Source organism: Micromonospora sp. U56 (assembly GCF_018070095.1).
In the GTDB taxonomy this organism is placed as follows: domain Bacteria; phylum Actinomycetota; class Actinomycetes; order Mycobacteriales; family Micromonosporaceae; genus Micromonospora; species Micromonospora purpureochromogenes.
On record NZ_JAGPYL010000003.1, the window covers coordinates 1 to 56,754 of the forward strand.

Sequence of the window (56,754 nt, forward strand, 5' to 3'; positions counted from 1 at the left end):
GCGCCATCTCCAAACACCGCGCCAAGGGCGCCATCGACCGCACCAACTACCACCACACCATCGCCATCAAGATCCTCAACACGACGGCGTTGACAACCAACCCACCCCCTTAACTGAACGGCATTGGCCCTAGCAGCCGCCCGCACCGGCCATCGCGCGGGCCGCACCGGCCGTGCCCAGGCGCACCGGCCGCTCCGGACGCGTGAGCCGCGCAGCATCGCACGGCGGAGTTTTCTGCTCAGGTTCGCCGGGGTCAGCGACCGTCCCGGGGGCCGAACACGGTGAGCGCGTCGAAGTCGCTGTGCCGGGAGCGGAGGTACTCGTCGGCCCACGCGGCGGCATCGGGAAAGCCCGACTCGGCGGCGACCCGGGCGCAGGCGGCATCCACGTCGAACGGGGTGCGGCGCAGTTGCACGCCCGGCCCGAGCAGGGCCCACCACGCCCCGGCACCGCCGTACGGCATGCCGACGCTGCCCGGGTTGACCACCAGGCGGCGGTCGACGAGCCGGGTGAACGGCATGTGGGTGTGGCCGCAGACCACCGTGCCGACCTCGGCCGGCAGCCCGGCGAAGACCTCCGCCCAGCGTTGCATCCGGGAGTCGACCAGGACGACCTCCTCGTCGTTCCGAGGCGTCGCGTGGCAGAAGAGCACCTGGCCGAGGCCGCCGACCGGCAGGGTCACGGTCAGCGGCAGCGCGGCGAGCAGGGCGACGTGGTCGTCGCGGAGCTGGCCGGCGGCCCAGTTCGACACCTCGAACGGCGACGGCCGGCCCGCGTGCGCCTCGACCAGCTCGCGGTCGGCGTTGCCGCGTACCCAGCGGACCCGGTCGCCGAGCGAGACGAGCAGGTCCAGCACCTCGACCGGCTGCGGTCCGGCGGCGATGTCACCGGTGAGCACGATCAGGTCGGCGGCGGCCACGTCCGGCTCGGCCAGTACGGCCTCCAGCGCGGGCAGCGCACCATGGACGTCGGAGAGGACGGCGACACGTTCACGCATCGCCCCAGCCTGGCCCCGACCCGCGCCGGAGTCCAGGAATTCTGCGCCGGGCAGACCGCGCCGGGATCGCCGGCACCGCCCACCTTGGTGCCGCCGTCTACCGTGAGCCGCGATCGCCAGGCGGGAGGCGGGCGGGCGGGAGGCGATGGATGGCCAGTCGGAACGAGCGGCGCAGGCGACGCAGGCAACCGTCGGCCGTGGCGTCGACCGCACCGGTTGACCCGGTGCAGCGCGAACCACGGAGCCGATGGCGCCCCGGTTACTGGCTGCGGCACCCGGCCTTCGCTGCCGTTCTGGTGGTGAGTCTCAGTGCGCTGACCTTCATCGCGTGCGGCGTCGGCAGCCTGCTCGAGGCACGGGACCTGCGGGAGCGGGGCGAGTCGGCCGTTGCGGTGGTCGTCGAGGCCCGCGAGTTGCGGCGGGGGTCGTCGTTGAAGGTGGGGTTCACGACGACTCAGGGCGAGAGGGTCGTGGCAGAGGTGGCCGGACCGCCCGAGGACCTGCCAACCCCCGGCGAGCGGCTGACCGTGGTCTACGACCCGGAGGATCGAGACTTCGTCTACCTGCGGAGCGACAAGCCTTACGAAAAGGGGGGTTGGCTGATCCTCGGGGGTCGGCTGTTCCTCACGATCGGTCTGCTGGCCACCGCGATCTACCTCGCCTACCTGCGGTGGACCTGGCACCGCTGGCGCAACCAGGCCGAGCGGTGGCGACACCGCCAGCCCGTGCCCAGGATCGGCAAGCGGCAGGACCCGTGGCGGACGGAGCAGCGCGACGATTCGTTCCCGTGACGCCGAAGGGCCGGCCCGGACCCCAGGACGGCGGGCCGGGCCGGGACGTTCGTCTCGACCTGGTCAGACCCGCGCGCGGCGGGCCAGACGCTCCGGGTCGAGGATGATGATGCTCTTGCCGTCCAACCGCAGCCAGCCCCGCGAGGCGAAGTCGGCCAGCGCCTTGTTGACCGTCTCCCGGGAGGCGCCGACGAGCTGGGCGATCTCCTCCTGAGTGAGGTCGTGGGTCACCCGCAGCACGCCGCCGTCGCGGGTGCCGAAGCGGCCGGCCATCTGGAGCAGGTTCTTGGCGACCCGGCCCGGCACGTCGGTGAAGATCAGGTCGGCCAGCGAGTCGTTGGTCCGGCGGAGCCGGCGGGCCAGCACCCGCAGCAGCTGCTCGGCGATCTCGGGCCGGTTGTTCAGCCAGGGCCGCAGCGCCTGCTTGCGCAGCCGCACCAGCCGGGTGTCGGTGACCGCGGTGGCCGTGGCCGTACGCGGACCGGGGTCGAAGAGCGACAGCTCACCGACCATGTCCGACGGGCCCATCACGGCGATCAGGTTCTGCCGGCCGTCGGCCGCCCGACGCCCGACCTTGATCTTGCCCGACAGGAGGATGTAGAGACTGTCGCCGGGCTCGCCCTCGTTGAACACGATCTCGCCCTTGCGGACGTCGATCGTCTCCATCTCCTTGGCGAGCGCCTCGGCAGCCTCCGGGTCGACACCCTGGAAGATCCCGCTGCGGGCCAGTACCTCGTCCATCGCGCACCTCCGGTTGCGCGTCGCCGTCCGTCGGCCGGGTCCGCCGTCCGCTTATCCCTCGCGCGCCGACAAGTCTAGGCGCACGTAAGCACGAATCAGAGGCGCACCCCTGGAATCTTGATCCTTGGACGTAACCTTCCCGCCCTGATCAGGGGCTAGTATCGCGCGGCTGCTTCCGGGTGGTGACCGGGCGTTGCCGTCGATGGCCGTAGGGTGACGGGCGTGCTGAGCGACCCCACCCTGACCAGCCGTCCCGAGGACGGCCGGGACATCCCGCTGCTGGTGTGGCGCGCCGGGACGCCCCTGCGGGCGGCCAGCTCGGGCCCGCTCGGCGGCGGGATCGGCGTCCGGAACTGGGTGGTGAACGCGACCGTGCCGATGTCGTACCACCGGGACGACCCGGCCGCCCACCTCGCCGCGCTGGCCGGCGGCCTCGGCCTGGCCGGACCCGGGATCGGCCTGCTCACCGGGGTGGACGTCGCCGAGGTGGTGGCCCGGGCCGACACCGGCGTGCGGGCCTGGGCGACGGTCGGGCTGGGCATGCCGGTCTGGGCCGCCGCGCCGGCCCCGGCGGCGCCGGCCCAGCGGGTGGGCACGGTGAACATCGTCGTGTACGTCCCGGCGGCGCTCGGCGACGCCGCGCTGGTCAACGCCGTCGCCACGGCGACCGAGGCGAAGGCCCAGGCGATCTGGGAACTCGGCCTGCCCGCCACCGGTACGCCCACCGACGCGGTCACCGTGCTCTGCCCGGCCGACGGCCCCGCCGAGCCCTACGGCGGCCCCCGGTCCACCTGGGGCGCCCCGCTGGCCCGGGCCGTGCACGCCGCCGTCCGCGACGGCGGGTCGCTGCCCTGCGTGCCCTGGTCCGACCGGCGGGCGGGCTGAACTTTGGTCTGAAAGGCCATCGTCGTGCCATTACCTACCGGGTAGGGTCGCCAGCGATGCCCGCTCCCGCACCTACCAGGACCCGCCGCCGTGCCGCGCTCGCCGTCGGCGCGGTCCTCGCCGTGCTGCTCACCGCCGGCTGCGGCACGTCGGACGACGACGCCACGCCGGTCTGGCAGCGCGGTGGCGGTGGGGGCGCCACCGGTGCACCGGTCCCGTCCGGCGGCGCCTCGGAGCCGGCCGGCGAGGCCGTCTCGCTCTCGGCGACCGGCGACATCATCATGGGCAACGCCCCCTCCCGGCTCCCCGCCAACGGCGGGCGGGGCTTCTTCGACGAGATCTCCGACGCGCTCGCCGCCGACCTGGTGATGGGCAACCTGGAGGAGCCGCTGACCGAGGACACCGGCACCGGCAAGTGCGGGGCGAACTCCACCGCCTGCTACCAGTTCCGGGCCCCGTCCAGCTACGCCGCCCACCTGAAGGACGCCGGCTTCGAGCTGCTCAACCAGGCCAACAACCACGGCTACGACTACGGCCCGCAGGGGTACGCGAACACCCAGAAGGCGCTGGAGAAGCAGGGCCTCAAGCACACCGGCGCCCCGGACCAGATCACCGTGGTCGAGGTGAAGGGCGTCAAGATCGCGGTGGCCGGCTTCTCGTCGTACCCCTGGTCGAACAGCCTGACCGACATCGACGCGGCGACGGCGGTCATCGAGAAGGCCGCCACCATGGCCGACCTCGTCGTGGTCCAGGTGCACATGGGCGCCGAGGGGGCCGACAAGACCAAGGTCAAGCCGGGCACCGAGCTGTTCTACGGCGAGAACCGGGGCGACCCGGTGAAGTTCTCCCACGCCATGATCGACGCCGGGGCGGACCTGATCGTCGGGCACGGCCCGCACGTGCTGCGCGGCATGGAGTTCTACCAGGGCCGGCTGATCGCCTACAGCCTCGGCAACTTCGCCGGCGGCGGCCGGTCGCTCAACCCGAGCGGGCGGCTCGGCTGGGGCGGGGTGCTCAAGGTGTCGCTCAAGCCGGACGGCACCTTTGCCGGCGGCTCCTTCACCTCCACCCGGATGAACTCCGTCGGCAAGCCGACCATGGACTCCGCCGACCAGGGCCTCGGGCTCATCAAGCAGCTCAGCCGGGCCGACTTCCCGCGGACCGGGGCCCGGTTCGACGCCGACGGCAGGATCAGCGCGCCGCAGGCCGGCTGAGCCGGGCGTGGGCCCGGCGGGTGGTCGCCCCGGCGACGTAGGCTGGCCGGCGTGACCATCAGCTCCACCGAGACGGACCTCGGCCGGACCCGGCGCGCCCGGCGGATCGGCCGGGCGCTGACCGAGGCGCACCCCGACGCGCACTGTGAACTCGACCACTCCAACGCGTTGGAACTGGCCGTCGCCACCATCCTCTCCGCGCAGTGCACCGACAAGAAGGTCAACGAGGTCACCCCGAAGCTCTTCGTCCGCTACCCGACGGCGGCGGACTACGCCGGGGCCGACCGGGCGGAGCTGGAGGAGCTGATTCGGCCGACCGGTTTCTACCGCAACAAGACCGACTCACTGATCAAGCTGGGCCAGGCCCTGGTCGAGCGGTACGACGGCAGGGTCCCCGGCAGGCTGGCCGACCTGGTGACGCTGCCCGGGATCGGCCGCAAGACCGCCAACGTCATCCTCGGCAACGCCTTCGACGTCCCGGGGATCACCGTCGACACCCACTTCCAGCGGCTCGTGCAGCGCTGGAAGCTGACCGCGCAGACCGACCCGGTGAAGATCGAGCACGAGATTGGCGCGCTCTTCCCCAAGCGCGAGTGGACCATGCTCTCGCACCGGATCATTTTCCACGGGCGGCGGGTTTGCCACGCCCGCAAGCCGGCCTGCGGGGCCTGCACGCTGGCGAAGCTCTGCCCGTCGTACGGGACCGGGCCGACCGAGCCGGCCGCCGCCGCGAAGCTGCTCAAGGGCCCCCGGGCCCGGGACCTCGCGGCCGCCGCCGGGGTCGACCCCGAGCTGGTGCCGCGGCAGGCCGTCGCCGCGGAGGTGCCGTGAACCGGCGGCTGGCTGCCCTGCTCGTCCCCGCGCTGCTGGCCGTCGCCGGCTGCACCGCCACCGGTCAGGGCAGCGCCACCACCCCGACCGCCCGGGCCGAACGCCCCTCGCCGTTCGCCGACTGCGCGACGCTGACCCGCCCGCCGGCCGCGACCGGTGCCGCCGCCCCGTCCGGTGCCACCGCGCCCGGCTCCACCACGCCCGGCTCCACCACGCCTGGCGCCGCCACGACCGGCACCGCGACGCCTGGTGCCGCCGCGCCGACCGCCAGCGGAGCCGTCGGGGCGGTGCTGCCGAGCCTGATCCTCTCCTGCTTCACCGGCGGCACGCCGGTGGCGCTGCGCGACGTCCGGGGCCCCGCCGTGGTCAACGTCTGGGCCTCCTGGTGCCCGCCCTGCCGCAAGGAGCTGCCCGCCTTCCAGCGGCTCAGCGAGCGTGCGGCCGGCCGGCTCCAGGTGATCGGCGTCAACAGCCGAGACACCCGCAGCGCCGCCCAGTCCATCGGCGAGGACTACGGCATCCGCTTCCCGATGCTGTTCGACCAGGGCGAGGCGCTGCAACGCGAGCTGGGGCGCAACGCCCTCCCGCTGACCCTCCTCGTCGACGCGCAGGGCCGGGTACGCCACACCGACGCCACCGGCGCCCTCGACGACGCCCGGCTCGCCGCGCTGGTCCGGCAGCACCTCGGCGTGCAGGTTTCCGCGTGACTCGCCCGCCGGCCTGGATCGACCCGTTGCTCGGTCGGCTCGGCACCGCCCGGGTGGAGGATTTCACCCGGCTCACCACCCCGGAGGAGGGCGGCCGGGAGAGCGCGGTGCTGGTGCTGCTCGGCGAGGAGCCCGGCGTCGGCCCGGACGTGTTGGTGCTCCAGCGGGCCGCGACCCTGCGCAACCACGCCGGCCAGCCGGCCTTCCCCGGCGGCGCGGCCGACCCGGTGGACGCCGACGCCTCCGCGACCGCGCTGCGCGAGGCGAACGAGGAGGTCGGCCTCGACCGGGCCAGCGTGACCGTGCTGGCCGAGCTGCCCAGGCTGTGGATCCCGGTCAGCGACTTCGTGGTGACCCCGGTGCTGGCCTGGTGGCACGCGCCGCACCCGGTGCACCCCCGGGAGCCGGCCGAGGTCGCCCACGTCGCCCGGCTGCCCGTCGCCGAGCTGGTCGACCCGGAGAACCGGATGCGGGTACGTCACCCGAGCGGCTGGATCGGACCCGCCTTCTCCGTGCGCGGCATGCTGGTCTGGGGCTTCACCGCCGGGGTGCTCGCCACGCTCCTCGAGATGGGGGGCTGGGCCCGTCCCTGGCCGCGCGGCCGGGTGATCGAACTGCCGCCCGTCGGGGCCACGCCGGCGCCCTCCGCCGGCACCGACGAGGTCGACGAGATGGCTGGCCCGCTGACCTGACCGTCACGTTCCGCAAGCGCGACGCCCCGGTCGTGCCCGGTGCCCGTACCCTTGACGGGTGTCCGTCGTGGATCTCGTCCTGCTCCTGCTCATGCTCGTGTTCGCGATCAGCGGATACCGCCAGGGCTTCGCCATCGGGGCGCTCTCGCTCTCCGGCTTCTTCCTGGGCGCGCTCCTCGGCCTTCAGGTCGGCCCGATCTTCGCCCGGCAGTTCGTCGACAGCGGCACCCGGGTGCTGATCTCCCTGGTCGCCATCTTCGGGTTGGCCGTGCTCGGGCAGGCGCTCGCCGGCTGGCTCGGCTCGCACCTGCGCAGGACGATCACCAACGACGTGGCGAAGCGGGCCGACGACATCGGCGGCGCGTTCGTCTCGCTCTTCGCCGTGATGCTGGTGGCCTGGCTGGTCGCCGTCCCGCTGGCCTCCTCCCCGCTGCCCTGGCTGTCCGCCTCGGTCAAGAACAGCGCGCTGTTGACCGTGGTGGACCGGGTGCTACCCGACCGGGCCCAGGAGCTCTCCACCGCCCTGCGCGACACGGTGGACACCGACGGCTTCCCGGACGTCTTCAACGGCCTGGGCCGCACCCAGGCGCGGCAGGTCTCCCCGCCCGACCCGGCCCTGGCCGGCTCCCAGGTGGTGGCGAACAGTCAGCGGTCGGTGGTCAAGGTACTGGGTTCCGCGCCGAGCTGCGCGCGCCGCATCGAGGGCTCCGGCTTCGTGTACGCCGACGACCGGGTGATGACCAACGCGCACGTGGTGGCCGGCACCCGCTCTGTCGCCGTGGAACTGCGCGGCGAGCGGTACGACGGCGAGGTGGTCGTCTACGACCCGGACCGCGACCTCGCCGTGCTGCACGTGCCCGGGCTGCCCGGCCCGTCCCTGCGCTTCGCCGCCGGGCAGGCCGGCAGCGGCTCGGACGCGATCGTGCTCGGCTTCCCCCTCGACGGCCCGTACGACGCCCGCCCGGCCCGGGTGCGCGACGTCGACCGGATCACCGGGCCGGACATCTACTCCTCCGGCGACGTGACCCGGGAGATCTACACGATCCGGGCGCTGGTCCGCAGCGGCAACTCCGGCGGACCGCTGGTCTCCTCCAACGGCCTGGTGCTCGGCGTGATCTTCGCGGCGGCGGCGGACGACCCGAACACCGGTTTCGCGGTCACCGCGGCGGAGGCGCGGTCGGTGGCGCTGGCGGGTGCGGAGCGTACCCGCGGGGTGGGCACGGGCGACTGCACCTGAGGCCCGCCGCGGCGGCCGGGTGACCGCGGCCGGGGTCAGCTCCGGGCGCGGGCGGCGGCCACGTCCCCGCCCGCCGGGGTGACCCCGGGCAGCCGGGCCCGGCCCCAGTTCAGCGTCCGGTCCAGCACCGCCCGGGCCATGATCGCCACGCAGGTGCCGCCGTTGACGAAGGACGCCACCACGTCGCTCGGGTGGTGCATGCCCCGGTACATCCGGGTCAGCGCCACCCCGACCGGCACCAGGACCAGCAGGGCCCACCAGGTGACCTTGCCCGCGGTGCTCCTCGCCCGCAGTGCCAGCAGCAGCGCGATGCCGACGTAGAGCGCCACCGCCGCCGAGGTGTGCCCGGACGGGAAGCTGGAGGTGGGCGGCGAGACGTCCATGTGCTCGACGGCCGGGCGACGCCGGTCGATGGCCATCGTGGTCAGCAGGAAGACCAGCGCCTGGGCGCTGACCGCGGCGCACAGGAACAGCGGCTCCCGCCACCGGTGCAGCGCCAGCCGCAGGACCAGCGCCGCCACCGCGGTGACCAGGACGATCACCTGGGTGCTGGCGAGCGTGCTGAACACCAGCGAGACGTCGTTCCAGCCGCCGGTGCGGTCGGCGGCCAGTTCCCGGTTGACCGCGTCCTCCACGGTGAACGGCCAGGCCCGGTCCAGCACCCGGGTGACCAGCACCCCCAGCAGGACCATGAAGGCGAGCAGCAGGGCCACCGGCACCAGCACCCGCTTGACGACCTGCACCGCGAAGTCGGACATGGGCCGCCCGTTACCCCCGCCGGGCCACAACTACGCGTCGGGCTCGTTCCGGTCGTCGGCCAGCTCCGGTTCCACGCCCTCGGTGGCGGGCCGGGCGGCGGGCCGGCCGGTCCGCTCCCGCCACGTGGTGAACGCGGCGGAGGTCGCCGCCACCACCGCCACGCCGAGCAGCCAGCCACCCAGCACGTCACTGGTCCAGTGCACGCCGAGCGCCACCCGACTCAGCCCGGTCACCCCGGCGATCAGCAACGCCGCCACCCAGAGCGCCATCCGCCCCGCCGTCCGGCCCCGGACGAACGGCAGGAAGACCAGCAGCAGCACGCCGGCGGCCAGGGTGGCGTTCAGCGCGTGCCCGGACGGGTAGGCGAAGCCGGCCGCCCGGGCCACCGGGTCGAGCAGGTCCGGTCGGCTCCGGCCGACCAGCAGTTTCAGCAGCGCGCCGAGCAGCCCGCCGACGGTCATCGTGGTGACCACCCAGAGGGCCAGCCGGCGGGCCCGGCGGCTCCACAGCCAGACCACCACGGCCAGCGCCGCCACCCGCAGCGGCCCCGGGCCGAAGACGGTGGTCCACCCGTTCATCGCCCGCGCCCAGCCCGGGTGGTCGACGGCGTAGCGGTGCAGCACGTCGGTCACCACCGCGTCCAGGTGGTGCAGCGGCGGCCAGGCACCCACCACCAGCACGGCCAGCAGCGCGAACGGCACCAGCACCAGGAACGCCGCCGCCGAGGTCAGGGTCAGCCGCAGGCCCAGTGAGTGGTCGCGGTCCAGGCGTCGACCCCGCCAGGAGCGGGCCGACGGGCGTACGGAGGTGCGCTGGCCGGAATTGCTCATGGCGTCAGCTCTTACCCAGCGACGCGGCCGATCAGGCCGGGGTCAGCGGCCGACCAGGCGGAATCGGCGGATCATCAGCGCGGTGCCGGTGACCAGGGCGACGAGGATGGCCACGCCGGTCCAGAGCCGGCGCGGCGCGGTGTCGTCCTCGACGCCGGCGGGCTGGGCGGACCAGCGGGTGTGCTGCCGGGGCGCGGTGAAGCCGAGCGGCTCGGAGCCGGTGCCGCCGGCCTCGGCGTCGTCGGTCGACCCGGGCGCCGGGCCGAAGCCGACCACGCCGGGGGAGGTCTGGTCGTCGAGCGGGTTGCGGTGCACCAGCGGCACGTCGGCCGTCACCGCGGCCACCGGGTCGACCAGGCCGTACCCGAAGCGGTCGTCCCGACCGGTGGGGCCGATGTCCTTCGCGGTGGCCAGCAGCCGGTTGACCACGTCCCCGGCGGACATCTCCGGGAACCGGGCACGCACCAGTGCGGCGGTGGCCGCCACCAGCGGTGCGGCGAAGCTGGTGCCCTGCACCCCCCAGTACCCGTCCGGTGGACGGGCCCCGACCAGGCGGGTGGCCGGCGCGGTGAGGGTGGTGGCGTGCCCGGTGATCGAGCCGGACCACAGGTTCTCGCTGCTGCCCTCCAGCCCGGCCACGGCGATCACGCCGGGCTCCCGGGCCGGGTACCAGACCTTGGGGCTGGACGAGGTGGCGACGTTGCCGGTGCAGGCGACCACGACCACGTCCCGGGCGAAGGCGTAGTCGAGCGCGGCGGCCAGCGCCGGGCTGTCGCCGCTGCCGCCCAGGGACAGGTTGATCACGCGGGCGCCGTTGTCGACCGCCCAGCGCACCCCCTTGGCGACGATCATCGCGTCGTCGTAGCGGTTCTCGTCGTCGAGCACCCGGACCGGCAGGATGCGGGCGCCCGGGGCCAGCCCGGCCACGCCCTTCCGGTCGTCGTTGCGCCCGGCGATCAGGCTGGCCACCGTGGTGCCGTGACCCACCGGGTCCGGCTCGTCGGCGCCGGCGGGGGAGACCAGATCGATGCCGGGCAGCACCTGGCCGGCCAGATCCGGGTGGGCGGCGTCCACACCGGAGTCGACCACCGCGACGGTGACCCCCCGGCCGGTGGAGGCGCTCCACGCGGTGCCGGCCCGCAACTCCTCGAGCTGCCACTGGTCGTCGCGGACCCGGTCGGCCCGGGCCGTGGTCTCCACCGGGACGAAACCCGGCTCGGCCAGCGGCGCGCCGGCGGCCCGCGCGGCGACGGCGACCGGTCGGGACGGGGCGGCCGACGCCGGTGGGGGCACCGCGCCGACGACCGTCACGGCGGTCGCCGCGACACCGAGCAACGCCCGGCCGGCGAACCGGTGGAGCGCGGTCGGGGAGCCGTGCCGAACCCTGGTCACATCCTCCGCCATTCATCGTCCATGACACGTGCTGCTCGGCAGATTACCGGTTTTCCCCTCCCCGGCGGGACGTTCCGCCGGACACGCTCACGGTGGGGGCAGATGTGCCAACTGGACCAGGCGTACGCCCTCACGCCGGGTGACCAGCCGGCCCCGCCCGGGCGGCAGCGGCCCGGGACGGACCTGCCCGACCAGCGGCCCCTCGTCCGGGCTGCCGCTCATCACCAGCCCGGCGGTGGAGAGCTCGCGCAGCCGCTGCACGATCGGCTCGTACTGGGCCCGGGCGGCGCCGCCGGAACGGCGGACCAGCACCAGGTGCAGCCCGATGTCGCGGGCCTGCGGCAGGTGCTCCTCCAGGCCGCGCAGCGGGTTCGCCGGGCCGCTGGACACCAGGTCGTAGTCGTCGACCAGCACGAACAGCTCCGGCCCCGACCACCAGGACCGCTCCCGCAGCTGCGCCGGGGTCACGTCCGGCCCGGGCAGCCGGGCCTGCATGTAGCCGCCGACCGACTCGACCAGCTCGGCGGTGTGCGCCGCCGCGCTGCCGTACCCGATCACGTGCGGGTCGTCGATCAGGCTGTACAGGCTGCGCCGGTAGTCGACCAGGATGATCCGGGCCTGCTCCGGGGTGAACCGGTCGATGATCGAGGTGGCCAGCGCGCGCAGGAACGAGGACTTGCCGCACTCCGCGTCGCCGAAGACCACGAAGTGCGGCTCGGTGGCGAAGTCCACCGCCACCGGGCGCAGGTCCGCCTCGGCCACGCCGATCGGGAAGGCCAGCCCGGTGGCGGCGGAGGTGTCGAGGTCGGCGTAGGGGAGCACCGGCGGGAGCAGCCGCACCCGCGGGGCGGGCGGACCGGACCAGGCTCCGGCGACCGCCTTCACCAGGTCGGCCGACTCGGTCCCGGCCAGCTGGGGCAGCGCGGTGAGGAAGTGCAGGCTCTGCGCGGTGATGCCCCGGCCGGGTGACTTCTCCGGCACGCCCGCCGCGGCGACCCGCTTCACCACCGAGTCCGCCGGGTCGCCGAGGCGCAGCTCCAGCCGGGAGCCGAACAGGTCCCGGATGGCCGGCCGGAAGTCCATCCAGCGGACCGCGCTCGCCACCACGTGCACCCCGTACGACAGGCCGCGGGTGGCCAGGTCGGTGACCAGCGGCTCCAGGTCGTCGTACTCGCCGCGCAGGGTGGCCCAGCCGTCGACCACCAGGAAGACGTCGCCGAACGGGTCGACGGTCGGCTGGCCGGCCCCCGCCAACCCGGACCGGCGCTGCCGCCAGGCCGCCATCGACTCGACGCCCAGCTCGGCGAAGCGGCGCTCCCGCTCGGCGAGCAGGGTGGCGATCTCGCCGATGGTCCGGCGCACCACCGTCGGGTCGGACCGCCCCGCCACCTGACCGACGTGCGGCAGGTCGCGCAGCGCGGCGAGCCCGCCACCGCCGAAGTCCAGGCAGTAGACCTGGGCCTCGGCCGGCGTGTGGGTGAGCGCCAGCGCGCAGATCAGCGTGCGGAGCAGGTGCGACTTGCCGCTCTGCGGCCCGCCGACCACCGCCACGTGCCCGGCGGCGGAGTCCAGCGCCAGCCAGAGCAGGTCGCGGCGCTGCTCGAAGGGCTTGTCCACCAGGGCCACCGGCACCTGGAGCGCGCCGTGCAGCTCCGGGTTGGCCACGGTGAGGCCGCGCTGCGGGTCGACGGCGGCCGGCCCGAGCAGCTCGTCCAGGGCGGGTGCGGTGTCGAGCGGGGGCAGCCAGACCTGGTGCGCCGGCGGGCCCTGCCCGGCGAGCCGGCCGACCAGCACGTCGAGCAGGTTCTCCGTCTCCTCCTCGACGGCGGGCAGCGCCGGGGTGGCCGGCTCCGGCACCGGCACCAGGTGGGTCGAGAAGGTCAGCAGCCGGGTGCCGTCGCCCGCGCCGCCACCGGCCGCCGCGCCGCGCCGGCGGACCGGCCCGGAGACGTACGCGGCCCTGAACCGGACCAGCGGGTCGGTGCCGGCGCGCAGGTAGCCGTGCCCGGGCGAGCGGGGCAGCTCGTGCGCGTCCGGCACCCCGAGCACCGTGCGGGACTCCAGCGCCGAGAAGGTGCGCAACCCGATCCGGTACGACAGGTGGGTGTCGAGCCCCCGCAGCCGCCCCTCCTCCAGGCGTTGGCTGGCCAGCAGCAGGTGCACCCCGAGCGACCGGCCCAGCCGTCCGATCTGGACGAACAGGTCGATGAAGTCCGGCTTGGCGGAGAGCAGCTCGGAGAACTCGTCGCAGATCAGCAGCAGCGAGGGCAGCGGGGCCAGCGGAGTGCCGGCGGCCCGGGCCCGCTCGTAGTCGCGCAGGCTGGCGAAGTTGCCGGCCCGGCGCAGCAGCTCCTGGCGGCGCATCAGCTCACCGTTGATGGCGTCCACCATCCGGTCCACCAGCGGCAGCGCGTCGGCCAGGTTGGTGATCACGGCGGCGGTGTGCGGCAACCGGTCGAAGGAGGCGAAGGTGGCGCCGCCCTTGAAATCGACCAGCACGAAGTTGAGCTGCTCCGAGCTGTGCGTGGCGGCCAGGCTGAGTACCAGGGTGCGCAGCAGCTCCGACTTGCCGGAGCCGGTCGCGCCGATCAGCAGGCCGTGCGGACCCATGCCGTCCTGCGCCGACTCCTTCAGGTCCAGCTCGATCGCGCCGCCGTCGGCACCGACCCCGATCGGCACCCGCAGCCGGTCCCGCCCCGAGCGGGGCGCCCAGCCCTGCTCGGCGGTGAAGCCCTCCGGGTCGCCGATGCCGAGCAGCTCGGGCAGGTTCAGCTCGGCCCCGGGGGCGGTCTCGCCCCCGCGTACGGTGGTGGCCAGCCGCAGCGGCGCGAGCCGGCGGGCCACCGCCTCGGCGTCGGCGACCTCCAGCCGGTCGGCGGTGCCCACCTCGGCGTGCCCCTCGCCCGACCGGGAGTGCAGCCGGTCGCCGCGCAGCTCGAGCAGGAGGGCGAAGCGGTCGAGCAGCCGCGGCGGCGGGGTGTCCAGGTCGATGACGGTGACCGCGTCGATGCCGCCGTCCCCGGCCAGCTCGGTCGCCCCGGTCAGGTCGCCGCCGTCGAGCAGGACCACCACGTGCGGCCCGTCGGTGGCCGGGCCGGCCGGGCTGAACCGGGACCGGCTGGCCAGCACCTCGTCGAGCAGCCGTTCCAGCTCGGCGGCGGAGCTGGTGACCAGCCGGACCGGGCCGAGCGCGTCGGTGCGGCCGGGGTGGTGGGCGTGCGGCAGCCACTTGACCCACTCCCAGAGCGCCCGCCGTTCCGGCCCGGCGCAGACCGCGATGAGCAGTTCGTCCGGAGCGTGGAAGACGGCGAGCTGGGTGAGCATGGCCCGGACCAGCGCCTGCGCCCCGGGCGAGCCGGTGCCGCCACGCGCGTCCCCCGCCGCACCGCGGACGAAGACCCGGGCGAAGCTGCGCATCGACAGCGCCACCGGCAGGTCCGGCACCACCGAGTACGCGTCGAGGAAGCGCCGCAGCGCCCCCGCGGTCATCGGTTCCAGCTCCTCCAGCGGCCGGGTGACCGGGGGGATCAGGGGCGTCGCCAGGGTCTGCGGGCCGACGGCCACCCGGACCACGGCGAAATCCGGGTCACCCGGCCGGCGCTCCCAGACCCGGTGGCTGTCGACGGTCGACCAGAGCCGGCCCGGGTCCGGGTGCCGGTAGAAGAGCCCGGCCCGCTGCTGGCCGGCCGTCTGCCGGACCCGGCGGCGCAGCGCGGCCAGGTGCCGCAGGTACTCGCGGCGGGCGGCCATCATCTCCGACTTCTTCGGGGTGCCGGCGGCGCTGCCCCAGGAGGTCACCAGCATCGCCACCGAGGAGAGCCCGAACATGCCGCCCACCACGTACGAGTAGGCGCCGCCGCCCCGGCCGAACATCATCGCCATCGCCACCGTGCCGCCCAGCATGGGCAGCACCATCAGCGCCTGCTGCCAGCGGCCGCCGGTCACCGCGGGGATCTCCGGCGGCGCCTCGACGGGCAGCTCACCGACCGGTATCTCCGGCGCCGGACGGCGCGGAGGTCGCTTGATGACGACAGTGGACACTGACCCTCCAAGGTGGCGCTCGGTAACCCGAGCCTGGCTCATGGTAGGTAAAGTCCTGTCGTCCGTCAGCCACCGCTCCCGCTTGATATGGAGATCAGTCGATGACTACCGGGCTGGCAAGGGTCACCATCAGCGCCCCGCAACGACGCGTCGACGTGGCCCTGCCGGAGCAGGTGCCCCTCGCCGAGCTGCTGCCCGAGGTGCTGCGGCACGCCGGCGAGGGGCTGGCCGACGACGGCGAGCGGCACGGCGGCTGGGTGCTGCGCCGCACCGACGGGGCGGTGCTGGCGACCGCGCAGGCGCTGCTCCCGCAGGGGGTGCGCGACGGCGAGGTGCTGCACCTCGTGCCGGCCCACGCCGAGTGGCCCGAGCTGGAGTACGACGACGTGGTGGAGGCGATCGCCGACGGCGCCCGCCGGCGCGGCAGTGCCTGGTCCCCGGCCGCCACCCGGGCCGCCGCGCTGTCCGGTGCCGCCGTGCCGCTGGCCGTCGGACTGGTCGCCGTCCTGGCCGGCGGGCCGCAGCACCGGGCCGGCTGGCCGCTGGCGGTCACCGTCGCGCTGCTGCTCGCGCTCGCCGGCACGGTCGCCTCCCGCGCGTACGGGGACGGCCCGACCGGCGCCACCCTCGGCGGGTACGCGCTGCCGTACGCCGCGGCGGCCGGCGCCCTCGCGGTCACCTCCGGCTACCCGGTCGGTGAGTTCCGGCCGCTGCCCTGGCTGGGCGCCCCCGAACTGCTGGCCGGCGCGGTGGCGCTGCTGCTGGTGTCGGTGCTCGGCCTGCTCGGCACCGCCACCCGGCTGCGGGTCTTCGTGGCCGGCGCGACCCTCGGCGCGGTCGGCGCGGCGGCCGCCCTCGGCGGGCTGCTGCTCGGGCCGGCCGAGACCGCGGCGGTGCTGCTCTGCGTGCTGGTCTTCGCCCTCGGCGGGCTGCCGCTGCTGGCGATCCGGCTGGGCAAGCTGCCGCTGCCGCCGATCACCCTGCCCACCGGCCCGACCGGCGGCCCGGACGGCGTGCGGGACCTGCCCGACCGGGCGCGGGTGCACGCGGCGGTGGCCCGGACCGAGGAGATGCTGACCGGGATGCTGATCGGGCACGGCGCGCTGGCGCTCGCCGCGGCGCTGGTGCTCGGCGTCACCGGTGGGCTGGCCGGGCGGCTGCTGGTGGCCGTCGTCTCGGCGGTGCTGCTGCTGCGCTCCCGGCTCTTCGTGGCGGTCCGCCACCGGGTGCCGCCCGTGCTGGCCGGGCTGGCCGGGTTCGCGGTGCTCGGCGTGGTGCTGGCCGCCGGGGCCGGCGATGCGGGGGTGCTGGCGCTGACCGTGGGTGGGCTGCTCGTGGCGCTCACCGCCGTGGCGGCCGGCACCACGTACGCCCGGCGGCCGGTGTCGCCGTACGTCGGTCGGGTGGCCGACCTGACCGACACCGCGCTGGTGGTCTCCGTCGTGCCGGTGGCCTGCGCGGTGCTGGGCCTCTACGACGCCGCGCGCGGCCTGCTGGGCTAGGAGGCTGTCGGGAAACCTCGCGACGGCTGCGACGGGCCCGGCCTCCAACGCCGCCGGATCGCCGCCTGGACTCCGCCTCGCTCGCCCCGAGGCTTCCCGACAGCCTCCGGGCAGACGACGAAGGGCCCGGGCGCGAGCCCGGGCCCTTCGAAGACGTGCTGGTCAGTGCGCGGTGTCGCCGCGCTCCTCGGCGTCCTTGGCCCGCTGGTACGACGCGTGGATCTCGGCCTCGGCCTCGACCCGGCCCACCCAGGTGGCGCCCTCGACCGACTTGCCCGGCTCCAGGTCCTTGTAGACCTCGAAGAAGTGCTGGATCTCCAGCCGGTCGAACTCGCCCAGGTGGTGGATGTCGCGCAGGTGCTCCTGGCGCGGGTCCTCGTAGGGCACGCAGAGGACCTTGTCGTCGCCGCCCTTCTCGTCCGTCATCCGGAACATGCCGATCGTGCGGCAGCGGATCAGGCAGCCCGGGAAGGTCGGCTCGGGGACGAGCACCAGCGCGTCCAGCGGGTCGCCGTCCTCGCCGAGGGTGCCCTCGATGAAGCCGTAGTCGGCCGGGTACTGGGTCGACGTGAAGAGGGTGCGGTCCAGCCGGATCCGGCCGGTCGCGTGGTCCACCTCGTACTTGTTTCGGTGACCCTTCGGGATCTCAACCGTGACGTCGAAATCCATCTCCCACGCTCCCTCGTCTGCCCACGCTGGCTGAACGGAACCACAGACGCCCCCGGTACGGGTGATTGGCCACCCACCGGCTCCGGACGCCGCATAGTCTTCGGACCGAAGTAGTGTCACCCAGGCTGGTTCCGGAGGCGGGAGGAGGGGGTCGTGGGGAGGGAAGATTCACACTACCGCCCGGAGGGGGTTGACGGGCGCGGGTCCGGTGGATCCGCGAGCGGACGGGTCCCGGTGCCCGGTGCGCACCCGTCCGACCGTTCTGCACCGCCCGGGCCCGGTGCCGGGCAGCCGCCGTCGGAGCCGGTCTCGCCGGCCTGGCCGGGCGATTCCCGCAACGCCGGCCGGTTCCCCGAGGTGAACCCGTCCGGTCGTCCCGCCGCCGGCTCCGCCCGCGTGCCGTCCGGGCCGCCGCCGGCCGCCGGGTCGGCCCGGGTCCCGCCGCCGACCTGGGACGCCCGGGCCACCGGGCCCGGCCAGGTGCACCGCGCCGGCCAGGGCCACGTCTACGGCGCCGCGCCGGTCTCGCCCTCGTCGGGTCCGGTCTCCCCGGCCGCCGGCTCCGTGCCCGTCGCCCCGCCGCCGGCTGGCGCCGGGCCGCGGGGTCCGCCGCCCCCCGCGCCGCGCCGGCGGCGCCGGCTGCTGCCGGTGGCGGCGCGCGCCACGGTGCTGCTGCTCGCGCTGGCCGGGGTCGCCGTGGTGCTCCGCCCCGGGCCGGTCGCCGGGTGGCTGGGCGACGACGCCGCCGGACCGGCCGCCGCCGCCCAGGCGCCGGAGCCCGACCCGTCGCCGGTGCTCGCCGGCCCCGACGCCAACGCCCCGCTGCCCACCGCCGCCGGGGTACGCGCCGCCGTGGAGCCGCTGCTCGGGGCCGCTGCCCTCGGCAGCCGGGTGAACATCTCGGTGGCCGACCTGACCACGGGCAGTCCATCTACGCCCGGGGCGGCGACGACGGCACGGTGCCCGCCTCGGTGACCAAGCTGGCGACCGGTGTGACCGTGCTGGAGGCCCGCGGCCCCGGGTACCGCATCCCCACCCGGGCGGTGGCCGGGGCGAACCCGGGCGAGGTGGTGCTCGTCGGCGGCGGCGACCCGACCCTCGCCGTGGACGGCAAGGGCTTCTACCCCGGCGCGGCCCGCCTCGACACGCTGGCCAAGCAGGTGAAGCAGGCGCTGGGCGGCACCGCTCCGACCAAGGTCGTCGTCGACTCCTCGCTCTTCCCCGGCCCGGTGCACGGCCCCGGCTGGGACGACGACATCCCGACCGGCGGCTACGGCGCGTCGATCACCGCGCTGATGACCGACGGCGCACGCAGCGACCCCGAGGCGGCCCGGAAGACCTTCGACGACACCCACGGCGCGGCCGAGCGGGTCCCGCGGCCCGACCTGACCGCCGGCCGCTCCTTCGCCCGCCTCCTCGGCCTCGGCGGGGACGCCAAGGTCACCCAGGGCACCGCCCCGCCGGCCGGCGGCGCCGCGGCCACCGGCGCCCCGGCGCCCGGCACCGAGCTGGGCAAGGTCGAGTCGCAGCCGATGATCCGCCTGGTCGACATCATGATCAGCGACAGCGACAACGTGATCGCCGAGGCGCTGGCCCGCCAGGTGGCGCTGGCCCGCAACAAGCCGGCGAGCTTCGTCGGCGGAGCGGCGGCGATGGACGAGGTCATCGGCGAGCTGGGCCTGCCGGCCGACGAGATCAGCCTCTCCGACGGCAGCGGGCTGTCCCGGAACAACCGGATCAGCCCGTCCCTGCTCACCGACCTGATCGCGCTCGCCGGCAAGGGCGACCACCCGGAACTGGGTGCCATCTTCGGCGGCCTGCCGGTCGGCGCCTGGTCCGGCACCCTGGGTGACCGCTACCGGGTCGACGCGACCGCCGCCGGCGCGGGGGTGGTCCGGGCCAAGACCGGCACGCTGACCGAGGTGCACGCCATCGCCGGTCTGGTCACCACGGCCGAGGGCCGGCTGCTCACCTTCGCGGTCCTCACCGACAAGGCCCCGGCCGGCGACTCGGACGTCAGCCGTCAGGCCCTCGACCGGATCGCCGGCGCCCTGGCCGGCTGCGGCTGCCGCTGACCCCGACCGCCGGAGCCCCTGCTCGCACGCCGGGCCGGGGTGTTCCGGCGCGGGTACGGTGGGTGCATGGCGCAGTTCGTGGACTGGGATCTGGCCGCCGCGACCGCGGGGGCGCTGGGCAAGTCGGGCCCCCGGGTGTCGTACGCCGAGGCCACCGACGTCGTCGTCGACCTGCGACGGCTCACCGAGGAGGCGGCCGGGCACGTCGCCGACTACACCGGGCTGCGCTCGCAGGTGACGCACCCGCCGGTGCGGGTGGTGGACCGCCGGGACTGGGCGGCCGCCAACATCGCCGGCCTGCGCGAGGTGATCACCCCGCTGGTCAACCGGCTCTCCGGCGACAAGCGTCCCGGGCCGCTCACCGAGGCGATCGGCTCCCGGCTGACCGGGATGCAGGCCGGCACGGTGCTCGCCTACCTCTCCGGCCGGGTCCTCGGCCAGTACGAGGTGTTCTCCGCCGACCCGGGGCAGTTGCTGCTGGTCGCGCCGAACATCGTCGAGGTGGAGCGGAAGCTGGAGGCGAACCCGCGCGACTTCCGGCTCTGGGTCTGCCTGCACGAGGTCACCCACCGCACCCAGTTCACCTCGGTGCCCTGGATGCGGGCGTACTTCCTCGGCGAGGTGAACGCCTTCGTCGACGCCGCGCAGGGCAGCGAGCACCTGCTGGAGCGGCTGCGCCGGGGCGTCGCCACCCTCTCCGACGCGATCAAGGACCCGGAGAGCCGCACCAGCGTGCTGGACATCGTGCAGACCCCGGCCCAGCGGGCCGTGCTGGACCGGCTCACCGCGCTGATGACCCTGCTGGAGGGGCACGCCGAGTTCGTGATGGACGGCGTCGGGCCGCAGGTCATCCCCAGCGTGGAGCGGATCCGGGCGGGGTTCAACCGACGCCGCGAGGCCGGCAACCCGCTGGAGAAGGCGATTCGCCGGCTGCTCGGTGTCGACGTCAAGATGCGCCAGTACGCCGAGGGCCGCAAGTTCGTGCACGGCGTGGTCGACCGGGTCGGCATGGACGGCTTCAACAAGATCTTCGACTCCCCGCTCACCCTGCCCCGGCTGAACGAGCTGGGCGACCCGGACGCCTGGGTGGCCCGGGTGCACGGGCCGGCCGGCGCCACCCCGACCGCCGGCTGAGCGGACGGCCGTGGCCGCCCTCGCCCCGCCGGTCGCCGCGATCCGGATCGCCGTCCGTCGCGCGCTGACTGCGCTGCCGGCCGACGGGCCGGTGCTGGTGGCCTGCTCCGGCGGGGCCGACTCGCTCGCCCTGGCCGCCGCGACCGCCTTCGTGGCGCCCCGGCTCGGCCGGCGGGCCGGGCTGGTGACCGTGGACCACGGGTTGCAGGAGGGCTCCGCCGGGCGGGCCGAGGCGGTGGCCCGGTGGGCCGTCGAGGCCGGTCTCGACCCGGTCGAGGCGGTGCCGGTGACCGTGGCCGGACGCCCCGGCGGCCCGGAGGCGGCCGCCCGCGAGGCCCGTTACCAGGCGCTGGTCGACGCCGCCCGGCGACACCGCGCGGCGGCGTTGCTGGTCGGGCACACCCGCGACGATCAGGCCGAGACGGTGCTGCTCGCGCTGGCCCGGGGTGCCGGACCGCGCGGACTGGCCGGCATGCCCGAGCGCCGCGAGCTGGACGGGGTGCCGCTGCTGCGGCCGCTGCTCGACGTCACCCGGGACGACACCCGCAAGGCGTGCGCCGCGCTCGGGCTGACCCCGTGGGAGGACCCGCACAACGCCGACCCCTCGTACGCCCGCGCCCGGGTGCGCGCCGACGTGCTGCCGGTGCTGCTGCGGGCGCTCGGCTTGGGGGTGCTGGACAACCTGGCCCGGACCGCCCGGCTGGTGGCCGCCGACACCGCCGCCCTGGACGACCTGGCCGCTGCCGCGCTCGCCGCCCCGGCCGGGGTACGGGCCGTCGACGGGGGACTCTCCGTGGCGGCCCTGGCCGCGCTGGCCCCGGCGGTGCGTACCCGGGTGCTGCACGCCTGGGCCCGGGAACTGGGCGCTTCTCCAGCGGCGCTGTCGCACCGGCACGTGGCGGCGTTGGACGCGCTGGTCACCGACTGGCGCGGGCAGGGCGCGACGCACCTGCCGGACGGGCTGCGGGTGGCCCGCCGCGCCGGCCGCCTGCTCCGGGTCGACTGAGGCGGGGCCGTGGCCGCCCGCCGAGCCATGATCGGATGACGGTTTCCAAGGTCGTCCCGGTTCCCGTGTTCCGATCACGGGGGAGGCGAGGCGGGCCCTCCCCGGGAGCCGCCGGAGGCGGTAGACATGGCGGATGGCGTACCCCCGACAGCCGCTCCATGCCCCTAACGGTGCCGTCGCGACCAGCCAGCCGCTCGCCGCGGCCGCAGGTCTGGCCGTGCTGCGGCGCGGCGGCAACGCCGTCGACGCCGCGCTGGCCACGGCGATCGCGCTCACCGTGGTGCAGCCGCCCTCCAACGACATCGGCGGTGACCTGTTCGCGATCGTCTGGGACGGCGAGCGGCTGCACGGGTTGAACGCCTCCGGCCGGTCCCCGGCCGCGCTGACCCGGGAGGTGGTGCTCACCGCGACCGCAGGGCGCGCGCCGGCGGCGGTGGACGCGCTCGGCGGCGCGCAGGCCCGCGGTCCGGCGATGCCGGCCCGGGGCTGGTTGCCGGTGACCGTGCCCGGCGCGCCGGCTGGCTGGCGGGACCTGCACGACCGGTTCGGGTCGCTGCCCTTCGCGGACCTCTTCACCGACGCGATCTCCTACGCCGAGCACGGCTACCCGGTCGCCACCGGCACCGCCGCCACCTGGGACCGGGCGCTGGCCGCGCGGGTCGAGCCGGGCGGCGAGGAGTACGCCGAGTTCGACCGGGTGTTCACCATCGACGGGCGGGCGCCGCGCCCCGGCGAGCGGTGGCGCAACCCGGACGCCGCCCGCACCCTGCGCCGCATCGCCGAGACCGGCGCGGAGGACTTCTACCGGGGCGACATCGCCGCGGCGCTCGACGGGCACGCCGCCCGCACGGGTGGCCTGCTCACCGGCGACGACCTGGCCCGGCACGCCTCCACCTGGGTGGACCCGGTCGGCGCCAACTACCGGGGGCACGAGGTCTGGGAACTGCCGCCCAACGGGCAGGGGATCGCCGCCCTGCTCGCGCTGAACATCCTGGACGGCACGGATTTCGCCGCGCTCGACGCCGGGGAGCGGCTGCACCGCCAGATCGAGGCGGTCAAGCTCGGCTTCGCCGACGCCCACGCCCACGTGGCCGACCCGGAGCGGGCCCCGGTGCCGACCGCCGCCCTGCTCGACCCCGGCTACGCGGCGGCCCGGCGGGCCCTGATCACCGACCGGGCCGGCGACCCGGTGGCGGGCGACCCGGAGCGGGGCGGCACGGTCTACCTGTGCACCGCCGACGCGGACGGGATGATGGTCAGCCTGATCCAGTCCACCTACCTGGCGTTCGGCTCCCGGGTGGTGCTGCCCGGGCACGGCTTCGCGCTGCAGAACCGGGGCCTCGGTTTCCGTCTCGACCCGGCGCACCCGAACGTGGTCGGGCCGGCCAAGCGGCCCTGCCACACCATCATCCCGGGTTTCCTGACCCGCGACGGCGCGCCGATCGGACCGTTCGGCGTGATGGGCGGGCACATGCAGCCACAGGGGCACGTCCAGCTGGTCTCCGCCGCGCTGGACGCCGGCCTCGACCCGCAGGCCGCGCTGGACGCTCCCCGCTGGTACTGGCACGCCGGCCGGACCCTGCTGGTCGAGCCGGCGCTGGCGGCGGTGCCCGGCCTGGTCGCGGGGTTGCGCTCGCGGGGGCACGAGGTCACCGTCGCGGAGGAGCCTTCGGTCTTCGGGTACGGGCAGGCGGTGTGGCGTGCTTCGTCCGGCGGGTACGTGGTGGGGTCGGAGTCGCGCGTGGACGGGGCTGCTGTCGGGTTCTGATCCTCGCGTCGTCAGGTGGTGGTGACCCGGTCGCGGAAGGTGGTGCGGTAGGCGTGCGGGGTGGTGCCGACGCGGCGGGTGAAGTGGTGGCGTAGCGCGGCGGCGTCGCCGAAGCCGGCCCGGTCGGCGACGGTGTCGACGCTGAGCTTGGTCTCCTCCAGCAGCCGGCGGGCCAGCAGCACGCGCTGGTTGGTGAGCCAGTCGTGCGGGGTGGTGCCGGTCTCGGCCCGGAACCGGCGGGCGAAGGTCCGCGCCGACATGCCGGCCCGGGCGGCCAGTTCGTCCACCGTGGTCGGCCGGTCCAGGTGCCCGATCAGCCAGCTCAGCACCGGCTCCAGCGTGGGGGCCTCCGGGGTGACCGGGATCGGCGCCTCGACGTACTGGGACTGGCCGCCGTCGCGGTGCGGGGGGACGACCATCCGGCGGGCCAGCCGGGTGGCGGTGGCGGAGCCGTGCTCCTGGCGTACCAGGTGCAGGCAGGCGTCGATGCCGGCGGCGGTGCCGGCGCTGGTGAGCACCCGCCCGTCGGCGACGTAGAGCGAGTTGCATCGGACCCGGGCCGCCGGGTGGCGGCGTTGCAGCTCGTCGACGTACCGCCAGTGGGTGGTGCACTCGCGTCCGTCGAGCAGCCCGGCGGCGCCCAGCACGAACGCGCCCGAGCAGACGCTGAGCAGGTACGCCCCCCGGTCGGCCGCCCGGCGCAGCGCGTCCAGCACCGGCTCGGGCACCGCGCAGCCCTGGCTGTGCGCCGGCACGGCGACCAGGTCGGCCTCCTCGACCGGGCCGAGGTCGGCGTGCGGGGTCAGCCCGAAGCCGGCGGAGGTGCGGACGGGGCCGCCGTCGGCGGTGCAGACGGCGAACCGGTAGCCGGGGAACCCGTCCGCAGTGCGGTCGGTGCCGAAGACCTCGGCGAGCACGCCGAGCTCGAACGGGGCGACCTTGTCCAGCGCGAGGACGGCGACGGATCGGAGCATGTGACGAGGGTAACCCCGTTGGTGGCAGAAAGTCGAGGGGCGATGGCATTCCTGCCACTGTCCGGCTCCGCGTGGCGGGCGGAAACTGGTACCAGTCCGGTGCGCACCGGCGGCGATAACAGTCCAAACAACGCGAAAGCGAGCGCCGCCATGGAACTCCTGCTGCTTCTGCTCTTCCTCGTCGGCCTGGCCGTCGCCTCGGCCGCCGGCCTCACCGCGGACAGCCACGACTCGGCCGACTGGAAGCCGACCGACCAGGGCCGCCGCTGGCAGTCCCGCACCTGCTGAGGTGATTGGCCTGGATTGCCGAAAAAATCCCTGGCGGGACCGCTCCGAAAGGGGCGGCCCCGCCGACGGAGGCCAGCCGGCGTACGGCAGGCTAGGAGTCATGGCTGACGGCTCCTGGTACGACGCCGACATCGATCACGTGATCATCTCCGAGGCGCAGATCCGCGAGAAGACCGCGGAACTGGCCAAGCAGGTCTCGGCGGATTACGCCGGCGTCGAGGACGGACTCCTGCTCGTCTGCGTGCTCAAGGGCGCGATCATGTTCATGGCCGACTTCGCCCGGGCGCTGGGCCGGAACGGTCCGCCGGCCGAGCTGGACTTCATGGCCATCTCCTCGTACGGCCAGGGCACCACCTCGTCCGGCGTGGTCCGCATCCTCAAGGACCTGGACCGGGACATCGCCGGCCGGCACGTGGTGGTGGTCGAGGACATCGTCGACTCCGGGCTGACCCTCTCCTGGCTGCTTCGCTACCTGGAGTCCCGCTCCGCGGCCAGCGTCGAGGTGGTCGCCCTGTTCCGCAAGCCGGACGCGGTGAAGGTCCCCGTCCCGGTGAAGTACGTCGGCTTCGACATCCCGACCGAGTTCGTGGTCGGCTACGGCCTCGACTTCGGCGAGCGCTACCGCGAGCTGCCCTACGTCGGCGTGCTCAAGCCGGAGGTCTACGCCCGGGCCTGAGCCCGTCGCCGGCCGGGTCCGCTCCCGCCGCCGGCCCGGCGGTGGTCCCATCCGGCCGGGCCGAGAGCTGCTCGTATCGGTGTCCATCGAGCGGACGTTCAGCGGGCTCTCAGCAAATCGGACTACGGTAGGTGCCGGTGGCGTGGAGGCAATCTCCACGCCCGACCCCTCGACTGGTGTGTGACCGGCGGTCGGGTGGCCGGGTGCGGAGCTCCCGCCACGCCGGCTGAACCCCGGTTCGCCGTCCGCGTAAGTGCTGGGCTCAGAAGCTCACTCCTGGCGCACACGGTGTACCGTCGAATGACCGCGGCGCGGCAGTTCGCGCCTCGGGGTCGAGGCCGGCCCGCACGGCGGCTCGGCGCCGCCAATGCGGCGACACCATTCAGACGGTCAGGACGTCGATCAGGAGGATGCGGGCGTCTCGGCGCTCGACAACAGCATGGAACGTACGCGTTTCTTCCGCCGACCGGTGGTCTGGATCATCCTGGTCATCCTCGGCGCCGTTGTGCTCAGTCAGCTGTTCACCGCTGGTCCCAGCTACCACCGCGTGGACACTTCCGTTGCGCTCGACCAGCTCCACACCGCCAAGATCAACAAGGTCGTCTTCCAGGACAAGGAGCAGACGCTCCAGCTCAACCTGGCCGAGAAGACCAAGTTCGGCGACACCACGACCGACCGTATCGAGGCCCAGTTCCCGTACGAGGTCGGCGACGAGGTCTGGAACGACGTCCTCGCGGCGAAGGCGGCCAACCGGGTCACCGGCCCGGCCGACGCCAAGGTGTCGTCCGACAGCATCTGGGTGAGCCTGCTGGTCAACCTGCTCCCGATCGCCCTGCTGGTGCTCCTGCTGATCTTCTTCATGTCGCAGATGCAGGGCGGCGGCTCCCGGGTGCTCAACTTCGGCAAGTCCAAGGCGAAGATGATCACCAAGGACACGCCGAAGACCACGTTCGCGGACGTGGCGGGGGCCGAGGAGGCCGTCGAGGAGCTGCACGAGATCAAGGACTTCCTGCAGAACCCGGCGAAGTACCAGGCCCTGGGCGCCAAGATCCCCAAGGGCGTGCTGCTCTTCGGCCCGCCCGGTACCGGTAAGACGCTGCTCGCCCGCGCGGTGGCCGGCGAGGCCGGGGTGCCCTTCTACTCGATCTCCGGTTCCGACTTCGTGGAGATGTTCGTCGGTGTCGGCGCCAGCCGGGTCCGCGACCTCTTCGAGCAGGCCAAGGCGAACGCCCCGGCGATCGTCTTCGTCGACGAGATCGACGCCGTCGGCCGGCACCGTGGCGCCGGCATGGGCGGCGGCCACGACGAGCGCGAGCAGACCCTCAACCAGCTGCTCGTCGAGATGGACGGCTTCGACACCAAGGGCGGGGTCATCCTGATCGCCGCCACCAACCGGCCGGACATCCTCGACCCGGCGCTGCTGCGCCCGGGCCGCTTCGACCGGCAGATCCCGGTGGACGCCCCCGACATGGAGGGCCGCAAGGCGATCCTGCGGGTGCACGCCAAGGGCAAGCCGTTCACCCCCGACGTCGACCTCGACTCGGTGGCCCGGCGTACCCCCGGCTTCAGCGGCGCCGACCTCGCCAACGTGATCAACGAGTCGGCACTGCTCACCGCCCGCAAGGACCAGCGGGCGATCACCAACGACTCCCTGGAGGAGTCGATCGACCGGGTGATCGCGGGTCCGCAGCGCCGGACCCGGGTGATGAGCGACCAGGAGAAGAAGATCACCGCGTACCACGAGGGTGGCCACGCGCTGGTCGCCTGGGCGCTGCCGCACGCGGCGCCGGTGCACAAGGTGACCATCCTGTCCCGCGGCCGCTCGCTGGGCCACACCCTGGTCCTGCCGACCGAGGACAAGTACACCCAGACCCGCGCCGAGATGGTCGACACCCTGGCGTACGCGCTGGGTGGCCGGGCCGCCGAGGAGCTGGTCTTCCACGAGCCGACCACCGGCGCCGGCAACGACATCGAGAAGGCCACCCAGCTGGCCCGCGCGATGATCACCCAGTACGGCATGAGCTCCAAGCTCGGTGCGATCAAGTACGGCACCAGCGGCGACGAGCCGTTCCTCGGCCGCAACATGGGCCACGAGCGGGACTACTCCGACGTGGTGGCGGCCGAGATCGACGGCGAGATGCGGGCCCTGATCGAGCTGGCCCACGACGAGGCCTGGGAGATCCTGGTGGAATACCGGGACGTCCTGGACAACATCGTCCTGGAGCTGATGGAGAAGGAGACCCTCTCCACCGCCGACATGGCCCGGATCTGCGCCCGGGTGGCGAAGCGCCCGCCGCTGGCCCCCTACAACGGCTTCGGCAAGCGTCAGCCCTCCACCGAGCCCCCGGTGCTCACCCCGGCCGAGAAGGACAAGCTCAAGGCCCAGGCGCAGGCCGACGGCGCATCGGTCGGCGGCTCGAACAACTCGGACGGTACCCACTGAACACGGACGCCGCGGCCAGCCCCGAGAACTCGGGGCTGGCCGCCTCGTCGACCGAGCCCGACGGCGACGAGGCCCTGGACTACGTAGCGGCCCGGCTGATCAGCGGCAAGCTGACCGGCCGCCCGATCGAGGACACCATGGACCTCGCCCGGATCGAGAAGGCCGTCCGCGAGATCCTCATCGCGGTCGGGGAGGACCCCGACCGGGACGGACTCCAGCAGACCCCGGCCCGGGTGGCCCGGGCGTACGCGGAACTCTTCGCCGGCCTCCGGGTCGACCCGGCCCAGGTGCTCAGCACCACCTTCGAGGCCAACCACCAGGAGCTGGTGCTCGTCCGGGACATCGACGTGATGAGCCTCTGCGAGCACCACCTGCTGCCGTTCCGGGGCAGCGCGCACATCGGCTACATCCCCGGGCCGGACGGCCGGATCACCGGCCTGTCCAAGCTGGCCCGGCTGGTCGAGGTCTTCGCCCGCCGCCCGCAGGTCCAGGAGCGGCTCACCTCGCAGATCGCCGACCTGCTGATGAGCAAGCTGGCGCCGCGCGGCGTCGTCGTGGTGCTCGAGTGCGAGCACATGTGCATGGCGATGCGCGGCATCCAGAAGAGTGGCGCCAAGACCATCACCTCCGCGGTGCGGGGCACCCTCCAGCACGACGCGAAGTCGCGGGCCGAGGCGATGGCCCTGATCATCCCGCGCTGACCCGTAGCATCCCGACCGGCCGCGTCGCCCCCTTGTGGGGGCGGGGCGGCCGTCGCGTCTCAGCCGGCCAGCAGCGCCAGCATGATCACGCTGGCCGTCACCACCGCCGGGACCAGGCAGGTCAGCGCCCCCAGCCGGGGCGTCCGGTCCAACCGCTCGCCAGGGCGCGGCGGGAAGAGCCGACCCACCGCCACCCAGCCCGCCCCGAACGCGACCGCCGGCATCGGCAGCCCGACGATCAGCGCCACCAGGCTCGCCGCGCCCGCCCCGGCGACCGCGAGGACGATCAGCTGGACCATCGGCACCAGCAGCGCCAGCGGGCCGTACACCAGCAGGTTGCGCGCCCGGGGCGGCCAGGCCGCCGGTCGCAGCGGACCCCGCGCGGCCAGCGTCGCGTCGGCCGCGTCCGCCCAGCCGCGGGCCACCCGCAACGCCGCCAGCACGGCGGCCGGACCGCCGACCATCGACCGGGCCGCCTCGGTCAGCTCCGGCGGCGTGGGGGTCAGCGTGATCGCCGGTACGCCCAGCTCCCGCAGCCCGGACTGCTGCGGCGCCAGCCGGGCGTGCAGCCCGGCCAGCTCCTCCCGGGCCGCCTCCACCGCCCGGGCCTGCTCGGCGGCAGCGGTGGCGGCGGCGCGGCGTACCCCGTCCAGCTGCCGCGCGGCGGCCAGGTAGTCCGTCCAGGCGGCGGCCACCGCGCCGACCGGCTCGTTCCCGATCCGCTGCCGGACCGGCGCCGCCGGGGACGCCTCGTCGACGCCCACCGCGCGGGCCCGCTCGTCGCGCCCGCTCACGCCGGCTCCTCCCCGTCCGCGAACGGCACCAGCACCGTGCCCCGCTCACCCGGACCGTCCCAGAGCACCACCCGGCCGGGGCGGGGCCGCCACTCCACCGGTCGCCCGAACACCGCGCCGAGCATCGCCCCCGGCACGTCCACCGCGGCGACCGCGGCCAGCTTGTCGACCTCACCGTCCGGCTCCAGCAGCGCCGCGAACGGCGGCACCGTCCGCCACCAGCCCAGTAGATGGATACCCGTCGGCGGACCCTCGCGCAGCAACGTGCGCAACCGCTCCACCGGCAACTCCTCCGCCGTCGCCAGGTCCACCCCGAACACCACCAGGTACGCCGGCCCGTCGCCGTCCATCGCCGCCAGCAGACCCGCCGCGTCGACCGTCTTCACCCGCTGCCGCTGCGACAGCTCGGTCGCCAACCCGGCCGCCAGCGCGGCGGACCCCTCGGCCAGCGGCGCGAGCATGAACCGGGCGGCACCCGGCGGATGGTGGGCAGCGGTGCTCCGCGCGGCGTTCGCCAGCAGCCGGGCCGCCCCCGTACCCGCCCCGAGGACCGCGAGGTTGCGGCCGGCCACCGGGCCGAGCGGGACGGCGACCGTCGTCCGGGCCACGTCTACCGCCCGGCCGAGCAGAGCGGCCGGCCCACCGGCCCGGCCGGCCAGGGCGGCCCGCAGCCGGGGGTCGTTGCGGAGCAGCGGCCGGGCCCAGCCCGCGAAGACCACCGGCGGGATGGTCCCCTCCGGGCGGGCCTCGAAGAGCCGGTGCCGGAGCCGCTCGATCGTCTCCGGGGCGTCGTGCGGGTCGGGGAAGCGGACCAACCGCTCGTGACCCCGGGTGGCGCCGCGCGGCCCGCCCAACCCGCCCGCGGTGTTGACCACCGCGCTGCCCACCGCCAGGCCCGCCGCCGCGTCGTTGGTGGGCGCGAGCACCGCCCCGCCCCCGGAGAGCGCCACCCGCACCGGGAACTGGCCCAGCACCGAGTCGCGCGGCGCCGGGCTCGCCCCGATGCCCAGGTCACCCGCGCCGGCCAGCACCAGGTGGATGCCGTACGCGCGCCCGGCGCGGGCCAGGCCGTCCAGCCGGGCGAGCACGTCCGCGGCGACCGGATCCCGGGTCGCCAGCAGCAGCGGGAAGTTGTCGATCACACAGACGATCCGGGGCAGGGACTGGTGCTCCCGCAGCTGCGCGTAGCGTTGCCCGCCGGCCCGGCCGCCCGCCTCCTCCCGCCGGCGGGTCTCCGCCGCCAACTGGTCGAACAGGTCCCGCACGTACTCCGGGTCGGCGGCCATCGCGGCGGCCCGGACCTGCGGCACCCACGAGCGGTCCCGCTCGGTCTGCAGGAACTCCACGAAGGACTCGCCGTCGCCGAGGTCCACCAGGTGCAGCACCAGCTCGTCCGGGCCGTACCGCGCGGCGAGGCCGAGCAGCGCGTTGGTGAGGAACGCCGACCGGCCGGCGTCGGAGCGACCGCTGACCAGCCAGTGCGGCGTCAGCTCGGTGAACCCGACGGTCACCGGCCGCCCGTTCGCGTCGCCGACCGTGGTGGAGAGCCCGTCGGTCGAGCCGGCCTGCCAGAGCGGCTCCTCCGGCGGCGGCAGCAGTTCGGCCAGGCAGAGCCGGGAACCTTCCTCCACCTGCGCGGCCAACCGCCGGCAGACCTGCCCGATCAGGTCCGGCCCCGGGTCCTCGTCCACGAAGACCGGAGAGTTCAAGCCGGCCGGCCCGTCGCCGCCCGGCCCGCCGAACGGGCTGCCGGGCGGATCGCCGAGCAGCGCGTACGCGGTCCGCAGCTCCAGCCGGGTGGCCTCCGGCAGCGGCGGGCGGGCCGCGTACGGGCCGGGTGGGGGCCAGCCGGCGACCACCAGGTGCAGGCCGGCGGGGCGGCCCTGGGCGGCCAGCGCCTCGATCCGGGCCAGGTCGCTCGGTCCGGTCAGCTCCGGCAGCCCGGCGATCACCAGCAGCAGCGTCCGGTCGTGCCGGCGGGGCCGGCCGGTGCCCGGGGAGACCCACTGCTCGGCCTCGGTCAGCACCGCCCGCAGGCCGGCCACGTCCACCGCCGGCGGCGGCAGCAGACCCGCGTCGGCCAGCGGCGCGAAGGACGCGAAGGTGTCGCCCGCGCTCGCGCCGTCCACCGCGCGTACCAGCAGGCAGCCGGCCGGCGTCGCGGCCAGCAGCCGCAGCAGTACGGCCCGGAGCAGGCCGACCGCCCGGGGCTCCCGGGCGTCGACGTCGAGCGTCAGGTGGCCGGCGCCGAGCAGCGGCACCAGCGCGGGGAAGCGCGCGTCGTCCAGTGGGGCCGCGGTGCCGACCCGGACGAACGGCGGGTTCTCCTCGCCGGCCGGGGTGTCCGGCGGCAGGGTGTCCAGCGGGGCACCGGCCCAGCCCGGCGCGAGCACCGCCGCAGCGGTTCGCAGCCGGTCGGCCAGCTCGTACTGCCGGCGCTGGTCGGCGGGGGCCGGGCGGGTCTCGTCGAGCACGCCGGCGGCGGCTACGGCGGTGGCGGCGGCCCGTCGGTGCAGGGCGGCGGCACGGTTCGTCCGCGACTTCGGACCGGCCACCGTGTCCACCCCTCTTTCCGAGGTTGGAAACCTCCCCGAGCCCCGACGGTATCCCAGGTCCGACCGCTCACCCGGGAAGCGCGGCGGTGCGGGACCGTCTTGTCGCAAAGCGTGGCGAACTCTCACGTCACGCGTTCGTCCTGTCACGATCCGCAGGATCTGGGGCATTGGGTGCGGGGCGCTCAGCCGATAGCCTCAGGGGGTGGAATCAGTGCAGCCCCCCGCCGGTTCCCAGGTCTCCCGCGTACCGGCGCAGCGGACCCCGCCGGACCAGTTGGCGCCCCCGGCCGCCCCGCCGGCGCCACAGCAGCCGCCCCGCCGGACCCGCACCGTTCTCACCGTGGTCGCGGGGGTGCTGGCGCTGCTCTGCATGAGCGGTGCGGTGATCGGCTACGTGCTGTACGACCGCGCGACAGCGCCGGACCGCAGCGCCCCGGACGTGGTGGTGGACAACTACCTGCGCGAATATCTGGTCAACCGGAACGACGCGCGGGCCAGCCTGCTCGTCTGTGAGGGGAATGCCGACCTCGGTGCGGTCCGGGCCCTGCGGAGCGAGGCGGAACAGCGCGAGGCCACCTTCAATGTCGTGGTCCGGGTGAGCTGGGGGCCGCTCGTCCGAGCGAAGTCGGCCGACGGTGAATCGGTCAGCACCACCCTGACCATCGCCGGGTCCTCGGACGGACAACAACGCAGCAGCCGGCGGGAGGACTGGACCTTCGAGGTCGTGGACATCAAGGACGGTTGGCGGGTCTGCGGTGCTCGGAAGGGTGCTTGACCGCCCTCACTCGACCCACAAGAGATGCACTGGCACCTCGAGGGTGGTCGGTGGCTGCCCGCGCCAGGCCCACCGGTACCACTCCAGTTCCGGGGTGACCCGGACGCAGATGTCGCCGTCGGCGCCGGAGTAGGTCTCGGTCACCGCGCGCAGATCCCGGTGCTCGACCGAATCCTCGACGTGCACCACCCGCCGGCCGCTGACCGTGTCGGCCTCGAAGGCTGGCGTCGGTATCCGGTGGGCCGGCTCGTCCAACGAGACCAGCCGGATGCCCTGCTCGCGGGCGGCTGCGCCCGGTGACGGGCGCTCGCCGAGCATCTCGACCCAGACCCGCTCCACCGGGATCAACGGCGCGAACACCTCGACCTGGTCGGACTCGGCCCGGTACCACTCGTGCTCGGGGATCACCGGGACGTAGGTGCGGCTGCCCTGCACCACCCGTTCGTCGGCCCGCAGGTCACCCCGCCAGCCCAGGCCCGGCAGCCCGACCAGGACCCGCCGGCCGCGCAGCTCGACCCGCCCGGTGGCGGGCACGATCTCGACCGGCCGGGGGGTCAGCGGCGCCCACTCGGGCTGGCCGGCGAAGGGATCTGGCAAGGGGTCGGTCATCGTGCCGCTTGCCTCGGGCTCGACCCATTGAGGGGCGCCCCCCGCTGTCGCATGAACGGCACCGGGTCGATCGCCCCGAGGGAGCTGCGGTCACTATCCCGGTGCACCTCGAAGTGCAGGTGCGGGCCGGAGGAGTTGCCGCTGCTGCCCACCCGTCCGATGATCTCACCGGCGCGCACCTCCTGACCGGGGACGACCAGCGGCTTCTCCACCATGTGGCAGTAGCGGGAGATGTACCCGCCAGCGTGCAGGATGTCGACGAACCAACCGCAGCCGCCCTTGCCGGGGTAGCCGTCGACGTCGCAGTCGAGCCGGCCCCGGTGGTCGGGGTCGCAGCGCGCCACCAGCACCCGCCCGGTGGCCGCCGCGTGGATCGGCGTGGTCCCCTTCGGCGCGGCGATGTCCACCCCGTTGTGCTGCGGTCGGCTCGCGGTCCGGAAGCCCGAGCCCACTCTGCCGGGGATCGGTGACGTCCAGCCGGAGGCGGCGATCGTCTTGGCGGACGCCCGGTCGCAGACGGTCTTGTCGGCGATCCGCACCGTCCGGGCGGCCCCCTTGGCCAGCGCGTTCACGATCCTGCTGGCGGTGTCCTCGTGCTTGGCGTACGCGTCCGGGTAGGCGCTGATCTGGACCCGCTGGGCGGCGAGAGTCAGCGGGAGCCGCTCCCAACCGTCGACCTTGAGCAACTTCTCGTAGAACTTGCGGGCGGCGTAGTCCGGGCTCATCCGCTGCGCGACGCTGCCCCAGCCGGCCCGCTGCTGAAACAGGCCGACCGAGTCGTGGTCGCGCCCGACCCCCTCGTTGGGGATGTCGCGGGATCCGGCGACGGTGCTGTTCGCCAGGTTGCGTAGGGCCGACTCCTGCATCGCGGTCGCCACCGCGATCACCCAGCCGCGGGGTGGCACCTTCATCTCCTGCCCGACCTTGATGATGACGGCGGCGTTGCGCACTTGGCTGTCGCCGTAGTCGGACATGCGCGGCATCCTGCCGGTGACGTCGATCCGGTGGTCCTCGCCGCACGTCTGTTCCGTGGAGACCCTGCTCTGCTCCTCGCCGCCGAGGTTGGTGAGGAAGAACGCGGCCGTGCCGCCGCCGCAGCAGAGCAGAGTGAAGGTGGCGGTCAGCGCGGTGGCCACGGCGCCGACCCGAAGTCGGCGACGGGGCGGCTGGCCCACCCCCGGCAGCTCGGCAGTCATTCCCGCTCCCAGTCCACGGCGTCCACCAACCAGCGCCCGTCCGGCGCCACCAACTCCAGCCGGAGCCGCCCGGTCTCCAACGGGACCAGCACCTCCGCGAAGGCCTCCGTGCGCGGCCGGAGAACCAGCTCCCCGGTCACCTTCTCCGCCGGCACCCCCGCCGGGTCGGCGCCCGCGAGCTTCTCGGTCAGCCCCGCCGTGGACAGCGGGCGCAGGTCCGAGTGCCACCTCTCCGCCGTGACGGCTGGTCCACCGAGCCACGCCTTGGTGAACCGGTCCGCGGTCTGCTGAGGGGTCAGCTCACCGGGACGCGTGCTGGGGGACGCCGGCACCGGCGTGGCGATGACGCCGTCGTCGCCCTCCGCCGGGTCCACCGTGGTGATGGGCTCGCGTGGGCGGTTGCTGAGTCCGATGGCCGGGTCGACCGGACCGGTCACCAGGCGGGCGGTCCCGATCACCGCGAAGACCAGCACGGCGATCGCGAGCGCGATACCGATCCGGGACCGCAGGACCCGGGTCACCAGGAACTCGATCGCCCGTCGCATCGCCGTCACCGTGCCTCGGAGCGCACCCGAGGGCTGGGCTTGCTGCTGGCCGGGGGGCGCTCGGCCGAGTCGGGTCGGTACACCACGAAGGACGGCGGTTCCTCGGGTACGTCCGGCTCCGTCCAGCTCGCCGGCTGTTGCCGGCGGGGGCGCGGTGCGGAGCGCCGCTCGCCGCCACCGGACCGCACCTCCGGCTGCTCCGCCTCGTCCGCGCGCTCCCGGCCGTCAGGTCTCTCCCGCACGGCGAGGGTGGTGGAGGAATGCGATGGGTCCTCCCGCCGGGCCTCCGGGCGCAGGTTCGACGGTTCCAGCGCCAGCCCGCGGCGCCGGGCGAGGGCGGGTTCGGTCGTGCCGCCCGGCTCCACCACGTCGAGCCGCGCGGCGACCCGCATGTCCCGGAAGAAGCGACGGTGCCAGGAGCCGGCCGAGCTGAACGCCTCGCTGCTGTCCTTGCCGCCGAGCTGGGTGATCCGCCGGTACGGCCGCAGCAGCAGCCAGCCGACCACGCCGCAGAGCCAGACCAGCACCACTTGCAGCCAGCCGGCCAGGGTGGGGGTGCTCATGATCAGGTCCACCGCGAAGAGGTAGATGGCGGCTCCGGTGCCGAAGATGGCGATGTTGAACACCGCCGCGACGACCGCGTTGCCGAGGCGGCGCAGCCCGGCGCTGGCCGGTCTCAGCAGACCGACCGTGCCCAGGATCGGTGCCGCGATCACCGCCCACCGGAAGATCAGGAAGCCGAGCAGCACCAGCAGCGAGGCGGTCAGGTCGAACATCGCGAAGAGCAGCGCGGCCAGCACGGCGATGAAGCCGGATCCGATCCGGTCCATGTCCCGGGTGCCCTTGAGGTACTCGTACGCCTCCGGGTCCTCGGACTTGATCTGAGCGGCGACCCGGGCCCACTGCTGCTGCTTGGCGTTGATGGTCGCCGTCCGGGTGGCCGGGTTCTGCCGGAGCTTCTCCGCCTCCTCCCAGGAGAGCGACTTGGCGTCGTAGAGCGCGGGACCGTACTTCTTGGCGGTCTCGCTGTCCGCCGACCCGAGCGCGCCCCGCAGCCAGTTGCGATAGAGCATCGACTCGGTTGCGGTGTCGCTTGCCCGGACGGCGGGCGGTCGGTTGTCCTTGCACGCCTCCGGGTTCGGGTCGTCGCACTGCCCTGGCGGTGTGTCACGGGACGCGGGCCCCACTGCGTCGTGGACGACGCCGAGAGAGGTGATGAGCGTGCCGTCGGCGATGTTGGCGGACTTGACCGGCCAGGCGGCCAGGGCGGTCACCGCGACCATCACCAGCAGGGCCCACCCGGCCGTGGTCATCGCGTTGCTCATGTCCGACTGGCGGGAGCGCCAGAGCAGGTACAGACCCACCACGCAGAGCGTGACGATGCCGAAGACGCTGAACACCTTCTGGTAGACGGCCTTGGTCGACTTCTCCACCAACGGGTCGGCCCAGCCCCACATCGAGCGCGGGTCCCACGCCCGCTCCCGCAGGGCATTCGAGGCACCGATGATGGCCGTGGCGAACATGAACTCGCCGTTGGCGACCGTCGTCGTGAATTTGTAGTCCGGGTGGAGCACCGACGACGCGCATCCCTCGTCCAGGTCGTAGGTGTTGAAGCTGTAGCCGGCGTAGCCGTAGTCGCTGTAGAGGCCCTTCGGGCCGCCAAGCTTGGAGGAGTCGGGCCTGGAGGCGAACCAGCCTGCGAGCCCCGAATCCGGGGTGGTCGGCACCGGCGCGTTGCGGCACTTCACCTGGTCCTCGCTGACCTGCTGCAGCTTGGCGACGCAGGCGCGGAAGTCGGCCTGCCACTCCTTGGTGCTGCACAGTTCCGCTGCCGCCTGGGCCGTCACCGGCGGGGCCGCCGCGGCCGGTGTCGCCCCGACCACCGGCCAGGCGATCGTGGCACCGGCGAGTACGCCGATCGCGAGGAGGAGCGCCGCGATCCGTGCCCGGGCCCTCGCCATGTCACGCCTCCAGGTCAGCCAGGACGGTCGGCAGTTGCCCGGCCACCTGGGCGACCCCGGCGGGGGTGGTGTCCAGGTGTGCCAGCAGACCTTCGACGTACGACACGTCGACCCGGACCTTCTGCACCCGGCCGTCCACGTCGCGCATCACGAACTCGCGGAAGCCGAGCCGGTCGGCCGAGGTGGCGTCCACGGCCGAGAGGGAGGCGAGGGTGGCCTCGTACCCGTCGTCGACCGGCACCCGGAGCAGCCGCAGCGCCTCGGAGGCGATCTCGGCGTCCTCGGCGATCCGCCCGACGAAGACGGTGGAGACGAGGTTCTGCACGTCGAGGCCGAGGATGTCCTTCGGGTTCTGCGAGGCGACCAGGGCGGCGAGGTTCCACTTGCGGGAGTCCCGGGCGAGCCGGACCAGGAACGACCGGCCGGAGCGCCAGCCCTCCATGAAGTGCGCCTCGTCCAGGCCGACCAGCTTGCGCGACGACATCGACCCGCCGTAGCAGCGGCGCACCGCGAGCCGGTGCGCGGTGTGCAGCATCGGCAGGGCCAGCGCCTCCTCGGCGGACCAGTACTCTCGCTCGATCTTGAGGTCGGGGAGCCGGAGGCCGGCCATGGTGATCACGGTGAGCGCCGCGTCGGCGCCGAGCAGCCCCTCCGGCGGACGGCCGAAGAAGAGCATCGCCAGCGGCATCTCGGCGGTGTCGAGCAGCAGGTTGGCCAGCTCCCGGCCGGCGTCGTCGTCCATCCCCTGCAGGCAGGCGACCACGTCGTCCAGGGTGGAGGTCTCCTCCGCCGGCACCTGGCGTACGGCATGCCGGAACAGGGTCGCGGTGGACGCCTCGCGGGCCACCTGCGGCGGCACCAGCATCATGCAGATGTCCTGCACGAGCATCCGGCGCTCGGCCCGGGCGTTGGAGACCGCGATCTCGAACTCCCGGTCGCCCGCCGCGCCACCGCCGAATTCGCTGCGCAGCGGGGTGGGGATGAGCGAGTACGGTGCCAGCGTCCCGTGCTCCGACCCGGTCAGGTTGAGCACCCGTGCGTACGGTCGCAGCTCCGGCATCGCGCAGAGCCGGGCCAGCGGGCCGGACGGGTCCAGCAGGGTCACCTGCACCCCGCGCCGCGCGGCCAGGTAGCCGAGGGCGCCGAGCAGGGTCGACTTGCCACCACCGGGTTCGGCGACGAAGACCGCCAGGCCGGAGCGTTCCCGGACCTCCATCGGGAAGTGCAGGTCGAGGAAGACCGGGCGGCGGCAGGTGCCGGCGGTACGCCCGATCAGGTCGCCCCGGCGGTCGCCGACGGTGGAGGCGGCCTGCGGCAGCGCGGCGGCGAGCAGGTTGACCGGCATCCGCCGGACGTAGCCGGTGTTGGCGATCGGCTCGCCGGGGATGAACTCGCGGGCCAGCCAGTCCTGGTTCTTCGGGTGTTGCAGCGAGATGCGCAGCTCGCGGGAGTAGAGCTGGATGAGCCGGCGGGCCCGTTCCAGGCACTCCTCCCTGGTCCGGCCGCCGACCGCGATCCGGTGCCAGCCGTGCGCGCGGGCCGAGTCCACCGGCAGGCCGGTGGTCATCTCGTCACCGATCACCAGCGCCCGCTTGGCCAGTCGCTCCAGCTCGGGCGGGGCGTCGATGCCGTGCTCGGCGTAGTCGAGCTGCTGCGAGCGGATCATCCGCAGCCGGTGCTCGAGGTTACGGAAGGAGTCGCCGGAGCCGAGGATGTCGACCCGGGTGGAGATCTCCATCGGCCAGGGCAGCCGCTCGTGGAAGTGCAGCCACGGCTCGTGCCGCTCGGGGATCTCCAGCGGCTCCATCCGGCCGACGGCGAGCACGGCCACGTGCCGCTCCTCGCCGGACATCCGGTTGACCAGCTTCACGGTGGAGCCGTACGGGGTGCGGTAGCGCTCGACCTGCTCGGTGAGGGCGAGCAGGTCACCCCGCTCCCACCGGCCGTTGGTCACCGGGGAGAGCGTGCCGGGCGGGGCCATGCAGAGCGCGACCGAGCGGTAGAGCAGCCATTCCAGTTCCTGCGCGGTGACCCGGCGGCCGCGCATGCCGAACGCGCCCAGCACCTCGTCGAACTGCTCGACGGTGCGGCCGAGCCTGCGGCGCTCGCCGTCGGCGGTGCCCCGGCCGAAGGTGCGCAGCAGCCGCTCGGTGAGCGAGTCGCCGAGCGAGCGCCGGGCGAAGGTGACGCCGAGGTAGGTCTGCCCCTCGGCGTGGTTGACCGACATCAGGTGCCGCTGGGCGGCGACCAGGTGGTCGGCCCAGCCGGGCGTGCCGGGGACGTCAGGCAGCGGCGCGGCCGTGTGCGCGTCGATGGTGCGGGCCCACTCGTCGGCCGGGAAGGGGCGGGTGGTGCGGCGCAGGTGCAGCCGGAACCCGGCCAGGCCGGCGTACTGCTCCGAGATCGCCGAGAGCAGCGCCTCCCGTTCGGCGTCCGGGCGGAACGCCCAGCGCACCTCGGGCAGCCAGTACCAGGCGGTGACGGTGTTGGGGGTGAAGGTCAGGTGGCCGGCGATCTCGGTGATCGCCAGGTCGATCGACGGGTCCCGGTCACCGAACTTGATCTTCGGAGGGCGTACCCGGACGGGCTTGGCGGGGGTGCGCCGGCTGGCCGCGCGCTGGCGCGGCGGCGCCAGCTCCCGGGACGTCCGTTCCGCCGGTTCCTGCGGCCCGGGCTCGGCCAGCTCGCGCCGGCCCGGTTCGGCGATCGCGTGCCGGGCCGGCTCCTCGATCTCGCGTCGCGACGACCCGGCGGGCGCCGACCGGGGCAGTTCCTCCGGCTCCGGCCACTCCGGCTCGGTCGGCTCGGCCGGCTCGGGACGGACCGGTGCGACGGTCTCCCGGCGGGCCCGCGCGGCGGCCTCCCGCCGGGCCCGTTCGACGGCCTCCCGCCGGCTGCGTTCGGTGGCCTCGCGCGCGGTCAGCGGCTCGGCGGGCAGCGCGCGCGGCAGGCGCGCCGCCGGCGTCTCCACCGGTCGGTCCGCGACCGGCTCGGCCTCCGCCGGCGGGCGCAGCACGGGCAGGCGGTCGCCGGGCTGGTGCGGGACGCGGGTGCGGGTGGGGCGGTCGGCGGCCGGTGCCTCGATCGCCGCCGGCGGCTCCGGCGCGATGGCCGGCTGCGGCGGGGCCGAGGCCGGGGGCGCTCCCGGCTGGTGGGGGATCGGCGGGTGCTCGCGGCCCCGGCGCGGGGACGACACCGGGGGCGGCGGGCCGGGGCGCGGCGGCGCGCCGGGGCCGCCGAAGAGGTCGAGGAACGGGGAGTCGATGTCGGTGCCGTCGCCGACGAGCATCGGCGGGCCCGGCTCGACCGGCGGTACGCCCCAGCCGTTCGTCGGCCGCGGCGGCTGGAAGACGCCGACGCCACCCTGCCCGGGACTGGTCACCAGGACCGGGTCGGACGGCTGCTCGTCCTGGATCTCCTCCTCCGGGTAGTCGAGCGACCGCGCACGGTTACCGTGCGGGGCGCTGTGCCGTCCGGCCGGGAAACCCGGCGTGGAAGAGCGACTCATGCGACCGCCTCACCCGCGTGGTTCGACTGCCCGATCGACGTACGCCCGGTCATGCCAGTTCCTCCCGGATCCTGATCCGGCTGCCGACCAGGCGGGGGTCCCGCAGCTCGGCGGCCGGCTCCCGGGTGCGTCGCCAGTCGGTCAGAGCGGTGCGGATGACCATCCGCGCCGGCCGGTCCGGGTCGACGTACCGGAAGATGAACGAGGTGCTCACGATGGCGAGCGCGATCTCCCAGGCGGGGAAGAGCTCGACCTGCAGCGTGAACAGCCAGTGGATGAACATGTAGAGGGGTACGAGCAGCATGAACAGGCCGTACTGGGCGTACGGCAGGTGGACGGGAAGGGTGTAGCCGGGCGGCCCGAGGTAGACCAGGCGAGCCCGGTAGATGTCGTCGTCGGTGCGCAGCCGCATGTCTCGCCCGGGCCTATTCGAAGATCAGGTCGATCAGGTAGTCACCGACGAAGAAGAGTGTGGCCGCCCCGGCGATGAAGGCCAGGCCGACGATCGCGATGGCCGAGCTGGTGAGCACCTTCGAGATCTCACCCCGGCTGGCCCGGCCGATGAAGATGACACCGAGCACGGCGAGCAGGATGGGCGCGATCTTGCTGGCGAAGAAGGTGACGACGCCGTTGGTGTCGATGCCCTTCGGAGCCTCTTCGGCGAGCGGTGTCGTCGCCAGGGTGTGCAGGGCCTGCGCGACGCCGGACGTCGCCGTCTGCATGAGCTCGAAGGCGATCACTGGAACCTCCCCATGTCGCGGCCGGCGGTGCCGCGGCGGTGCAGTAGGCAAGCCTGGCGGGAAATGTGCTCACTCAGCGCAGCGTCGGCGACGCTACGTTCGTTACCCACCACGGAGCGTGGTGAGCTTTGGGGGGATTCTTCCCGCTTCGGCCCTCCCTCCAGGCTTCGCCATCTCGATGCTGGGCAATTCCACAGCGTACGGCCCGCCCTCCTTTGCGACAACCCGCGAAGAGTCGGCCCGATTCGGCCCGGACGACCGATCGTACACCTGTTCCAATGCGCATGTCAGGGGGCCGCCGGAGCGGGCGTGGACGACCGGTACCGTCTAGTCGTGACCGATCTGGTACGGGCCCAGGCCCCGGTGGTGATGGGCGTCCTCAACGTCACGCCCGACTCCTTCTCCGACGGTGGCCGCTACGCCGACCTCGACGCCGCGGTCGCCCACGGCGTACGGCTGCGGGGGGAGGGCGCCGCGCTGATCGACGTCGGTGGCGAGTCCACCCGACCGGGCGCCGACCGGGTCGACCCCGCGACCGAGGCCGCCCGGGTCCTGCCGGTGATCCGGGAGCTGGCCGCAGCCGGCGTGGCGGTGAGCATCGACACCAGCCGGGCGTCGGTGGCCGAGGCGGCCCTGGCCGCGGGAGCCACCGTCGTCAACGACGTCTCCGGCGGGCTCGCCGACCCGGACATGGCCCGGGTGGTGCGCGACGCCGGCTGTCCCTGGGTGCTGATGCACTGGCGCGGGCACTCGCGGGGGATGCGCGAGCTGGCCACCTACACCGACGTGGTCGCCGACGTGCGCGCCGAGCTGGGCCGGCGGGTCGACGAGGCGCTGGCCGCCGGGGTGGCCGCCGACCGGATCATCGTCGACCCCGGCCTCGGCTTCGCCAAGACCGCTGCCCACAACTGGGAGCTCAGCGCCCGCCTGCCCGAGCTGGTCGCGCTCGGCTTCCCGCTGCTGTTCGGGGCGAGCCGCAAGTCGTACCTCGGCCGGCTGCTGGCCGACGCCGACGGCGAGCCGCGCCCCACCGCCGACCGGGAGGCGGCCACCGCCGCCACCAGCCTGCTGGCCGTCGCCGCCGGCGCCTGGGGGGTACGCGTGCACGACGTGCGCGGCACGGCCGACGCGCTCGCCGTCTGGCAGGCCACCGGCCGCCCCCGCCTGGTCGCCGAGCCGGCCGCGCGCCGCGCCGGCCACGACGGCGCGAAACCGGGCGGTGCCGGCGGGCCGGCGGTGGGGGCGGCCGGGCCGGCCGGCCGGCAGGAGAGCGAGCCGGCGCGGTGACCGCGTCCGGGCTGAGGGCCGCCGGGTACGTCGGCCGGGACGAGGGAGAGCGATGACCGACCGGATCGAGCTGACCGGCCTGCGGGCGCGCGGTCGGCACGGCGTCTACGACTTCGAACGCGCCCAGGGGCAGGAGTTCGTCATCGACGCGGTGCTCGAACTCGACCTCGCCCCGGCGGCCCGCTCCGACGCGGTGACCGACACGGTGCACTACGGCGAGTTGGCCGAGAAGCTGGTCGCCGTCATCACCGGCGAACCGGTCGCGCTGATCGAGACGCTCGCCGACCGGCTGCTCGCGGTCTGCCTGGCCGAGCCGCTGGTCGCCGCCGCCACGGTCACCGTGCACAAGCCCGAGGCGCCGATCCCGCACACCTTCTCCGACGTCGCCGTGACGATGCGGCGTACCCGATGACCCGGGCCGTGCTCTCCCTCGGTAGCAACCTGGGCGACCGCCTCGCCCACCTGCGTGCCGCGGTCGCCGCGCTCGGCGACGCGGTCCTGGTGGTCTCCGGGGTCTACGAGACTCCACCGTGGGGGGACGCCGACCAGCCGGCGTACCTCAACGCGGCGGTGATGGTCGCGGACCCGGCGGCGACCCCGCGCGACTGGCTGGAGCGGGCCCGGGCCGCCGAGCGGGCGGCCGGCCGGGTCCGCGACCCCGAGCGCCGGTTCGGACCGCGCACCCTGGACGTGGACGTCATCGCCGTCTGGGACGCGGCCGGCGAGCCGGTGCTCAGCGACGACCCCGAACTCACCCTGCCGCACCCCCGCGCCCACCTGCGCGCGTTCGTGCTGCGGCCGTGGATCGACATCGAGCCGCACGGGCGGCTGCCCGGGCACGGCTGGCTGACCGACCTGCTCAACGCCGAGCCGTTGGCCGGCGACGCGCTGGAACTGAGCCCCCGGCCCGATCTGGCGTTAGAGTCGACCCCATGACCGAGTGGAGCCGGCCGGCATGACCCAGGCGCAGCCCCCGCGCGGAAGCGAGCCCGACCGCTTCCGGATGGGCCCCACCCGGATCTCCACCCTGGTCGTCGCCGCCCTCGCCGCCGCGGCGGTGGCCTGGTTGCTGATCAGCACCTTCTACTACGACGTCGCGCCGGACCTGCCCTGGCTGCCGGTGGTCACGCTGGCCGCGCTCGCGGTGCTGGAGGGGTACGCCGCGGCCAACACCCGCAGCCGGATCGAGCGCCGGCCGGGCCGCTACCCGGTCAACCCACTGCTGGTCGCCCGGTTCGTCGTGCTGGCCAAGGCGTCCGCCCTGGCCGGGGCGATCTTCACGGGCTGCTACGCGGGGCTGACCACGTGGCTCTTCATCGAGAACACCAACGCCGCCATGGGCGACCGGCCGGCGGCCGGTGCCGGCCTGCTCGCCGCGCTCGCCCTGACGGCCGCCGCGCTCTGGCTCGAACGCGCCTGCCGGGTCCCGGAGCAGGAGGACGACGAGGACCGGGAGCCCGGCGAGCGGCAGGGCGGCCCGCCCCGCCGCTGATCAGGGGGGTTACGCGCGGCCGCGTGCGCAGGTACCGTCCCTGGCGACCGGAGAGCAGACGACCGTCAACGAGGACGGCCGGCCACGTGGGAGGCGCGCGGCATGGCGTACGACGAACCAGGCCGGGCCGGATTCGTGGAGCCCACGCCGGGGGTGCCCGCCGCCGTGCTGGAGAACGTCTTCGACGATCCCGCGCACGGTGACCCGGGCCGGGACCGGGTCGGCGTGCACCTGGTGTGGGAGACGCTCCTCCTGGTCGTCCTGGTCGGTGTGGTGCTGCTGCTTCGCCGCGAGGACGCCGACGCGCTGCGCGGCGACGGGCTGCGCACCCTCCTGGTCGACGTGGTCGCGCTCGGCCTGCTGGCCCTCGCCGCGGGGCTGAGCCTGCGTACCGCGGCGGTGAACCTGGCGGTCGGGCCGGTCGCCGTCGCCGCCGCGCTGCACTTCGCCGAGCAGGGCGATCGGGGGGTCACGGCGGCGCTCACCCCGGCCCTGGTGGCCGCCGCCGTCGGTGGCCTCGCCCTGGCCCTGGCCGTGGTGGCGCTGCACGTGCCCGGCTGGGCGGCCAGCCTCGCCGCCGCCGCGGGCGTGATCGTCTTCATCGAGCGGCGCTCCGGCGCGGTCGGAGTGCAGGCCGACTACGACCCGCGTCGCACGGCCTTCTACCTCTTCGCCGGGTTCGCGGCCGTCGCCGTGCTGGGCGGGATCTTCGGCGCGATCCGGGCGATCCGGCGGGTGGTCGGCCGGTTCCGGCCGGTGGTCGACCCGGCCCGCCGCCGGGGCGTGCTGGCGGCCCTGGTGACCGCTGCGGCGCTGGTCGGTTCCACCGTCCTCGCCACGCTGGCCGGGGTGCTGCTGGCCGCCAACGCCGCCGGTCCGGTCGTACCGGGGTCGGGGCTGGACTGGACGGTGCTGGCGGTCGGCGTGGCGATGCTCGCCGGCACCAGCGCGTACGGCCGGCGCGGCGGGATCTTCGGCACCCTGCTCGCGGTGGGCGTGGTGGTGGTCTTCCTGACCTGGGCCACCGCGCACGGCTGGACGGTCTCCCGGTGGACCGTGGGCGGCGCGGCGCTGGGCGTCGGGCTGGTGGTGACCCGGCTGGTCGAGGCGTGCGGGCGGCCACGTGGGGCGATCGGCGAGCCGGCCGAGACGACGCCCACCGGCGACGGCACGATCAGCACCGGCTGGTCGCTGCCCCGGCCGAGCACCGTCGACAACTGGCCGCCCGCGCTGCCGGCCCAGTCGACCGCCACCCCGCCGGACCCGTGGGAGGCCCCGCGCTGGGAGACCGGGTCGCGCCGCTGGGACGACGACGACCGGTGAGGCCGTGCCCGCGTCCGACGGGCCGTAGGTGATCTCGCCGGTTAGGCTCGCGGGCATGAGCGAGACTCCTTCCGCCGGTACCGGTCGCACCTTCGACGAGCTCGACGCGCTCTCCACCGAGGAGCTGCGGGAGCGGGCCTTCGCGCTGGCCCGGGAGCGCCACGACGTGGGCTTCTTCTGGTCGGTGCTGCGGCACCTGCCGAACGCCGACGAGGCCGCCGTGTTGGACGGGGCGCCGAACTCGATCGGCCCGATCATCGACGAGGCCTCGGCGTTGTGGCGGGAGCTGACCGGCCACGGGTACGAGGAGGCGGAGCCGCTGCTGCGGGCGGCGTTCATCGACTACCTGGTGAAGCACTGACCGGTCGGACCGCCGGGTGGGGCAGGTTTGCCCGCCGGGGTGGGTCGGGAACTTCCCGCCGCATGGCCCTCACCAACCGCCCCCGGACCGCCAGCGGGTACGGCACCGCCGCCGGCACCGGCACCCTGGCCGCGCTCATCCTGGTCGGGGTCTGCGGCAGTCCGTGGTACGTCGACTGGGCCGAGGCGCACACCGACCCCAACTCCGCCGGCGGCTGGTTCCTGCGGCTGCTCGCCTGGCCGGCCTGGCGCCTGGAGGCCGCCGGTGGCGAGCACGGGGTGCTCGCCACCGACCTGCGGGCCATCCTGCTGCTGGTGTTCGCCGCGACCTTCCTCTACCTGCTGCCCACCTCGCAGGTGGCCCGGGTGCAGGGATCGGTCAGCCAGTTCCTCTCCGGCTGGTCCGCGTACGTCCTGGCCGCCGCCACGGCGACCCTGCTGGCGGCGCTGCTGACCTCGGACGGGCCGCTGCTCGCCGACTTCCAGACCACCGGCACGGGCGCCACCTACGGCTTCTTCGCCGGCTGGATCATCGGCACCGCCAGCCTCGGCGGCCGAGCCTGACCTTCCCTGCCTGACCTGCGCCGGAACGGCCGGTTCGTCGGCCGCGACGTCATCGGCCGGCGGGGCCGGATCAGGCCCCGGTCTGGCCGAGTTCGAGCACCCGGGCCCGGCTGAGCGCGCCGACCGGCTCGCCGTCGGCGGTGACCACGACCGCCTCGGAGCCCGCGGTGAGCATCGCCGCCAGCGCGTCGTACGCCGAACCGCCCAGCGGCACCACCGGCAGGTCGGCGGTCGCGCCGGTGAGCGGGGCCAGCGTGTCCCGGGTGAGCGGGGTGACGGCGAGCCGGCGGATGCCCCGGTCCGCGCCGACGAACTCGCGGACGAACGGCGAGGCGGGGGCGCCGAGCAGGGCGGCCGGGGTGTCGTACTGCTCCAGCCGGCCCCCCTGGGAGAGCACCGCGATCCGGTCACCGAGTCGGACCGCCTCGTCCAGGTCGTGGGTGACCAGCACGATGGTCTTGCGGACCTCGGCCTGGAGTCGCAGGAACTCCTCCTGCAACCGGGTCCGGACGATCGGGTCGACCGCCGAGAACGGCTCGTCCATCAGCAGCACCACCGGGTCGGCGGCGAGCGCCCGGGCCACGCCGACCCGCTGCCGCTGCCCACCGGAGAGCTCGTGCGGGTAGCGGCGGCCGAACTGCGCCGGGTCGAGCCCGACCAGTTCCAGCAGCTCGTCGGCGCGGCGGCGGATCCGCTCCTTCGGCCAGCCGAGCAGCCGGGGCACCGTGCCCACGTTGGTGTGCACCGTCTGGTGCGGGAAGAGCCCGACGTTCTGGATCACGTAGCCGACCCGGCGGCGCAGCTTCACCGGGTCGACCCGGGTGATGTCCTCGTCGCCGAGCAGGATCCGGCCGCCGGTCGGTTCGATCAACCGGTTGACCATCCGCAGCACGGTGGACTTCCCGCAGCCCGAAGGGCCGATCAGGACCACCAGCTCGCCGGCCTTGACCTCCAGGCTCAGCTCGCGCACGGCCTCGGTGCCGTCCGGGTAGCGCTTCCGGATGCCGTCCAGGGTGATCGAGGCAGCGCTGTGCCCGGCCGCGCCGATGGGTCCCGGGGTAACGTCCACGTGTGTCCCTCCACCTGAGCTACCGGGCCGACCCCGGTAACCCGTGGTTCTCCTGGCAGTACGTGCGAGACAACTCTGACACCATCCTCGCCGCGCTGCGCGAGCACGCCTCGCTGACCGCCCGGGCGGTGCTGATCGCCGCCCTGGTGGCCCTGCCGTTGGCGGTGGCGGCGTACTGGTTCCGCGCCCTCGCCGGGCCGATTCTCGCACTCACCGGCGTGCTGTACACCGTCCCGTCGCTGGCGCTGTTCGCCTTTATCGCGCCCTACCTCGGCATCGGCGCGATCACCGTGCTGACCGTGGTGGTGCTGTACGCGCTGTTGGTGATCGTGCGCAACGCGGTGGCCGGGCTGAACCAGGTGCCCCCCGAGGTCCGCGACGCGGCCGAGGGCATGGGGTACGGCCGCTGGGCGCGGCTGTTCCGGATCGACCTGCCGCTGGCCCTGCCCGGCATCCTCACCGGGGTACGCCTCGCCACCGTCTCGACGGTCGCCCTGGTCACTGTCGGGGTGGTGGTCGGTCGCGGCGGCCTCGGGCAGCTCATCTTCGCCGGCTTCCAGAACAACTTCTACAAGGCCCAGATCATGACCGGGACGCTGCTCTGCGTGCTGCTCGCCCTGGTGCTGGACCTGATCCTCGCCGGGGTGGGCCGGCTGCTCACGCCGTGGCTGCGCGGGCGGACCGGATGACGGCCACGGCCGCCCGGGCGGGCACGAATCCGGTCGAGCAGGCGGTGGTCTGGCTCAACGACCCGCTGAACTGGACGAACCCGGGCGGCATCCTGGACCGGCTCGGGGAGCACCTGAGCATGTCCGCCGCCGCGGTGCTGCTCGGCTGCCTGGTGGCCTGGCCGATCGGGCTCTGGCTCGGGCACAGCGGTCGCGGTGGCGGGCTGGTCCTGCTGATCTCCAACGTCACGCTGGCGATCCCCACCCTGGCGCTGCTGACCATCCTGCCGCTGACCTTCCTCGGGTTCGGCCGGCCGGCGGTGGTGGTGGCGCTGGCCGTCTTCGCGGTGCCGCCGCTGCTGGCCAACGCGTACACGGGGGTGCGGCAGGCCGATCCGGAGGCCCGGGACGCGGCGCGGGGGATGGGGCTGTCCGGGGGGCAGTTGCTGCGCCGGGTGGAGCTGCCGCTGGCGGTGCCGTACCTGGCGGCCGGGTTCCGGACCGCGGCGGTGCAGGTGGTGGCGACCGCCGCGCTCGCCTCGTTCGTCAACGGGGGCGGGCTCGGCCAGATCATCCGGGCGGGCTTCGGGCTGGACATCGCGGCCGGCGGCGGCCAGATCATCGCCGGGGGCGTGCTGGTGGCCGGGCTGGCGCTGCTGGTCGAGGGGGTGTTGGCGCTGGTCGAGCGGGCCGTCACCCCGCGCCCGCTGCGGCGGGTGCGGCGCCGGGCACACCGGCGGGCGACCGCCGCGGTCGCCGGGAACTGAGCGATCCGGTGACGATCTGGTGACGATCCGGTGAAGAACTCCGCCCAAATTTGTCGGTCGGGCCCGGAGGATATTGGCTGGAATCGCGGGCGGCATCCGATCGCCCGTCGGACACGCGGCCGGCCCACCTCGGGTCGCGCCGGGACACGGAAGGCGGGCGCGATCATGCGCGTACGGACACGGCTGGCGGTCGGCGCGGTAGGCGTCATCACCGTGGCAGGTCTGCTCACCGGCTGCGGGGACGAAGGGTCCTCCGGCACGGACGCACCCCAGCAGGGCGCGAGCGGGGCGGGCTGCGCCCCGGTCGCCGGCGACCAGCTGGTCGTCCTGGCCGACGACAAGAAGCTCCAGAACACCGACAACATCATCCCGGCGATCAACGTCGACGCGGCCAACCCGCAGCTGGTCGCCGCGCTCGACAAGGTCTCCACCGCGCTGGACACGCCGAAGCTGATCGCGCTCAACAAGGCCGTCGACGTCGACCGCAAGACCCCGAAGGCCGCCGCCGAGGGGTTCGCCTCGGCCAACAACCTCACCGCCGGCATCGCCAAGGGCCCCGGCGGGCAGATCGTGGTCGGCGCCGGCAACTTCAGCGAGAGCCAGACCCTGGCCGAGCTCTACAAGGTCGTTCTCACCGCGGCCGGCTACCAGGTCAAGGTGCAGCAGATCGGCAACCGCGAGCTCTACGAGCCGGCCCTGGAGAAGGGCGAGATCCAGGTCGTCCCGGAGTACGCGGCGACCATGGCGGAGTTCCTCAACACCAAGGCCAACGGGAAGAACGCCACCCCGGTCTCCTCGGCGGAGCTGGACAAGACCGTCACCGCGCTGAAGGCCGCCGGCGACAAGGTGGGCATCACCTTCGGCGCACCCGCCGCCGCGCAGGACCAGAACGCCTTCGCCGTGACGAAGGCGTTCGCCGACAAGTACGGCGTGCAGACGATCTCCGACCTGGCGGCCAAGTGCTCCGGCTCGGCGACCGTGCTGGCCGGCCCGCCGGAGTGCCCGCAGCGGCCGAAGTGCCAGGCCGGTCTGGTGGAGGTCTACGACTTCAAGGCCGGCTCGTTCAGCTCGCTGGACGCCGGTGGCCCGCAGACCAAGAACGCGCTGAAGACCGGCACCGCCAGCGTCGGTCTGGTCTTCTCCTCCGACGGCGCGCTCGCCACCGGCTGACCACGGGTTCCGGGCGCGGCGGCACCCCGCCGGCCGCGCCCGGCCCGCACCCCCTGACGTCGCGATTCGGTCCTCGGGACCGTTCCCACCCAGGGCATCTCTCGGTAGGCTCCACAGCCATGCCCGCCCCGGTCGTGCCCGAGAAGCACCACCCGCAGCTGCTGACCGTCCTGTTCTGGATCGGTGTGGCGATCGCCCCCGTCGCGGCGCTGATCCTGTTGATCGCCGACGGCAACGGTCCGCTCCGGTTCGCCGCCGTACTGGCCATCATGGCCGTGGTCCTGATCGGTCTGTCGATCGCGCTGCGCGCCGACGGCGGCCAGCCGCGCGGCGAGGAGTTCCTCGACGAGCTGGAGCAGCTTCGCCGGGAGCTGCGCGCCGAGATCGTGGCCGCCGCGCAGCGTGGCAACCAGGCGCTCGACCAGTCCCAGCGGGTGGAGGACCAGGTCAGCGCGCTGCGCCGCCGGCTGGACGCGGCGGCGGCCGGCATCGCCGCAGCCGCCGGGATCAGCGGGGCGGTGGCCGAGGAACCGGCCGGCGCCGGCCGGGCCCGGGTGTCCGCCCCGCAGGAGCAGGCGTCGGGCGGGCGGCGGTGGGCCGCCGCGCCGGAGGAGACTCCGTCCACCTGGGGGCGCGCCACCGATCGGGACGACGAGGAGCCGGCCGGGCGTCGCTACGGCGCGGAGCGTTCCGCCGCCGGCCAGGCCGGGGTGTACGGCGCTTCCCGCGAACCGCGCGGCGCCGCCCCCGCTCCCGAGGCGGGCGGCCGTCCCGTGGTGCGGCACACCGAGACCGTGCACGTGACCACCCGGCACACCGTGGTGGACGGCGCGGACCCGGTGGTCGGCAACGCCTACGCCGGGTACGCCGGGCGCTGGTCCCCCGCGCCCGAGGAGTCGTCCTGGAGCGGCGCGGAGCCGGAGAACTCCTGGTCGGAGCGGGCCGAGCCGGAGCCGGACTGGGCCGGCCAACGCGACGAACGGTCGAGCGGCCAGCGGGAGGACCGGCCCTGGTCGGGCGGGCAGCCCGAGGAGCGGTCCTGGTCGGGCGCCGCCGACGACCGCGCCGACCAGTCCTGGGCGGGCGGGTCGTACCCGGCGGAGGAGAGCTGGTCCGGGGTACGGGCCGGCGACCGCTGGGCCGAGGTACGCGACGACGGGCGGGGCCGCGAGGTGCGGGTCGGTGAGCGCCGGGCGGAGCTGCACGCCGACGGCGCCGAGTTCCGCATGCAGGACCGGTGGGCATCGGTACGCCACGACGAGCCCCGCCGGCCCGCCGAGCAGTGGGGCGGCGGCGGTTGGGTCGAGGGGGAGGAGCATCCGGCGCTGCCGGCCGGCGGCGTGCCGGTGCCGCAGGAGTGGCGGGAGCAGGCGCGCGGCCAGCAGCACGCCGAGCAGTCGTGGGGCGAGCGGTCGGCGGACCAGTGGCGAGCGCCCGCGCAGCGGGAGCCGGTGGACTCCTGGCGGGCCGCCGAGCCGGAGCCGCGCGCCCGCCAGCAGTGGGGCGCCGAGCCGGAGCCGCGCGCCCGCCAGCAGTGGGGTGGCGAGCGGTACGGCCAACCGCCGCAGGACGACTCCCCACGCGCCGGTGGCCGCTGGCGCTGATCCGGTCAGCCGCCGGTCACTTGTCGATGTCGCCGACCACGAAGAACATCGAGCCGAGGATGGCGATCAGGTCCGGCACCAGGGTGCCGGGGAGCAGGCTGGCCAGCGCCTGCACGTTCGCGTACGACGCGGTGCGCAGCTTGAGCCGCCACGGGGTCTTCTCGCCCCGGGAGACCAGGTAGTAGCCGTTGATGCCGAGCGGGTTCTCGGTCCAGGCGTAGGTGTGCCCCTCAGGGGCCTTGACCACCTTGGGCAGTCGGGTGTTCACCGGCCCGGTCAGCCGGTCGACCCGGTCCAGGCACTGCTCGGCGAGGTCGAGTGAGGCGTACACCTGGTCGAGCAGCACCTCGAAGCGGGCGTGGCAGTCCCCGGCGGTGCGGGTCACCACCGGCACGTCGAGCTGGTCGTAGGCCAGGTAGGGCTCGTCGCGGCGCAGGTCCAGGTCGAGGCCGGAGGCGCGGGCGACCGGCCCGGAGGCGCCGAACGCGGCGGCGTCGGCGGTGGAGAGCACCCCCACCCCGACGGTACGGGCCAGGAAGATCTCGTTGCGCCGGATGAGCCGGTCCAGGTCGGGCATCCGGCGCCGGACCTCACCGATCGCGGCGCGGGCCCGGCCGGTCCAGCCGGCGGGCACCTCCTCCTTGAGGCCGCCGACCCGGTTGAACATGTAGTGGATCCGGCCGCCGGAGACCTCCTCCATCACCGCCTGGAGGGTCTCCCGCTCGCGGAACGCGTAGAAGACCGGGGTGATCGCGCCGATCTCCAGCGGGTACGAGCCGAGGAACATCAGGTGGTTGAGCACCCGGTTCAGCTCGGCGAGGGCCATCCGCAGCCAGGTGGCCCGCTCGGGCACCTCCATGCCCATCAGCCGCTCGACGGCGAGCACCACGCCCAGCTCGTTGGAGAACGCCGACAGCCAGTCGTGCCGGTTTGCCAGCACGATGATCTGCCGGTAGTCGCGTACCTCGAAGAGCTTCTCCGCGCCCCGATGCATGTAGCCGACGATCGGCTCGGCCGCGACGACCCGTTCGCCGTCGAGCACCAGCTTGAGCCGGAGCACCCCGTGCGTGGACGGGTGCTGGGGGCCGATGTTGAGCACCATGTCGGCGCCCAGCTGCTCCCCGCCCGCGCCGGTGCCGATGGTCAGCTCGCGGAGGTCGCCGGCATCCGTGGTCATGTGGCTCATCGTGCCATGAACGCCGCGGGGTCGACGCCGACCGGTTGCCGCAGCCACCAGTGCCCGCCGAGGCCGGCCGGGTCGGTCAGCTCGGCCACCGCCGAGGCGGCGGCCAGCGCCCGCAGGTAGCCGGCCGGGTCGCTGCCGGCCAGGGTCAGCGGCGGTCGGCCGCCGTCGGCCCCGAGCGCCCGCAGCGCCTCCCGCTGCGACACCAGCGTGTACGCGCACCCGGCGACCCGTGCGCCGGCGGCGGCGACCGAGTCCACGGCGACGTGCGCGGTGACGTCGCGGGAGCCGTCGGGTACGGGTGGCACCTGCCGGCCGGCGCGGTACCCGGTCAACGTCCCGTCCACCGGCCGTTCCTGCCGAAGGTGTCCGTAGTCGACGGCCAGCGCGAGTCCCCGGTCGAGCCTGCCGACCGCGTCGGCCCAGGCGTCGTCCCTGGTCCGGCCGATCTCGGCCCGCCCGGCGGTCACTGGGGCGGGCCACCAGCGGTGCAGCCAGTCGAGGTCGGCGGCGTCGACCCGGTCGCCCACCGACTCCGCCCCGCTCGCCGGGTCGACGAGCAGGTACCGCCAGCCGTCGCCGTCGTGCACCGCGACGTCGAGCGGCACGTTGTCCAGCCATTCGGTGGCGACCAGCAGGCCGCTGACCCCGTCCGGGATCTCGTCCCGCCAGTCGATGCCGGCGGGCAGGTCGTCGGGGCGGGGCGCCCGTTCGACGGCGGTGAGCCGTACCCGGCGGGCGAGCGGCACCGGCGCGGCGGGTGACGGCGCGGCGGCGGCCGGGGCGGTCGGGGCGGCCGGGGCGGTCGGGGTTTCCGGGGAAGCCGGCCGCCCGTCGGCCCCCACGGCCCGGGCGAGGGCGCGCAGCAGCTCGCCCCGGCCGGCGCCCACGTCGACCACGTCCAGCCGGTCGGGCCGGCCCAGGGCGGCGTCCACCTGGTCGACCAGGCGGGACAGCGCGGTGGCGAGGACACCGGGAGCGTGCGCGCTGGTGCGGAAGTGGGCGGCGGGTCCGACGCCGGCGACGAAGAAGCCGGCCGGGCCGTAGAGGGCGGCGTCCATGGCGTCCCGCCAGCGCATCGAGTTCATCCCGCGTTCAGGGTGCGTCACCGTGCCGACCCTACGGTCAGCCGGTATGAGACGACTGTTCATCCCCGCCCTGGCGGTCGTGCCGATGGTGCTGGCCGCCGCCCCCGCCGGCGCCGCGCCGCCCACGGGCCCCGGGAGGTCCGCGCGGTGGCCGAGACCCCCTCCCTCATCGACGACGAGGCCGGCGGGGACGCCGACGCCGACGACCCGGCGATCTGGGTGCACCCGACGGACCGGGCGGGCAGCCTGGTGGTGGCCACCGCGAAGACGGCGGCCTGCGGGTGTACGACCTGCGCGCCCGGGAGCGGCAGCGCATCGCCACCCCGCCGGCGCCCGGCCCGGAGCACGAGTCCGGCCGGTTCAACAACATCGACCTGGTCTCCGGGTTCCGGCTGGCCGGCCGCGCCACCGACCTCGCCGTGGTCACCGACCGGGGCCGGGATCAGCTCCGCTTCTACCGGATCGACCCGGGTACCGGGCTGCTGACCGACGTCACCGCGGCGGACGTGCCGTTCGCCTTCAGCGCCGACCAGGCCGAGGTCGACGCGCAGCGCACCGCGTACGGGCTGGGCACCTTCACCGACGTCGACGGCGCCGCGTACGCGGTCGTCAGCCGGCGCAGCACCCCGGAGGTGGGGCTGTTCCGGCTGGTCGCCAGGGGTGACACGGTCAGCTACCGGCGGGTGGACCGACTGACGCTGCCGTCGACGTTCACCCTGCCGAACGTCGCGCGCTGGTCGCCGTGCACCGATCCGGGCGACGGGCCCCAGGTGGAGGGCACCGTGGTCGACCCGGCGACCGGCGTGGGGCGTGCGGCCCGGTCCGCCGCCGGATCCGTACCGGACGTCCGGGAGCCGGGCCGGCGGGGCGGCACTGTAACCGCGGCGCGTGGTCCGCGCTGCCCGGAAATCGCCCGCCCACCGGCCGGTGAAGGTTTTCACACACTCTTGTTAGGGCTCCGTAACCCCAGCGCATACTTGCGGTCGACCGGTACCCCCTTCGAGGACTGGATCGTTGCCATGAGCGCACCGCTGCGCCCGAGTCCGGGCGCCCCGCGTGAGGCCGCCGTTCCCGCGGGCGGCGCCCCGCTCGTCTTCCCCCGCACCCTGACCGTCGGCATCATCGGCGCCGGTCGGGTGGGTGCGGTGCTGGGCGCGGCGCTCGCCGCCGCCGGCCACCGGGTGGTTGCCGCCGCCGGCGTCTCCGGGGCCGCGAAGGCCCGGATCGCGCTGCTGCTGCCCGGCACCCGCAACCGCTCGGCGACCTCGGTCGCCCGCGCCGCCACCGACCTGCTGCTGATCGCCGTCCCGGACGACGCGCTGGCCGGCGTGGTCGCCGGGCTGGCCGATACCGGGGCGCTGCGCCCCGGCCAGGTGGTCGCCCACACCTCCGGTGCGCACGGCCTGGCCGTGCTGGCCCCGGCCGCCGCCGTCGGCGCCCGCCCGCTGGCGCTGCACCCGGCGATGACCTTCACCGGTACGCCCGACGACCTCGGCCGGCTGGCCGGCATCTCGTACGGGGTGACCGCCCCGGCCGAGCTGCGCCCGCTCGCCGCCCGGCTCGTCGCCGACCTGGGCGGGGTGCCGGAGTGGGTCGGCGAGGCGGACCGCGCGCTCTACCACGCGGGCTTGGCGCACGGCGCGAACCACCTGGTGACCCTGGTCAACGAGGCGGCTGACCGGCTGCGCGACGCCGGGGTGGCCCAGCCCGAGAAGGTGCTGGCCCCGCTGCTGCGGGCGGCCCTGGAGAACGCGCTCCGGCTCGGCGACGACGCGCTGACCGGCCCGGTGTCCCGGGGTGACGCGGGCACCGTGCGACGGCACCTGGAACGGCTGGCGGAGACCGCCCCGGAATCGGTGGCCCCCTATCTGGCGTTGGCCCGACGGAGCGCGGATCGGGCGATCGCGGCCGGTCGGCTGCGGCCGGTGGACGCCGAGTCGCTGCTCGACGTGCTGGCCGGGATCCATCGGGAGGTGGCGGCATGACGGAGCTGGTGCACACCCGGGCCGAGCTGGCGAAGGCGCGGGACGGACTCAAGGGCACCGTCGGCGTGGTGATGACCATGGGCGCCCTGCACCCGGGGCACGAGACGCTGCTGCGGGCGGCCCGGGAGCGGGCGGACCACGTGCTCGTCACGATCTTCGTCAACCCGCTGCAGTTCGGGCCGAACGAGGACTTCGACCGCTACCCGCGCACCCTCGACGCCGACCTGGAGATCTGCCGCCGGGCCGGGGCCGACGTGGTGTTCGCACCCGCCGTGTCGGACATGTACCCGAACGGGCAGCCGGCGGTCCGGGTGAACCCGGGGCAGCTCGGCGAGGACCTGGAGGGGCAGAGCCGGTCCGGCTTCTTCCACGGGGTGCTGACCGTGGTCATGAAGCTGCTCCAGCTCACCCGCCCCGATCTCGCCTTCTTCGGCGAGAAGGACTACCAGCAGCTCACCCTGGTCCGCCGGATGGCCCGCGACCTGGACGTCCCGGTGGAGGTGGTCGGCGTGCCGACCGTCCGCGAACCGGACGGGCTGGCCCTGTCCAGCCGAAACCGCTACCTCTCGCCGGAGCAGCGGCGGACCGCGCTGAGCCTGTCGGCCGCGCTGCGGGCCGGCGCGACCGCCGCCGAGCAGGGCCGGGACGCCGGCGAGGTGCTGGCCGCCGCGCACCGGGCGTTCGCCGCGGTCGGTGCCGACGCCCGGCTGGACTACCTGGTGCTCACCGACCCGGACCTGGAACCGGGTCCGGTGGCCGGCCCGGCCCGGCTGCTGGTCGCGGCCTGGGTGGGCGACACCCGTTTGATCGACAACATGGCGATCCGACTCGCCCCGCGTTCCTGACCACCTGACCACCGCACCCGCTGAGAGGCGACCGATGTTCCGGACCATGCTCAAGTCGAAGATCCACCGGGCCACCGTGACCCAGGCGGACCTGCACTACGTCGGCTCGGTCACCGTGGACCAGGATCTGCTCGACGCCGCCGACCTGCTCCCCGGCGAGCAGGTGGCGATCGTGGACGTGACCAACGGGGCCCGGCTGGAGACGTACGTCATCCCCGGTGAGCGGGGCAGCGGGGTGATCGGCATCAACGGCGCGGCGGCGCACCTGGTGCACCCCGGCGACCTGGTCATCCTCATCTCGTACGGTCAGATG

Annotated in this window: 50 protein-coding genes and 2 pseudogenes (1 of these 52 only partly in view); 32 read left to right on the forward strand and 20 right to left on the reverse strand. The window is 74.6% G+C overall.

Annotated features, from left to right (window positions below; translation table 11 throughout):
* Positions 1-253: 253 nt before the first annotated feature.
* Positions 254-997, reverse strand: coding sequence for a metallophosphoesterase (locus KBX37_RS02275; RefSeq protein WP_210774102.1), 744 nt, complete (start codon positions 995-997; stop codon positions 254-256).
* 299 nt (positions 998-1,296) lie between these two features.
* On the opposite strand from KBX37_RS02275, the gene KBX37_RS02280 reads away from it, so the two are divergent.
* The gene (locus KBX37_RS02280; RefSeq protein WP_210774104.1) at positions 1,297-1,788 is read left to right on the forward strand and encodes a DUF3592 domain-containing protein; all 492 of its coding nucleotides are present in this window, start codon (positions 1,297-1,299) and stop codon (positions 1,786-1,788) included.
* A gap of 63 nt (positions 1,789-1,851) precedes the next feature.
* Here KBX37_RS02280 and KBX37_RS02285 read toward each other — a convergent pair whose 3' ends face one another.
* Positions 1,852-2,529, reverse strand: a complete 678-nt coding sequence (locus KBX37_RS02285) for a Crp/Fnr family transcriptional regulator (RefSeq protein ID WP_067306583.1) — start codon at positions 2,527-2,529, stop codon at positions 1,852-1,854.
* A gap of 222 nt (positions 2,530-2,751) precedes the next feature.
* Between KBX37_RS02285 and KBX37_RS02290 the strand changes: the two genes are divergently transcribed.
* From KBX37_RS02290 to KBX37_RS02315, 6 genes are read left to right on the forward strand one after another with little or no spacing between them, the layout of a single operon-like run.
* Complete coding sequence (locus tag KBX37_RS02290) at positions 2,752-3,414, forward strand: adenosylcobinamide amidohydrolase (protein ID WP_210774106.1); 663 nt, start codon at positions 2,752-2,754, stop codon at positions 3,412-3,414.
* A 56-nt stretch (positions 3,415-3,470) separates the two neighbouring features.
* The gene (locus KBX37_RS02295; RefSeq protein ID WP_210774108.1) at positions 3,471-4,628 is read left to right on the forward strand and encodes a CapA family protein; all 1,158 of its coding nucleotides are present in this window, start codon (positions 3,471-3,473) and stop codon (positions 4,626-4,628) included.
* A gap of 51 nt (positions 4,629-4,679) precedes the next feature.
* Positions 4,680-5,459, forward strand: a complete 780-nt coding sequence (nth, locus tag KBX37_RS02300) for an endonuclease III (protein ID WP_088959914.1) — start codon at positions 4,680-4,682, stop codon at positions 5,457-5,459.
* Positions 5,456-6,166, forward strand: coding sequence for a TlpA disulfide reductase family protein (locus KBX37_RS02305; protein WP_210774110.1), 711 nt, complete (start codon positions 5,456-5,458; stop codon positions 6,164-6,166). The genes nth and KBX37_RS02305 overlap by 4 nt, the downstream gene beginning before the upstream one ends.
* Complete coding sequence (locus KBX37_RS02310; RefSeq protein WP_210774118.1) at positions 6,163-6,858, forward strand: CoA pyrophosphatase; 696 nt, start codon at positions 6,163-6,165, stop codon at positions 6,856-6,858. The genes KBX37_RS02305 and KBX37_RS02310 overlap by 4 nt, the downstream gene beginning before the upstream one ends.
* 58 nt (positions 6,859-6,916) lie before the next feature.
* Entirely contained in the window at positions 6,917-8,095 is a 1,179-nt protein-coding gene (locus KBX37_RS02315; protein ID WP_210774120.1) for a MarP family serine protease, read from the forward strand.
* Between the two features lie 35 nt (positions 8,096-8,130).
* Here the strand turns inward: KBX37_RS02315 and KBX37_RS02320 are convergent, their stop codons facing one another.
* The 4 genes from KBX37_RS02320 to eccCa form a co-directional block, all read right to left on the reverse strand.
* A complete protein-coding gene (locus tag KBX37_RS02320) occupies positions 8,131-8,853 on the reverse strand; it encodes a phosphatase PAP2 family protein (RefSeq protein ID WP_210774122.1) in 723 nt (240 codons plus the stop codon).
* A gap of 30 nt (positions 8,854-8,883) precedes the next feature.
* The gene (locus KBX37_RS02325) at positions 8,884-9,684 is read right to left on the reverse strand and encodes a phosphatase PAP2 family protein (protein ID WP_210774124.1); all 801 of its coding nucleotides are present in this window, start codon (positions 9,682-9,684) and stop codon (positions 8,884-8,886) included.
* A gap of 42 nt (positions 9,685-9,726) precedes the next feature.
* Positions 9,727-11,088 carry a type VII secretion-associated serine protease mycosin gene (gene mycP, locus KBX37_RS02330; RefSeq protein ID WP_210774127.1) on the reverse strand — a complete coding sequence of 454 codons (1,362 nt, stop codon included), beginning with the start codon at positions 11,086-11,088 and terminating at the stop codon, positions 9,727-9,729.
* Positions 11,089-11,163: 75 nt separating this feature from the next.
* Positions 11,164-15,117, reverse strand: a complete 3,954-nt coding sequence (gene eccCa, locus KBX37_RS02335; protein ID WP_210774129.1) for a type VII secretion protein EccCa — start codon at positions 15,115-15,117, stop codon at positions 11,164-11,166.
* A gap of 101 nt (positions 15,118-15,218) precedes the next feature.
* Between eccCa and eccD the strand changes: the two genes are divergently transcribed.
* On the forward strand, positions 15,219-16,619 hold the full coding sequence (gene eccD / locus KBX37_RS02340; RefSeq protein WP_210774131.1) for a type VII secretion integral membrane protein EccD: 1,401 nt from the start codon (positions 15,219-15,221) through the stop codon (positions 16,617-16,619).
* A 162-nt stretch (positions 16,620-16,781) separates the two neighbouring features.
* On the opposite strand, the gene KBX37_RS02345 is transcribed toward eccD, so the two are convergent.
* Positions 16,782-17,288, reverse strand: coding sequence for an inorganic diphosphatase (locus KBX37_RS02345; RefSeq protein WP_210774133.1), 507 nt, complete (start codon positions 17,286-17,288; stop codon positions 16,782-16,784).
* 639 nt (positions 17,289-17,927) lie between these two features.
* On the opposite strand from KBX37_RS02345, the pseudogene dacB reads away from it, so the two are divergent.
* The 4 genes and pseudogenes from dacB (at position 17,928) to KBX37_RS02365 (ending at position 23,271) form a co-directional block, all read left to right on the forward strand.
* A pseudogene (gene dacB / locus KBX37_RS02350) lies at positions 17,928-19,363 on the forward strand (D-alanyl-D-alanine carboxypeptidase/D-alanyl-D-alanine-endopeptidase).
* Between the two features lie 66 nt (positions 19,364-19,429).
* Positions 19,430-20,497: a zinc-dependent metalloprotease gene (locus tag KBX37_RS02355; RefSeq protein ID WP_210774135.1), complete on the forward strand. Its 1,068-nt coding sequence runs from the start codon at positions 19,430-19,432 to the stop codon at positions 20,495-20,497.
* A 10-nt stretch (positions 20,498-20,507) separates the two neighbouring features.
* Positions 20,508-21,503 (forward strand): tRNA lysidine(34) synthetase TilS, encoded by a 996-nt coding sequence (tilS, locus tag KBX37_RS02360; RefSeq protein ID WP_210774136.1) that lies wholly within the window; start codon positions 20,508-20,510, stop codon positions 21,501-21,503.
* Positions 21,504-21,636: 133 nt separating this feature from the next.
* A complete protein-coding gene (locus tag KBX37_RS02365) occupies positions 21,637-23,271 on the forward strand; it encodes a gamma-glutamyltransferase family protein (protein ID WP_210774137.1) in 1,635 nt (544 codons plus the stop codon).
* 11 nt (positions 23,272-23,282) lie between these two features.
* On the opposite strand, the gene KBX37_RS02370 is transcribed toward KBX37_RS02365, so the two are convergent.
* Positions 23,283-24,245 (reverse strand): GlxA family transcriptional regulator, encoded by a 963-nt coding sequence (locus KBX37_RS02370; RefSeq protein ID WP_210774139.1) that lies wholly within the window; start codon positions 24,243-24,245, stop codon positions 23,283-23,285.
* A 150-nt stretch (positions 24,246-24,395) separates the two neighbouring features.
* Between KBX37_RS02370 and KBX37_RS02375 the strand changes: the two genes are divergently transcribed.
* From KBX37_RS02375 to folE, 4 genes are all read left to right on the forward strand, one after another.
* On the forward strand, positions 24,396-24,533 hold the full coding sequence (locus tag KBX37_RS02375) for a hypothetical protein (protein ID WP_210774141.1): 138 nt from the start codon (positions 24,396-24,398) through the stop codon (positions 24,531-24,533).
* A 100-nt stretch (positions 24,534-24,633) separates the two neighbouring features.
* Positions 24,634-25,209 (forward strand): hypoxanthine phosphoribosyltransferase, encoded by a 576-nt coding sequence (hpt, locus tag KBX37_RS02380; protein ID WP_088959929.1) that lies wholly within the window; start codon positions 24,634-24,636, stop codon positions 25,207-25,209.
* A gap of 439 nt (positions 25,210-25,648) precedes the next feature.
* The gene (ftsH, locus tag KBX37_RS02385) at positions 25,649-27,652 is read left to right on the forward strand and encodes an ATP-dependent zinc metalloprotease FtsH (RefSeq protein ID WP_210774144.1); all 2,004 of its coding nucleotides are present in this window, start codon (positions 25,649-25,651) and stop codon (positions 27,650-27,652) included.
* A 35-nt stretch (positions 27,653-27,687) separates the two neighbouring features.
* Positions 27,688-28,353, forward strand: a complete 666-nt coding sequence (folE, locus tag KBX37_RS02390) for a GTP cyclohydrolase I FolE (protein WP_210774414.1) — start codon at positions 27,688-27,690, stop codon at positions 28,351-28,353.
* 59 nt (positions 28,354-28,412) lie between these two features.
* On the opposite strand, the gene KBX37_RS02395 is transcribed toward folE, so the two are convergent.
* Together KBX37_RS02395 and KBX37_RS02400 are read right to left on the reverse strand one after the other, a co-directional pair.
* Positions 28,413-29,117: a hypothetical protein gene (locus tag KBX37_RS02395; RefSeq protein WP_374103637.1), complete on the reverse strand. Its 705-nt coding sequence runs from the start codon at positions 29,115-29,117 to the stop codon at positions 28,413-28,415.
* Between the two features lie 26 nt (positions 29,118-29,143).
* Positions 29,144-31,711 carry an FtsK/SpoIIIE domain-containing protein gene (locus KBX37_RS02400; protein WP_210774146.1) on the reverse strand — a complete coding sequence of 856 codons (2,568 nt, stop codon included), beginning with the start codon at positions 31,709-31,711 and terminating at the stop codon, positions 29,144-29,146.
* A gap of 202 nt (positions 31,712-31,913) precedes the next feature.
* Here KBX37_RS02400 and KBX37_RS02405 point away from each other — a divergent pair, with 202 nt between their 5' ends.
* Positions 31,914-32,477, forward strand: coding sequence for a hypothetical protein (locus KBX37_RS02405; RefSeq protein ID WP_210774416.1), 564 nt, complete (start codon positions 31,914-31,916; stop codon positions 32,475-32,477).
* A gap of 6 nt (positions 32,478-32,483) precedes the next feature.
* Here KBX37_RS02405 and KBX37_RS02410 read toward each other — a convergent pair whose 3' ends face one another.
* From KBX37_RS02410 to KBX37_RS02440, 7 genes are read right to left on the reverse strand one after another with little or no spacing between them, the layout of a single operon-like run.
* Positions 32,484-33,086, reverse strand: a complete 603-nt coding sequence (locus KBX37_RS02410) for a hypothetical protein (protein ID WP_210774148.1) — start codon at positions 33,084-33,086, stop codon at positions 32,484-32,486.
* Positions 33,083-34,282 carry a M23 family metallopeptidase gene (locus KBX37_RS02415; RefSeq protein WP_210774150.1) on the reverse strand — a complete coding sequence of 400 codons (1,200 nt, stop codon included), beginning with the start codon at positions 34,280-34,282 and terminating at the stop codon, positions 33,083-33,085. Before KBX37_RS02415 ends, KBX37_RS02410 begins: the two co-directional genes overlap by 4 nt.
* Entirely contained in the window at positions 34,279-34,836 is a 558-nt protein-coding gene (locus tag KBX37_RS02420) for a hypothetical protein (RefSeq protein WP_210774152.1), read from the reverse strand. Before KBX37_RS02420 ends, KBX37_RS02415 begins: the two co-directional genes overlap by 4 nt.
* Positions 34,833-36,788: an MFS transporter gene (locus KBX37_RS02425; protein ID WP_210774154.1), complete on the reverse strand. Its 1,956-nt coding sequence runs from the start codon at positions 36,786-36,788 to the stop codon at positions 34,833-34,835. Before KBX37_RS02425 ends, KBX37_RS02420 begins: the two co-directional genes overlap by 4 nt.
* 1 nt (position 36,789) lies before the next feature.
* Positions 36,790-40,296, reverse strand: coding sequence for an ATP-binding protein (locus KBX37_RS02430; RefSeq protein ID WP_210774156.1), 3,507 nt, complete (start codon positions 40,294-40,296; stop codon positions 36,790-36,792).
* Positions 40,297-40,345: 49 nt separating this feature from the next.
* A complete protein-coding gene (locus KBX37_RS02435) occupies positions 40,346-40,708 on the reverse strand; it encodes a hypothetical protein (protein ID WP_067302246.1) in 363 nt (120 codons plus the stop codon).
* Positions 40,709-40,721: 13 nt separating this feature from the next.
* The gene (locus KBX37_RS02440; RefSeq protein ID WP_088959938.1) at positions 40,722-41,036 is read right to left on the reverse strand and encodes a hypothetical protein; all 315 of its coding nucleotides are present in this window, start codon (positions 41,034-41,036) and stop codon (positions 40,722-40,724) included.
* A 333-nt stretch (positions 41,037-41,369) separates the two neighbouring features.
* Here KBX37_RS02440 and folP point away from each other — a divergent pair, with 333 nt between their 5' ends.
* From folP to KBX37_RS02475, 7 genes are all read left to right on the forward strand, one after another.
* On the forward strand, positions 41,370-42,323 hold the full coding sequence (folP, locus tag KBX37_RS02445) for a dihydropteroate synthase (RefSeq protein WP_210774157.1): 954 nt from the start codon (positions 41,370-41,372) through the stop codon (positions 42,321-42,323).
* 52 nt (positions 42,324-42,375) lie between these two features.
* The gene (gene folB / locus KBX37_RS02450) at positions 42,376-42,735 is read left to right on the forward strand and encodes a dihydroneopterin aldolase (protein WP_210774158.1); all 360 of its coding nucleotides are present in this window, start codon (positions 42,376-42,378) and stop codon (positions 42,733-42,735) included.
* The gene (gene folK / locus KBX37_RS02455; RefSeq protein WP_210774159.1) at positions 42,732-43,259 is read left to right on the forward strand and encodes a 2-amino-4-hydroxy-6-hydroxymethyldihydropteridine diphosphokinase; all 528 of its coding nucleotides are present in this window, start codon (positions 42,732-42,734) and stop codon (positions 43,257-43,259) included. Before folB ends, folK begins: the two co-directional genes overlap by 4 nt.
* A 19-nt stretch (positions 43,260-43,278) precedes the next feature.
* Positions 43,279-43,815, forward strand: a complete 537-nt coding sequence (locus KBX37_RS02460; RefSeq protein WP_210774160.1) for a DUF3180 domain-containing protein — start codon at positions 43,279-43,281, stop codon at positions 43,813-43,815.
* Positions 43,816-43,917: 102 nt separating this feature from the next.
* A complete protein-coding gene (locus KBX37_RS02465; RefSeq protein ID WP_210774161.1) occupies positions 43,918-45,138 on the forward strand; it encodes an ABC transporter permease in 1,221 nt (406 codons plus the stop codon).
* Positions 45,139-45,193: 55 nt separating this feature from the next.
* Positions 45,194-45,499 carry a hypothetical protein gene (locus tag KBX37_RS02470; RefSeq protein WP_210774163.1) on the forward strand — a complete coding sequence of 102 codons (306 nt, stop codon included), beginning with the start codon at positions 45,194-45,196 and terminating at the stop codon, positions 45,497-45,499.
* Positions 45,500-45,561: 62 nt separating this feature from the next.
* The gene (locus KBX37_RS02475; RefSeq protein ID WP_210774165.1) at positions 45,562-46,062 is read left to right on the forward strand and encodes a hypothetical protein; all 501 of its coding nucleotides are present in this window, start codon (positions 45,562-45,564) and stop codon (positions 46,060-46,062) included.
* A 70-nt stretch (positions 46,063-46,132) separates the two neighbouring features.
* Here KBX37_RS02475 and KBX37_RS02480 read toward each other — a convergent pair whose 3' ends face one another.
* On the reverse strand, positions 46,133-47,131 hold the full coding sequence (locus KBX37_RS02480) for an ABC transporter ATP-binding protein (protein ID WP_210774166.1): 999 nt from the start codon (positions 47,129-47,131) through the stop codon (positions 46,133-46,135).
* Between the two features lie 2 nt (positions 47,132-47,133).
* On the opposite strand from KBX37_RS02480, the gene KBX37_RS02485 reads away from it, so the two are divergent.
* From KBX37_RS02485 to KBX37_RS02500, 4 genes are all read left to right on the forward strand, one after another.
* Positions 47,134-47,820 (forward strand): ABC transporter permease, encoded by a 687-nt coding sequence (locus tag KBX37_RS02485; protein WP_154941372.1) that lies wholly within the window; start codon positions 47,134-47,136, stop codon positions 47,818-47,820.
* On the forward strand, positions 47,817-48,566 hold the full coding sequence (locus KBX37_RS02490; protein ID WP_210774168.1) for an ABC transporter permease: 750 nt from the start codon (positions 47,817-47,819) through the stop codon (positions 48,564-48,566). The genes KBX37_RS02485 and KBX37_RS02490 overlap by 4 nt, the downstream gene beginning before the upstream one ends.
* 165 nt (positions 48,567-48,731) lie before the next feature.
* A complete protein-coding gene (locus KBX37_RS02495) occupies positions 48,732-49,736 on the forward strand; it encodes a glycine betaine ABC transporter substrate-binding protein (protein ID WP_210774170.1) in 1,005 nt (334 codons plus the stop codon).
* 119 nt (positions 49,737-49,855) lie between these two features.
* Positions 49,856-51,340 carry a hypothetical protein gene (locus KBX37_RS02500; protein ID WP_210774172.1) on the forward strand — a complete coding sequence of 495 codons (1,485 nt, stop codon included), beginning with the start codon at positions 49,856-49,858 and terminating at the stop codon, positions 51,338-51,340.
* Positions 51,341-51,356: 16 nt separating this feature from the next.
* Here KBX37_RS02500 and KBX37_RS02505 read toward each other — a convergent pair whose 3' ends face one another.
* Both KBX37_RS02505 and KBX37_RS02510 read right to left on the reverse strand, forming a co-directional pair.
* On the reverse strand, positions 51,357-52,526 hold the full coding sequence (locus tag KBX37_RS02505) for an NADH-quinone oxidoreductase subunit D (RefSeq protein WP_210774174.1): 1,170 nt from the start codon (positions 52,524-52,526) through the stop codon (positions 51,357-51,359).
* On the reverse strand, positions 52,523-53,611 hold the full coding sequence (locus KBX37_RS02510) for an SAM-dependent methyltransferase (RefSeq protein WP_210774417.1): 1,089 nt from the start codon (positions 53,609-53,611) through the stop codon (positions 52,523-52,525). Before KBX37_RS02510 ends, KBX37_RS02505 begins: the two co-directional genes overlap by 4 nt.
* Positions 53,612-53,758: 147 nt before the next feature.
* Here KBX37_RS02510 and KBX37_RS34105 point away from each other — a divergent pair.
* From KBX37_RS34105 to panD, 4 genes and pseudogenes are all read left to right on the forward strand, one after another.
* Positions 53,759-54,093, forward strand: a pseudogene (locus KBX37_RS34105) (phytase); the annotation flags it as partial.
* Positions 54,094-54,630: 537 nt separating this feature from the next.
* Positions 54,631-55,596, forward strand: coding sequence for a Rossmann-like and DUF2520 domain-containing protein (locus KBX37_RS02520; RefSeq protein ID WP_210774418.1), 966 nt, complete (start codon positions 54,631-54,633; stop codon positions 55,594-55,596).
* Positions 55,593-56,441: a pantoate--beta-alanine ligase gene (gene panC / locus KBX37_RS02525; protein ID WP_210774176.1), complete on the forward strand. Its 849-nt coding sequence runs from the start codon at positions 55,593-55,595 to the stop codon at positions 56,439-56,441. The genes KBX37_RS02520 and panC overlap by 4 nt, the downstream gene beginning before the upstream one ends.
* 34 nt (positions 56,442-56,475) lie before the next feature.
* On the forward strand, positions 56,476-56,754 hold the 5' portion of the coding sequence (panD, locus tag KBX37_RS02530; RefSeq protein ID WP_210774179.1) for an aspartate 1-decarboxylase. Its footprint extends 147 nt past the window's final position; only the first 279 of its 426 coding nucleotides appear in the window; its start codon is at positions 56,476-56,478; the stop codon falls past the right edge of the window.

Bases quoted from the DNA above. Each gene is read 5' to 3' on its own strand.
- KBX37_RS02275 (WP_210774102.1), bottom strand. From the start codon at position 997: ATGCGTGAACGTGTCGCCGTCCTCTCCGACGTCCATGGTGCGCTGCCC.
- KBX37_RS02285 (WP_067306583.1), bottom strand. From the start codon at position 2,529: ATGGACGAGGTACTGGCCCGCAGCGGGATCTTCCAGGGTGTCGACCCG.
- KBX37_RS02295 (WP_210774108.1), top strand. From the start codon at position 3,471: ATGCCCGCTCCCGCACCTACCAGGACCCGCCGCCGTGCCGCGCTCGCC.
- KBX37_RS02320 (WP_210774122.1), bottom strand. From the start codon at position 8,853: ATGTCCGACTTCGCGGTGCAGGTCGTCAAGCGGGTGCTGGTGCCGGTG.
- KBX37_RS02325 (WP_210774124.1), bottom strand. From the start codon at position 9,684: ATGAGCAATTCCGGCCAGCGCACCTCCGTACGCCCGTCGGCCCGCTCC.
- mycP (WP_210774127.1), bottom strand. From the start codon at position 11,088: ATGGCGGAGGATGTGACCAGGGTTCGGCACGGCTCCCCGACCGCGCTC.
- eccD (WP_210774131.1), top strand. From the start codon at position 15,219: ATGACTACCGGGCTGGCAAGGGTCACCATCAGCGCCCCGCAACGACGC.
- KBX37_RS02345 (WP_210774133.1), bottom strand. From the start codon at position 17,288: ATGGATTTCGACGTCACGGTTGAGATCCCGAAGGGTCACCGAAACAAG.
- KBX37_RS02355 (WP_210774135.1), top strand. From the start codon at position 19,430: ATGGCGCAGTTCGTGGACTGGGATCTGGCCGCCGCGACCGCGGGGGCG.
- KBX37_RS02365 (WP_210774137.1), top strand. From the start codon at position 21,637: ATGGCGTACCCCCGACAGCCGCTCCATGCCCCTAACGGTGCCGTCGCG.
- KBX37_RS02370 (WP_210774139.1), bottom strand. From the start codon at position 24,245: ATGCTCCGATCCGTCGCCGTCCTCGCGCTGGACAAGGTCGCCCCGTTC.
- KBX37_RS02375 (WP_210774141.1), top strand. From the start codon at position 24,396: ATGGAACTCCTGCTGCTTCTGCTCTTCCTCGTCGGCCTGGCCGTCGCC.
- hpt (WP_088959929.1), top strand. From the start codon at position 24,634: ATGGCTGACGGCTCCTGGTACGACGCCGACATCGATCACGTGATCATC.
- ftsH (WP_210774144.1), top strand. From the start codon at position 25,649: ATGGAACGTACGCGTTTCTTCCGCCGACCGGTGGTCTGGATCATCCTG.
- KBX37_RS02410 (WP_210774148.1), bottom strand. From the start codon at position 33,086: ATGACCGACCCCTTGCCAGATCCCTTCGCCGGCCAGCCCGAGTGGGCG.
- KBX37_RS02415 (WP_210774150.1), bottom strand. From the start codon at position 34,282: ATGACTGCCGAGCTGCCGGGGGTGGGCCAGCCGCCCCGTCGCCGACTT.
- KBX37_RS02425 (WP_210774154.1), bottom strand. From the start codon at position 36,788: ATGGCGAGGGCCCGGGCACGGATCGCGGCGCTCCTCCTCGCGATCGGC.
- KBX37_RS02430 (WP_210774156.1), bottom strand. From the start codon at position 40,296: ATGAGTCGCTCTTCCACGCCGGGTTTCCCGGCCGGACGGCACAGCGCC.
- KBX37_RS02435 (WP_067302246.1), bottom strand. From the start codon at position 40,708: ATGCGGCTGCGCACCGACGACGACATCTACCGGGCTCGCCTGGTCTAC.
- folB (WP_210774158.1), top strand. From the start codon at position 42,376: ATGACCGACCGGATCGAGCTGACCGGCCTGCGGGCGCGCGGTCGGCAC.
- folK (WP_210774159.1), top strand. From the start codon at position 42,732: ATGACCCGGGCCGTGCTCTCCCTCGGTAGCAACCTGGGCGACCGCCTC.
- KBX37_RS02460 (WP_210774160.1), top strand. From the start codon at position 43,279: ATGACCCAGGCGCAGCCCCCGCGCGGAAGCGAGCCCGACCGCTTCCGG.
- KBX37_RS02465 (WP_210774161.1), top strand. From the start codon at position 43,918: ATGGCGTACGACGAACCAGGCCGGGCCGGATTCGTGGAGCCCACGCCG.
- KBX37_RS02470 (WP_210774163.1), top strand. From the start codon at position 45,194: ATGAGCGAGACTCCTTCCGCCGGTACCGGTCGCACCTTCGACGAGCTC.
- KBX37_RS02475 (WP_210774165.1), top strand. From the start codon at position 45,562: ATGGCCCTCACCAACCGCCCCCGGACCGCCAGCGGGTACGGCACCGCC.
- KBX37_RS02490 (WP_210774168.1), top strand. From the start codon at position 47,817: ATGACGGCCACGGCCGCCCGGGCGGGCACGAATCCGGTCGAGCAGGCG.
- KBX37_RS02495 (WP_210774170.1), top strand. From the start codon at position 48,732: ATGCGCGTACGGACACGGCTGGCGGTCGGCGCGGTAGGCGTCATCACC.
- KBX37_RS02500 (WP_210774172.1), top strand. From the start codon at position 49,856: ATGCCCGCCCCGGTCGTGCCCGAGAAGCACCACCCGCAGCTGCTGACC.
- KBX37_RS02505 (WP_210774174.1), bottom strand. From the start codon at position 52,526: ATGAGCCACATGACCACGGATGCCGGCGACCTCCGCGAGCTGACCATC.
- KBX37_RS02510 (WP_210774417.1), bottom strand. From the start codon at position 53,611: ATGAACTCGATGCGCTGGCGGGACGCCATGGACGCCGCCCTCTACGGC.
- KBX37_RS02520 (WP_210774418.1), top strand. From the start codon at position 54,631: ATGAGCGCACCGCTGCGCCCGAGTCCGGGCGCCCCGCGTGAGGCCGCC.
- panC (WP_210774176.1), top strand. From the start codon at position 55,593: ATGACGGAGCTGGTGCACACCCGGGCCGAGCTGGCGAAGGCGCGGGAC.